Source organism: uncultured Zoogloea sp. (genome assembly GCF_937894855.1).
Taxonomy (GTDB): Bacteria; Pseudomonadota; Gammaproteobacteria; order Burkholderiales; family Rhodocyclaceae; genus Zoogloea; species Zoogloea oryzae.
In genome coordinates this window covers 1-57,671 of record NZ_CALAYQ010000209.1, presented here as the reverse complement: position 1 = coordinate 57,671, position 57,671 = coordinate 1, and the positions used below count along the sequence as shown (strand labels likewise).

Here is a 57,671-nt window from a genome sequence, read left to right as displayed (position 1 = left end):
TGGGCGTCGGCCAGCAGCGCGCTGCGGCTGCCGGCGAGGGGCGGGAGCAGGCTTTGCAGGGCGGCTTCGATGGTGTCGCGGGGGGCGCAGCGGGGGGCGTCGAGGTACTGGATCCAGCCCGCGGTGGCGAGCCGGCGCACGAAGCCGTCGTCCTCGTCGTGCCACGCGGGGCTGGCCGGCTGGGCGAAGAGCAGGCGGATGAAGCCGCGCAGGCGGTCTTCGGCCTGGGCGGCGGCCGCAAAGTAGGCGCCGGCCGGGGTGGGGAGCAGGAAGCGGCGGGGCGCGTCCATGGGGGTCAGGCGCTGGCCACCGGGTCGATGACGCTTAGCACGGCTTCGATCAGCAGGCACACGTCGCGGCGGGCGCGGGCGTCCACCTCGAACACCGGCACGCAGCCGAAGCCGGCCCGGTCGAGCTCCTGCTGGTAGTCGGACAGGCTGGGGGTGGCGGCGAGATCCACGTGGGTGACGCCGATGGCCACGGCCGTCTTGCGGATGAAGCCGCTGAAGGCGCCCAGGTAGAAGCGCAGCTCCTTGAGCGGGTCGCCGCGGGAGTTGTCGATCAGCAGGATCAGCGCGATGCCGCCTTCGGTGAGGATCTCCCACATGAAGTCGAAGCGCTGCTGGCCCGGCGTGCCGTAGAGGTGGATGGTGCTGCCGTCGGCCAGCTTCATCGCGCCGTAGTCCATCGCCACCGTGGTGTTGGGCTTGAGCTCGCGGACTTCGTCGGAGGCGGCGGCGTCAGTGCGTACCGGCGGGATGTCGCTGGCGGCGGTGACGGCGGTGGTCTTGCCGGCGCCGACGGGGCCGGCAAAGATGATCTTGTAGTGGCTCATCAGCGCAGGCCTCAGCCAGCTGCGGCTTCTCCGAGGCGGGCGCCCAGCAGCTTGCCGAGGATGCGCTTGAACAGGCCGCGCATCGGCGGGGCGGCTTCGGCCGGACCGGCGACGACCTGCCGGCTGACGATGCGGGCGGCGGCGAGGGCGGCCGGGTTGGCGGCCAGCTCGACCAGACCGAGGGCGTGGCAGGCGCTGTAGAAGGCGAACACGTAGCGCTGCGGGATGCCCAGCATGCTCACGGTGTCACGCAGGCTGTAGCCGCCCCGCGACCACAGGCCGGCGATGCGCATGGCTTCGGGCGGCACGGCGAGGCGGGTGAGGTTGGGCCAGCTGTGCAGGCGCACCGGGTGATCCAGGCTGGTGCCCCGGGGCAGGCGCCCGCGGGAGGCCCACAGGGCCACGTCCCATTCGAGGGCTTCGAGGGGGCGGCTTTCGAGCGTGTCCATGCGCACGGCGTCGCCGGGCTCGACGCGGCTCATCTTCACCGTGCCGCGGGTGGGCAGCTGGGCCAGGGCGCGCAGGGCGTTGGTGCTGCGGGCCTGGAGCGCCTTGCCGCTCTGCGGGTCGAGGTAGAGGGCGGTGCCGCTGGCGTCGTCGATGCGCATCGGGCGGTGGATTTCCCGGGCGTGGGCGACGGCGCGGGTGATCTCGCCCTGCAGGAACTGGTCCGGGGTGTAATAGATGGCGTTGCGGGCGATCAGGTCGTCGAGATCCACATCGGGCATCGAGCCCACATAGAAGGTGGACAGGCGCTCTTCGAGCTGGCGCAGGAGGGCCACCGGATCGGCGTTGGCGAGGCGCGGCTCGGTGCGGTTGAAGAGCATCTCGACGGGCATTTCGTCGGGGATGCTGTCGGCGTCCTCGAGGGTGCCGGTGTCGATGGCCGCCACGGGGGCTTCGACGACCGGCGCAGGCGGCAGCAGGCGGCGGGCCTGTTCGAGGGCGGCCGAGAAGGCGGCGAGGCCCACCGGCTTGGTGACCGGGATGGTCAGCGGGTCGTTGTCCAGCGGCGCCTTCTGGGTGCTGACGATCAGTGGGCGGCCCGGGTAGAGCAGGCGATGACCTTCGAGGAGGTAGCGGCCCAGGTCGTTGTCGATGTCGATGAAGGCCACGTCGGCGGCGGTTTCATCGGTGATCTGACAGGCACGGGAGTCCACGCGCGAGAGGAATATCTCGAAGGCGTACAGCGAGCGGCTGTCCATGCCGGTGTGGCAGAGGCGGAGCGTAGGCTGGGCGGTCATCATGGTGTTTCTCCCGAAGGCGGTCAGAGGGCCGGGGTGGTCATGCCGACCAGGCCGCGCGTCAATACCGAGCGGCTGGCCGGGGGTTGTACGTTTTCGTCGGCGCGCACGCCGCTGGCGAGGTGGCTGGCGAGGAAGCGGCGCTGGGGCGGGTCGAGCTGCAGGGCGGTCTGCGACAGCATCGCGGACTTCAGGCCGACGCCCCGCTCGGCCAGCACGATGAACAGATCCACCAGGGCGCCGTAGGTCGCGTCGCCGTCGCCCAGCTGCCAGGCGATCAGGATCCGCCGGGTGTGGCTGGTCAGGTCGTCCGGCTGGCGAGCCAGATGCATCTCCAGGTGCGCGAGCAGTCGTCCGGCCTCGCCCCGCAGGTGCAGTATGTTGCTGTCAGGCTGCTGGAAGGCGGGTTCGGGTCGTTCCAAGTCGGAGCCCCTGGCTGGGTGAGTTCGATCACGCCCGATGTCGTGCGTGATATGACGATCGGGCTCGATTATAGGGGGCTCGACGGCGACGAAACCGGCCGCTTTGATTACTTCTGTTATTTATACAGATTTTGACAAAGCTGCCTGTCAAATGCTGACATGCGGCCCGGATTGGGTCTTGATCCGTCCGAAAATCGAGAAAATTTACCCAGCCTTGGCCTGGCGACGCCCCGGGCTGAGGGGGCTCCGACACGCCCGCAGGTGACATCCGGCTTGCCGGGCTGCCGACTTTGTCTTAACCTCGGCGTCCCTGTTCCTCCGGGTGCCCGATCCGCCTTCGCGGAAACGGCCAAACGGGAAGTCCGGTGACGTCGGCGGCAAGCCCTCCGACCATTCCGGCGCAGCCCCCGCTGCTGTAAGCCAGACGACTCCATCCACATGCCACTGGGCACCAGCCCGGGAAGGCGGATGGGGAAGGACGACGGCGAGCCAGAAGACCGGCCCGAGGACATTGTTTCTGCTGAGCCCCGGGGTGCGGGCCTGGCGAGCGAAATGTGTCCGTCCGCCGGCCAGCCCGGCGTCCGTCCTCCTGCCGGCGTGTCCCGCCGCGCGGTTTCGTTCCGTCTTTTCTCGTCCCCGTCCGGCCCGGCGATCCGGCCCATGGAGACGGGATGTCAGGACCACACTCAGGCTTTTGCCGCACCCTCGCTCGCGCCCTGCTCGCCGCGGCCCTGCTGGCCGCGCTACCGGCGAGCGCGGCGACGCTGTTCGGTGTCGTCACCGACCGCGCCGCGCCGGCCGCCGTCGAAGGCGCCCGCAAGCACCTCGCCAGCCATCCCCGCGACCGCGTCGTGCTGCGCACGCCGGCCCAGCTCCTCGCCGCCAGCGATCGCCAGCTGCGCCAGTGGCTCGACGCCGACGCGGTGCTGGCGGTGTCGGTATTCGGCGATCCGGCCCGCCGGCTGGTCGACGCCCTGCCGGCCAGCCGTGCCACCACCGTGCTGGCGATGAACGGCGAGCAGCGCCTGAACCTGCACAGCCGCGGCGCGGCCGGCGCGCTGGCGGATTTCCCCGCCGACACCCTGCGCCAGCTCGCCGCCGAGCAGCCGCCCGCGGAGGCCCTCGATGCCGCCGCCGCTCACCCGCCCGCCGCGGCATGGCTCGCCGCCCGCCGTAGCTGGCAGGCCGGCGGTGCCGACAACCTCGCCGGCCTGTACGCCCACCTGCTCGCCGGCAAGGCGCTCCCGCCGCCGCTGCCCGAACCGGCCCTGCGCCTGCGGGTGGGCGAGGTGGAGCGTACCGACGCCAGCGCTTGGCGATCCGGCCTGCTGCCCGCCGGCCCGGCGCTGGCGGTGCTGGATCTCGCCAACATCGAATCCGGCACCGCCGCGGCGATCTGCGGCGAATCCCGCCGCCAGGGTCTGCCCTGCGCCGAGGTGCTGACCCGCTGGGGCGGCGCCTCGCGGGAGGCCATCGAGCGCCTGCCCGAACTCCTCGCCCCGGCCCGGCCTGCGGCGCTGGTGGTGGTGCAGGACTTTGTGGTCGGCGCCGCCGAGAACCGCGAGGCCGTCACCGAAGCCCTGAAGAAGCTGGATGTGCCGGTCATCAAGGCGATCCGCCTCACCGAGCGCACCGCCACCCAGTGGCGCCTGTCGCCCGAGGGGCTGCCGGTGGATTCGGTGCAGTACCGGGTGGCGTTGCCCGAGCTGCAGGGCATCGGTCAGCCCATCGTGGTGTCGGCGGTGGGGGCGGGGCGAGTTGATCCGCTCACCGGCGTCGAGCTGCGCCGCACCGAGCCCATCGCCGCCGAGATCACCCGGCTGGTGGCCCGCGCCACCCGCTGGCAGCAGCTTCGCGCCAAGGCCAACGCCGACAAGCGGGTGGCCATCGTCTACTACAACCACCCGCCAGGCCGGCAGAACATCGGCGCCGACAACCTGGACGTGCCCGCCTCGCTGTTCGCCATCCTCACGCGCCTGAAGGCCGAGGGCTACGACACCGGCGAGCTGCCCGCGTCGCCCGCGTCGCTGCTCGACGGGATCATGGCCCGGGGCGTGAATCTGCCCGAAGACAAGACCGCGCTGGCCGAGCTCTCCCGCGAGGTGGCCGGTGTGAGCGCCGCCGACTACAAAGCGTGGTTCGCCGGCCTGCCCGAGCGGGTGCGCGGCGAGATGGTCTCCGGCCCCCTCGGCCGGCTCCACGCCGAGGTGCTGGAAGCCGAACGCGCCGGCGAGCGCAGTCTGGGGCGCAAGCGGGTGGAATCGGTGATGAAGGAGCTCCACCATCTGGCCGAAGGCGCGGATCACCCGCGCCGCGCCGAGGCCATCGCCGGCCTGAAGGAACTCGAAGCCGGCTACCGCGGCTGCCTCGCCGACGTGCCCCTGCGCAGGTGCGAGAGCCTGTCCAACCTCGCGTGGCGGATCGTCGGCTACGGCGTCGAGGGCCTGCGCGGCTGGGGCGCTGCGCCGGGCAAGGTGATGGTGGCGGACGGCAAGCTGCTGGTGCCGGGGCTCACCTTCGGCAAGGTCTTCGTCGGGCCGCAGCCGCCGCGGGGCTGGGAGGTTGATGAAGAGCTGCTCCACGCCAACACCAGCGTGTCGCCGCCCCACCAGTACCTGGCCTTCTACCACTGGCTGCGCGACCGCTTCCGGGCCGACGCGGTGGTGCACCTGGGCCGCCATTCCACCTACGAGTTCCTGCCGGGCAAGGCGGTGGGCCTCACCGCCGACGACTACCCCAGCCTCGTCGCCGCCGATCTGCCGGGCATCTACCCCTACATCGTCGACGGGGTGGGCGAGGGCGTGCAGGCCAAGCGCCGCGGGCTGGCGGTGATCGTCGACCACCTCACCCCGCCGCTCTCCGCGACGCCGCTCTACGACAGGCTGCTGGAACTGCGCCAGGTGGTGGAGAGCTTCGAGGCCGCCAACAGCGAGAGCCTCAAGGCCCAGGCTGCCCGCACCATGCGTGAGCAGGTGGTTGCCCTCAACCTGCGCGCCGAGCTGGAAGCCTCGATGGCCGACGTGCTGGAGGTGCGCGGCATTGGTTTCGAGGACGCCGACGACGATCTGCTCGCCCACGAGATCGGCCACTACCTCACCAAGCTGCAGGAGAAGTTCATGCCCCACGGCCTGCACGTCTTCGGGCAGGACTGGAGCGCCGAATCCCTGGCCCTGATGGCCGGCTCGATGGCCCAGGTGGCGGGCGGCTACGACGCGGCCATCGCCGCCAAGCTGGCCGCCTCACCGCGGCTGGAGATGGACGGCCTGCTGGCCGGGCTTGCCGGGCGCTTCGTGCCGCCGGGCAAGGGCAACGACCCGCTGCGCTCGCCCGAGGCGCTGCCCACCGGGCGCAACTTTCATGCGGTGGATGGCGACCTGCTGCCCACCCGGCTGGGCTACGCCCTCGGCGCCAGCCTTGCCGACAAGGCCACCGCCCGACCCCGCAAGGTGAGTGCCGGTGCCGACAGCGACGCGGTGATCCTGTGGGCCTCCGACGCGGTGCGCGACGAGGGCGCGATGGTCGCCTTCTGCCTCTCGCTGCTGGGGGCGGAGCCGGTGTGGAACGCCCGCGGGATCGTCACCGACGTGCGCCTCCTGCCCGGCAAGGCAAGGCGCGACGTGATCGTCACCACCTCGGGGCTGTTCCGTGATCTGTACCCCAACCTGCTCAATCAGATCGACCGGGCCGGCCGGCTGGCGCTGGCCGCGTCGGCCGAGGTGCTCGCCGAGCAGCGCCCGGAGCTCGCCGACGCCCTGGCCGCCGCGCTGGTGCCGCTGGGAAGCGGCGTGGCGCTGGGGCGCGAGCCGCTCGTCGGCAACGTGGTGGCCCGCGCCTGGATGGGCCGCACCGACACCCTCGCCAAGGGCGGGCTGGCGCTGGCCGACGCGGGCCGGGCGGCGGCGCTGCGCATCTTCGGCGACGCGCCGGGCGCCTACAGCGCCGGGGTCAATCGGCTGGCCGAACGCTCGGGCGCGTGGCGCGAGCGGGAGGAGCTGGGCCGGGTCTACCTCAACCGGATGGGCCACGCCTACGGGCTGGATGCTGCGGGCGACGCCACCCACGCGGCCTTCGAGACGGCGCTCGCCGGGGTCGCCCGCAGCTACCACGGCCGCGCCAGCAACCTCTATGGCCTGCTCGATAACAACGACGCCTTCGATTACCTGGGCGGCCTTTCGCTGGGCGTCGAGACGCTCACCGGCCGGCGCCCGGAGGGGCTGATCCTGCAGCATGCCGACCCGGCCCATCCGGCGGTCGAGCCGCTGGCCACCGCGCTCTTGTCGGAGCTGCGCGGCCGCTACCTCAACCCGGAATGGCTCAAGCCCCTGATGAAGCACGGCTACGCCGGCGCCCGCACCATGGGGCAGGAGTTCCTCGAGAACCTGTGGGGCTGGCAGGTGACGCGGCCGGACCTCATCAAGCAGTGGGCCTGGGACGAGGTGAAGGAGACCTGGTTCGACGACAAGCAGAAGCTCGGCCTGCCGCGCTTCCTGGCCCAGGGCCACAACGCCCACGTGAAGGCCCACATGCTGGCGATCTTCATGGTGGCGGCCGAGAAGGGCTTCTGGCAGGCCGACGCCGCGACGATCCGCCAGATGGGCGGCGAGCTGGCCCGGCTGGTGGCGAAGAACGGCCTGCCCGGCAGCGGCCACGCCGCGCCCAAGCACCCCATGTGGGACTGGCTGCGCCCGCGCATCGACTCCACCGACGCAGAGGCGCTGGGCGTCGCGCTGGCCCGGGCGCAGGGGGCGACGCTGCCGGCTGCCGCGCCCGCAACCCCGGCGCCAGCGGCCCCGGCCCCGGCGCAGGCCCGCTCCACGTCGCAGGCCGAGCCCTCTCCGCCGCCCGAGACGCCCGCCGAAGCCCCGCAGCCGGTCCGCCAGACCGAGCTGGTCGTGCGCCCTGCACCCGCCGATCAAGCGCGCGCTTCCATTCCGCAGGCGGCGCTGGCCGTTGTGCCGCTCTTCTTCCTGCTGGGCCTCGCCTGGAGCGCCCGGCGCCTGCCCCTTTCCCCAACCCGAAACCGAACCGGTGAATCCCGATGAACCACACCCTCTCCTGGCTCCATGAAGCCGTCACCTGGCTGCTCACCCCGGCCCTCCTGGCGCTGGTCGCCGCCTGCGCCATCGCCCTTGCCGAAGCCGGCCTCGCCCTGGGCGAACGCCTGTGGGGCCTGCGCCGCCTCGCCGCGGTGGGGGATGTGCTCGCCGTCCAGCGCGTCGCGCGGCACCGGCTGGAGCGCGCCGACCTGCTCGCCCGCATCCCCCCCCATGCTGGGCCTGATGGCCACCATCATCCCCCTCGGGCCGGGCCTTGCCGCGCTAGGCCAGGGCAACCCGGGCGAGCTGGCGAGCGCCGTCACCGTGGCCTTCGACGCCACCGTGCTGGGCCTGGTGGCCGGCATTGGCGGGCTGGTGGTGGGCAAGCTGCGCCGCCGCTGGTACGAGGAGCTGCTCGAAGGCATGGAGCAGGCGGAATGAAGGCCGCAAACGCCCCGCGCCGCCGCCTGCGCCTGTATTCCCGGCTCGATGCTCGCTTCGACGACCGGGACGAAGACCCTCGCGCAAGTTTGGTCAACCTTGTTGACGTAATGCTCGTGTTCGCCTGCGGCCTGCTGGCCGCGATCGCCGCCAACACCCAGGGCGCCCTCAGCCAGCCCAAGCCCGTGGACAAGGGGCGCGCCATCGAGCGCCCGGCCGACGGCACGGGTCAGGCCGGCGCCGGCATGGACCGGGTCGGCGAGGTCTTCCGCGACCCGAAGACCGGCCAGCTGATCCTCATCGAGCCGGCCGCGCCGGCATCCCGCTAACGTTTTCCTGTGAGACTGCCCATGAAGCACCCGTTTCGTCCGCGTACGCTGGCTGCCTGCCTGGCGGCCGCGCTGCCCACCCTCGCCGCCGCCACCGAAACCACCTTGCCCGAAGTCACCGTCGGCAGCCGCCGGGGCGATCTCGTCGGCGTCGCCGACGCGGCCTCCGAAGGCATCATCGACGCCCGCCGGCTCGCCACCCGTCCGCTGCTGCGCCCGGCCGAGGCGCTGGAGACCGTGCCGGGGCTGGTCGTCACCCAGCACTCGGGCGACGGCAAGGCCAACCAGTATTTCCTGCGGGGTTTCAACCTCGACCACGGCAGCGACTTCGCCACCTTTGTGGCCGGCATGCCGGTGAACATGCCCAGCCACGCCCACGGCCAGGGCTACATGGATCTCAACTTCCTAATCCCCGAGCTCATCGCCGGCATCCGCTTCCGCAAGGGCGTGTATGCCGCCGAGGACGGCGACTTTGCCACCGCCGGCGCGGCGCGCATCGACTACCTGCGCCAGCTGGCGGCGCCCTTCGTGGAGATCGGCGCGGGCCAGAACGGCTACCGCCGCCTGCTCGCCGCGGGCAGCCGGCCGCTGGGCGAGCTGCAGCTGCTGGCGGCGGTCGAGGCCTCGGGCAACGACGGCCCGTGGGAGCAGCCCGAGAACCTCGCCCGGCGCAACGCCGTGCTGCGCCTCTCCGAAGGCTCGGCCGCCAACGGCTTCGCCCTCACTGCGATGAGCTACACGGCCCGGTGGACCGCCACCGAGCACGTGCCGGCGCGGGCCATCGACAGCGGCGAGATCGGCCGCTTCGGCGCCCTGTCGCCCAACGACGGCGGAACCACCCACCGCCACAGCCTGTCCGCCGAGTGGGCGCGGCCGGATGCCTACGGCGCCAGCCGGGCCGGTGTTTACGTGATCGACTACGGGCTCAACCTGTTCTCGGCGCCGTCCGGTTTCATCAACGGGCCGGCCGGCGACCAGCACGAGCAGGCCGACCGGCGCCTCGTGTGGGGCGGGCAGGCCAGTCGCAGCTGGTTTCTCGGCCCCGAGCTGAAGGATTCCGAACTGACCGCCGGCCTCCAGTGGCGGCAGGATCGCATCCGCAGCGTCGGCCTGTACGCCACCGAGGATCGCCAGCGCAGCGCAACCGTGCGCCAGGACAAGATCACCGAGACTGCCGCGGCGCTGTTCGTCGAGGCCCGCACCCAGTGGCGGCCGTGGCTGCGTAGCACCCTGGGCCTGCGTCATGACGAGGTGGACGCCCGCGTCACGGCCGCCGGCGGCGAGTTCAACCTCGCCAACGGCGGCAAGGCCCGCGCCGGCCAGACCAGCCCCAAACTGGGCGTGGTGCTGGGGCCGTTCGCCTTGCCGGCGCCCACCGAGTTCTACGCCAACTGGGGGCAGGGCTTCCACAGCAACGACGCCCGCGGCGCCACCAGCAGCACCAACCCGGCCGACGGCAGCGCGATCAGCCGGGTGCCGCTGCTGGTGCGCGCCCGGGGCGCCGAGCTGGGCTTCCGCAGCACGCCGCTGCCCGGCTGGCAGACCAGCGTGTCGGTGTGGCAGATGGCGCTGGCCTCCGAGCTGGTGTTCATCGGCGACGAAGGCGTCACCGAACCCAAGGGCGCCTCGCGCCGCCACGGGCTGGAGTGGAGCAACGAGCTGGCGCTGCCCGCCGGGGTGAGTATCGACACGTCGCTGGCGCTGTCCCAGGCGCGCTTCCGTGAGGCGAATCCGGACAACGGCGGCACCCGCGTGCCCAACGCGATCCCGGTGGTGGCGTCGGTGGGCGCGGCCCTCGACCCGGGCGGGCGCTGGTTTGCCGGCGCGCGCCTGCGCTACCTGGGCGCCTATCCGCTGGAAGAAACCGGGCGCGAAAAATCCACGCCCTTCTGGATGGCCAACCTGCGGGTGGGCTATCGGCTGGCGCCCGGCAGCCAGCTCTCCCTCGACGTGCTCAACCTGTTCGACCGCAAGGCCAACGACATCGAATACTGGGGCGGGGCCTGCACCCGCAGCGAATCGGCCAGCGGCGCCTGCGGTGGCGGCATCGACGGCCGGCTGGTGCATCCGCTGGAGCCGCGCACCCTGCGGCTGGCGTGGCGGATCGGCTTTTGAGCGGGCCTCAATGCCCGCCGGCGACGGCGCTGGGGATGGCTCGTTCGACGATGCGGCCCAGGTCGCCGGCCATATGGATCATCGTCAGGGCGACCTGCTGCAGTGCCGGCGGCTTCCACTGGGCCTGATCGGTGGGGAAGCTGTCGAGCAGCCCCTCCATGTACTGGGTGACGAGATCGCGGATGGCCATGTCCGGGTAGTCGTTGAGGTCGGCGAGCAGGAGCGGCATGCCCGGTGCGCTTTCGGCGATCCGTCCGGGTAAGGTGAGCAGGAAGGGGCCGGGCGAACGGATCAGCCGGGTCAGGATCTCCTTACGGGTGAGCAGGCCGTGCTGGGCGTTGAGCAGCCATTGTCCGGCCAGCGCAGCGCCGTAGCGCGGGCGTCCGGCCTTGCCCGGCCCGCTGCCGGAGGCGGGTGTCGGAATGCAGAAAAGGTTGACCTGCTTGGTGACTTTGGTGGGGATGGTGCTGCCTTCGGGGAGTTCCGCTTCCAGCAGGTCGATCAACAGCTTGTAGCGTCGGGCTACCGGCTCGGCGTCGAGGTCGTTGCCGCTGCGCAGCAGCACGTAGGAGTAAGCCCCAAAGCCGCGCTGCTCGCCATCCAGCGTGGAGACCCGCTCGTAGGCGTGGCTGCGCAGCACCCGGATGGCCGCTGCAGTGGGGGCGGCGGCAGCGGCGGTCGAGGCCGCACTGTATTCGATGGTCGTCACCGGCTGCGGTGGTGTTGTGCCGTAGGCCAGGCGGTAGGCGTCAAGCCAGTCGGCACGCGCCTGAGCGTAGGCGGTGCCGGCGGCTGCGGCGAGGGGGGCGGCAAAGGCGGCTGCACCGCGGCTGCCGAGGCCGGCTTCGTCGAGGGCGGGGGCGAGGGTAGGCGCGACCCGGTCAAGCCAGCTACGCATTTCGATCGCCCATGTCTGAGGTGCGTCCGGCAGGGTGGGCAGGGTCTGTCTGAGGGCAGCGAGCCGCTTTTGCAGTCCGTCGAGCCCCGCCTGCGCGAGATCCAGGTCAGGCTTGCGTTCGACTTCTTCGGCTTGCAGGGCGGCACAGCTGTCGCCGACGCATTGGGCGAGCATGAGCTGGCGGACGCTCGCCGCGTCTTTTTCCCGGGCCACGGCTGCAGCCTGGGCGGCGCTGTCGTTGGCGCGTTCAAAAATTGATGCGATGCCGTCGGCCGGCATTTCGTCGTCCGGTAGCGGGGTTTCGATGGCGATGCGGAGGTGGTCGAGAGCCTCTCCGTCGGGCAGGGCTGGGCTGGCCACCACGTAACCGAACCACCCCGCCGAGCGGGCTTGGCGGGCGGCCTCGACACTCTGCCGGGTTTCATCGCGCATCGCGGCAAATGCCTGGCGCAGTGCTTTGCTGTCCGCGTCGAGGCGCGAGGTTTCATATGTGGTGCGGGAGATCAGCCCGCGAACCTTGCCCAGGGCATCGGCCGTCGCGTTGGCCGCGGTGCCGATACGGCGCTGCTGGGCCTGTAGCCTGGATTCGGCCTGGCGGCGGCGGGCAAACGCTGCCTCTGCGCCAGCCGCCGCGGTGCTGAGCCGTTCTCCGCCTTCCTCGGCAAGCCGGGTTGCAGCACGCCGGCTTTCGATTGCCGCGTCGACCTGCTCGCGTAGCGCGGCGTTGCCGGCATCGAGTTCGGTACCGAGTTGCTGGAGGACTTTGCGGGCAGCCACGATGGCCGGGTCGATGCGGGTGTGCAGGTCGATGATCCCGTCCCAGATTTCGCGGAGCGATATTGCCCTGGCGGCCACGCCATCGGCCTGCCTGTCGGCTTCCCGGGCGCGTGCGCGGAGATCTTCGAGTGCCTTCATCCGCGCTGCGGCCTGGGCCAGCCGCGCGACCTCCTCGGGCGTGGCGGCGAAGGCGGCCAGCGGCGTGCCGAGCAGCGAAAAGGCAAGGCCGCGCAGGACGAACGCGCGGCGACCTGGCGTGAGGTCTGCAGTCATGGTTTATCTCCCGGTTGCCCGGCGTTTCTTGCGAAGCGCCGTCGCTTGAACAACAGGATGGCTTCGAACAGTGCCATCGTGACCAGGCCCCAGGTGAACGCCGTCCCGTAGAGCATGCTGGGCGAAGCTTCGGACGAGGCGGGCAGCGCCGCGCGGATGACGATCACGACGAGGAGCGCGCTGACGATCAGCGTCCCGGCCATCCGTACCCCACGGCGTGCGAGGGATTCGGTGACGTCCCCGATGATCTCCAGGGCCGGTGGCCACGGCGGGACGCTGGCCGCGGACTGGGATGCCGTTGTGTCACCCAGGGGCGGTAGCAGTGGCGGAGTGTCGGGCATCCCGCTTGGGGCAAGGCCCTTCAGGAGGCGCTCGCGGGCTGCGTCTTCGGACTTGAGCCCGACGAGGTCGATGTAATTGATCTGGGCCAGAAGTCCGCCGGGCGTGCATTCACGCACCCGCACGGGGATGAGCTTGCGGGCCTGTCCCGTGGGGTCGGTGGCGAAGGCTGCGGCCCATTCGGGGGCTGTGAAGCGGGAGGCGAGGAAATCCGGCGACAGCACGGCCAGGGTGTGCGTGCTTTCCTCGACGGCCCGCTGCATCTCGAGGACGAAGTTGCTGCCCTCGCGGAAATCCCAAGCCTGGATCACCACGCTGTAACCGGCTTCCTTGAGCTGCCAGGCGATCCATTCGGCGTAGCGCTTGTCGGCTTTGTTGTAGCTGATGAAAAAATCTTTCATCGGTCGCACCCGTCGGCGGAGGGGGATTTCATCTTAACAGCCGTGAAGGGACGACGAACTTTCAGGTCGCTCGAAAAATATCGTTTGCAGCTTATTTCGAGATTGCTGTTCTTAAATAAATCAATGGGTTGCGAAAAATCTCGCAATCAGGATTCTTCGTGGTTTTGCAAGTTATCTCAAGATTTTTCGGGATTTTTGCAGCTTATTTCGAGATTTTTCTTGCCTGACTTCTGTAGCCCGATAGGAAGAGAAATCTTTGAAACTGTCAAGCCCCGCAATGTTCGAGTTGAACTGAGTCGAGGATAGTTTTGGCGAGTCGCTTCCCTTCGCCCAGTTGAGCCGTCAGTAGTATCGATCCACCCCGTGGCAGATTGTCGGCCGTGCTGCCATTGAACGCACGATCAAGCCATGTCGGCTATGGCGCCGTAAGCAGTCGTTCGGTGTAGCTCATCGCGAATGCGTGTGTCGTTGCGATTTCAGCGATTTTCATTGATTCCCTGTCTCGATTTTTGCGAGTTATATGTAGTAGCGGAACGGTAGCGGCGGCAGCTCGTTCTTGCGAGGCGCCGCCGTTAAAATTTCGCCCACGGCATCGGCGAAGCGCAGCGTGACCGGGACGCCGTCTCCAAAGATGCACGCGTTGTAGTTGAGTTTGGTTAAGGCGAGTACGTCGCCCATGACCTGCTTGATGTCTGCAGCACCTCGGCATATCTCGATCGAAAGCGGGTTGGGCACTTCGCGGCCGGCGTAGGTCTGCAACCTGGGCACGAAGCCCTTAGTCCACAGATACGCCATCCCCTGCGATTTCACCCAACCCACGCCACGGGCGATGTTCATCGTCCCGTGCCGATAGAGTTTCATGCCGACGTCTTGGCGGATGCGCACGCAGACCACGTTGGTCTCGTGCGGCACGGTTTCCTTGAAGCCTTCCCACTCCTCAACCGAGAAGCGCGTCTTGCCGTGGATGAAGAGCTCCTTGGGGGCTTGGCCGCCATGATTCTTGCGATACGCGTCTACGACCATCGCCATCAGGCACTTGGCCTTCTCCTTGGGGAGGTGGAAGTCGTCCTTAGTCGAGGTGAGCCAAGGGCCCACCGCGCCGCGAAACACAACGCCCTCGCCGGAGTCGAGGAACATCTGAGCGCCGCAGCACGCATTGCCCGGCTCGGCCGACGATAAGTCCTTCTTGAACACGATGCCGACATAGCAGACGCCGGGTCGCGAAGTTGCGAGCTGCCAAGGCTTGCCGCCGGCCTTGAAGAAGCAGGTAGTAGCGAGGTTCCATGCCAACGTGGCCGGGTCTTGTAGGCCGCGCCCTGGCATTCCGTTGTCGCGGACAAATTCCTCGGGCGCGAGCGTGGTCTCGCGAATCACTTGAACCGCAGCCTTGTGCTCCAATAGTCGTGCCTTGAGCTGGTTGTGGAAGTCGAGCTCGTAAAGATAAATCTCGGCCGACGCGTTGTCTTCGTCGAACAGGCCCGGCGCCTTGAGCAGGCGAGTCGCCGCCTTCTTGTCCATCAAAATCCCAGAGCGCTGCTTCTGACCGGCTTCGACCTTCGACTGCGGCCGGCAATATTTGTGGACCTCCTCGGGCACTACAGCCATCCAGAGATCGATGGCCGACTCGCTGCCGTCGCGCAAGTGGTTGGCGATGGCATCCGAATAGAGCGACACAGCCTTGTGGATCGCCTGATAGCGGTCGTCGATGCGGATCGCGTTGGCGAGCTCGATGGCGTCGATTTCGAGCCATGTCGCGGGCTGTGCGGGCCACTCAACGCCGAACAGGGCTTGGAAACCCGGAAACAGAGTGTGGTTGGGGTTGTCGGCCAGCGCCGGGGCGATGGGCTTGGCTAGGCGCGCGACGCATTTCGAATACCGACGCAGCCCCTCGGCCGTGGACACGACGCCGATGCGCAGCTTGGAGCCGGCCTGCGGGCTTTCCTTTGGGCCATACAGGAGCAAACCGTCCTTGGGATGCTCAATGGACTGCCCATACCCGAATAGGAGCTCGGGCTCGGCGATCTCGATGAGGTTGAGGTCGAAGCTCATACTGGATCCTCCTCGTCATCAAAGTCATCGACCTCGCCAAAGTCGTCGTCAGGCTCATCGATGGGATCGACGTCGATCGAGGGAATCAAGTCGGAGAGGCCCACGGGTGAGTTGAACATGATCGGTGTGGCCAGCACGACCACTTCGCGCCCCGAGCCCACGGGCAGCTTGATCTCGGTGCCGCCGTCGGCGACCAAGGCGAGGAACGCGCGCAGGAATCCGCGCCAACGGTCGTTCCACCAACTGCGGCAAAAGCTCATGCGCAGGCGGTGCGCCCTTGCCGGCGTGTCCAGCGGTTTTCCATCGTCGTCGGTGAAAACGATGGTAGAGCGCAGTTCGATCCGCCACGGCTCGTCAAACTGGGGCACCATGCCCACGGCGTAGCACCAATTGGCCTTCTTGCGTTCGCTGCGGCCGTTGAGCCCCTTGCGGCGCTTACGCCCATCGACATCGAGGAATGAGACTTTTTCGCCGCGCCCCTTGGTGAGCTCGGGCGTAACGTAGAAGACCTTGCGACCACCGGACTGCTCGTGGACGCCAAGGCCCTTGGCTTCCATGGTGAGCTCCCAAGCCTGCCGCACGAGATTGGCCACGCGCTTACGTGCCTCCCACGCGCTCACCGGCTTGCCGCCGAGGGTGGAGCCGCTTTCGATGAAGGTGGCCGAGTCCACGCCGTTGGCGGCTTTGAGCATGACCGACTTGGACATGTTGGACACAAGGTCGCCCGCCTTCGCGAACCCAGCGATGCGATCCTCATGCTCGAACCAGGGGATGCGCCGGTTGAGGTCGGTCAGCTTGATTTCGCGCTCGCTCCCCAAAATTCTTGCAGTCTCGATAGGCGGAAGCGAGACGACGCTGAGCCATGTCGAATCGAGTGACTCTTTGGACTCGGTGCGTAGGATCGCGCCATCCTTCATCTCGGCGAGCCAGTGCCTGGCAGAGCGTGGATCGGGTGCGGAGACCTTGGGCGCGTTGGCCTCGGTCAAGGTGTCGAGCAGCGCGGCTAATCCCTTGTGCCAGCCATTGGCGAAGTCGATGACATTCTTGCGATGGATACCGATTGGCAGCAGCGAGAAGTCATAGTCGTCCAGGCGGAGCGGGATCACGAAGCCCGGAATGGACTTCTCGATGGTCTGGGCCAACGCCCATTCGTCCTTGACACCCTGCTTGTCCACCGCAACCTTGGATACGACAGCCAAGAAGCGGAAGGACTCGTTGCGGATGGCCCCTTCGATCTTGTCCCAGAAATAGTCGCCGCCTTTGAGCCGCCCGAGGTCGTGCCATACGGAAAACCCAACGAGCTCCAAGCGGGCGCCAAGCCAGCGGACGAAACCGTTGTCCTCCGGAGTGGCGTGGCTCACGAATACTGATTCTCGCGTCATTGCTGGCCCTTCTGGACATCGTCCCGCCAGCCGGGGCTGCCAACACCGATCAGTGCTTCGGAACTCGACATTTTCCTTTCCCCAAAAATTTCTTCTTTCATGTTACTCCGAGGGCTGATGGTTAAGCCGATCGAGATTCGACCAGCCCAAGACACCATGATTTTTGCATGTCTGATCTGTAATCTAAAGCAGCCTGACCGCCAGCGGAACTCACAGTTTGGTTTTTTTAGCCGGGCAACTGCCTCATGCCTATGCCAACAAGCAACAAGTCGACCTTTGCTGCCAATCCGTCCGTGCCGACTGAACAGTGGCTATAGTGCCGATACCCGCCGGATTGAGGCCAACGCCTTCGAACGACAAGTTCGTTACCTCGGTGTCGAGGTCGATGAGGGGCTGGAGATCGCCAATCAGAAAGGAGTGATGATAGGTTGGCTGCACGTCCTCGCAGTGGGTGCGTCAGGCGGCCGTGAGCGGACAAACGTGTAAACACGTCGCCACTTTCTGGCATCATGTTGATCGAGTATTTTCGGCTATGGGAGTCACTGACGCCAACGCCCGTGCTAGGCAACAAGCGGCCAGTCCCGAAAATCGCATCCTAGGAACATTTTGCAGCTCTGCAGCAGGATGCCGCTGAGCGCTGTATCAATCACCATGCAATGGGCGGACGCGCGTCCAATCGAAGGTTGGGCTCGTGAGCTTGCTTGAGGGAGGAATCGAAGATGGCATTCAAGAAGCCCGCAGCCGCGGTCGCCGTCCCGGAGAGCCCGGATCGGCTCTTCCGCGACCTGCCGAAACGCCGGCATCCCAGCTTGTTCGACCATCAAGGCCAGATGCTGCGCAACTACGTGGCCAACGCGCTCGACGCCAAGGATGTCGCGCTCCAACTGCCCACAGGGAGCGGCAAGACCCTGGTCGGGCTGCTGCTGGCGGATTGGCGCCGCCGCAAGTTTCGCGAGAAGGTCGTCTACCTGTGCCCGACAAACCAGCTGGTCAACCAAGTGGCCGAAGAGGCCGCCACGAAGTACGGCCTGTCCATCGAGGCCTTCACCGGCAAGATTAAGGACTACGCACCGGCAGCCAAGGCCGCCTACGCTGACCGTGACCGGGTCGCCGTCACTAACTACAGCAGCCTATTCAACACCAATCCCTTCTTCGAAGACCCCGACATCATCATCGTCGACGACGCCCATGCCGCCGAGAACTACATCTCGGCCCAGTGGACGTTGTCGATGTCGCGCCTGAACGAGGACACGGTCCACCTGCACAGCGCGGTTGCCAGCGTCATCAAGCAGGCGATCCCGCAGGCCACCTACGCGCGCATCATGGGCCTCACGCGCGACGTCGACGATGCGTCCTGGGTGGACAAGCTGCCGACCCACCTGCTTGCCGCGCTGGCCGGCGAACTGGGTGCTGCGATTGGCGGACATGTCGGGGACATGCGCGAGCGCTTCACCTGGAAGAGCCTGGCGGGGCACCTGAACGCCTGCCAGCTCTACATGTCGGCCACCGAGATCATGATCCGGCCGTTGATCCCGCCGACCTGGTCCCACGCGCCATTCACGGGCGCAAAACAACGCATCTTCATGTCGGCCACGCTCGGGGCCGGCGGCGACCTCGAGCGGCTCACGGGCCGCCCGAAGATTCTTCGCCTGCCGATTCCGGACGGGTGGGATGTCCAGGGCATCGGCCGCCGCTTCTTCGTCTTCCCCGAGAAGTCGCTGAACGAGGACGACACGCTGGCCCTGCGCCATTCGCTCATGTGCGAAGCGGGGCGCAGCCTGGTTCTCACCCCGCGATTCGACAGCGCCGGTGAGATTAGGCAGGAGGTGGAAGAGGCGCTGGGGTATCCCGTTTTCGAGGCCGAAGACCTGGAGAAGACGAAGGCCAAGTTCCTGGCCGAGGACAAAGCCGTGGCCGTGATAGCGAACCGGTATGACGGCATCGATTTCCCCGACGACGATTGCCGGCTACTCTTTGTCGAGGGGTTGCCCAAGGCCACCAATCTGCAGGAGCGTTTCCTGATGAACCGAATGGGTGCCAACCTGCTCTTCAACGAACGGGTACAGACGCGGGTCATGCAGGCTTTGGGACGCTGCACGCGTGGCCTCAATGATTACTCGGCCGTCGTGGTGACTGGCGACGACCTGCCGGCCTACTTGACCGATCTCAAGCGACGCGTGCATTTCCACCCGGAACTGCAGGCCGAAATCGAGTTCGGCGTGTACCAGTCCACTGACACCACGGCGCGCGAGATCGTCGACAACTTCGGGGTTTTCCTAGAGCATGACGACGCTTGGGAGGAGGCCAACGGTTCCATCCTGGAGGCGCGCAGCGAGGCGAAGCAGCAGGACTTTCCTGCGATGGACGAACTTGCCTATTCGGTCGCCAAGGAGATCGAGTGGCAGACCGCAATGTGGAATCAGGACTACGAGAACGCGCACGACGCAGCTCGGGAGGTCCTGGCGGGCCTCAACGACCCGGGCCTACGCGGCTACCGAGCACTCTGGTTCTACTTGGCCGGTGCTGCAGCAGAGCGCGCTGCTGCCGAGGGCGTGGCCGGCTTCGACGTCAAGGCACGCCAAGCCTATCGTCGGGCCAAAGAGGCGGCACTGGGGATCCCCTGGCTGGTGGCGTTGGCACGGGGCTCCGCGACGGAAGCCGAAACCGCAGAGGCCACCAAGGACGCCGCGCTCATGCTGCAGGTCGAGCGCCTTGAGGGCTACCTGGCCAAACTGGGGACGCTGCACAACCGCGATTTCACGGCGCGTGAACGCGAGATCCGCATTGGCCTGGCGTCGGCAAAGACCTTCGAGCGGGCCCAGTTGCTGCTTGGCGAGCACCTGGGTTTCGCCGCCGGCAAAAAAGAGTCGGACGCGTCACCTGACCCCTGGTGGATGATCGCCGATCAGGTAATCGTCTTCGAAGATCATGCAGGGGCCAAGGAGGACGCGGTCATCGATGCCACCAAGGCTCGGCAGGCCGCTTCGCACCCAGATTGGATTCGCGCGAACGTGGCTGGTGCCGAGGCGGCTACGATCGTGTCGGTGCTGGTGACCCAGGCCACCGAAGCCCGTGAGGGGGCCATGCCGTCGCTGGGCAAGGTCAGTTACTGGCGGCTGGAAGATTTCCGCGCGTGGGCCGAGGCTGCGCTTGTGGCCATTCGCGAGTTGCGCCGCACCTTCACGGAGCCCGGCGATCTTGCCTGGCGGGCCACGGCTGCAGAAGCCTTGGAAGAGGGCAGTCTGGATGGCCCTGGATTGATCAATTGGCTCTCGAAGCGCGTGGCTGGCGACCTGATGAGGCCGGTGTCCTCGTGAGCGGTACCGATAGCTCTGGCCATCCGCGTCGCCAGTAATTGCTGATTCGATAGTGTCCCGCTGCCTAATTGGCCGGAGCATCGGCCATAGCCAAGAACTCTGCGACAGGTGATCGGTACATTGCAGACTGAGTCTGCATAGAGTCCAAGAGTCGGCCGACAAGCAGACCCTCGTCCCTACCGTGCGAGAACCGCCGGCAGTTCATCCCACCTCGTTGTATACCTTGGCGACAACCGATCCCGCCGCATCTGCCAAGAGCGTGCGATATAGTACCGACCCCGGAACCCGCCTTGCGCAAGAGCATGCTGGAAGGCAGGGCAACAAGGACTCCAGGATCAGTTCCCCAGATCTGCAGTGAAAAATTTCTGACTCAGGCCACCACAGCTAAATGCCTGAGAACTCGGCTAGCCAGGAATCGAGATGGTCCAGTTACCAGATTTCAGTTCTATCATCACGCAATCTTTGTATGGGTCTCGGTCATGGCACATGCGGTTGAACGGGATGGCTAGGCTCATCGGGTCCGCTGCGTACTGCGGAGTCGGTGCTTCAAACGTGAAGCCGCTTTTCACTTGCTCGATAATCTTGTCAGGCGAAGTCATGTCCTTGTTTATCGCGAACGGATGCCATGCATCTCGCCAAAACAGCATGCCACCAAGGCAGTACGCGTGTCCGTCTTTCTCGATGAAGGGGATGCCGCTGTATAGGACGAGGACCACTTCAGGATGGTAGTCCGCAAGCTCGTCCAGGTCTTCAAGGGCATCGTAGTCGTCTTGTTCATCAGGTAGGTGGACGTAGGGCAGGCACACGACTGGGATGTCGCCGTAGAAGACCTCTTTACTGCAAGCGTAGAACGCTTCGTTATACCGGGTATGCGCTTTCTCACTGGGAGAGAGGGCCCATCCAAGGGATTCCAACAGCGTCCACCACTTGGGGTAGGTGGGACTGCGAGGCATACCGCTATGCCGCATTCCCTCCCTCAGGTAGTCCGCCCAGGACTTCCCAATGGAGCGTTTTAGCCACTCGACGAGCTGGGCACCCGTTTCCGGCCAGTCTTTTTCATACTCGGTAGCCTCGAAAAGCGGCGCAACCTCGTTGCGATAGAGGCGCAAGGCCCAGAACACGCAGCCCATTGGGTCACTCTCAGGGGGGCGTGAGTCCAGGAAGGTCGAGGGAACATGAACTGGGGGCTTGAAAGGGACGACCAGTCCTTCAGGAGTGAGCGTTACGATGAGCCCTTCCGCCCGAAGCACACCAAAATTGTTCGGTAGGACATAGAGCCAGTCATCGGGATGCTCGCTGCTCGGGCCGAGGGGGCACCCACAGCTAAGTTTGCTCATCACGATTTCGGGACCTTGCGCCTTCAGGTCAGGCTCAAGGTCTCGCTGTAGGTCGAGGAGTTCAGCGAGCGCGGGGTTGTCCAATGCAACGGCTACAGGCGCGACAACGTCACGAAGAGTCCAGCCGTACTGGGCGAAGCAGTCCCGTTCATCCGGTCTAGTATCAAATTCCTCGTCATACCCGAAACAGAGCCACCAGGGGTTCTCCGGTTTTTCTTGGGTAGAAAACTCAAAGCCCAGGAGCTTCAGGGTCTGCTGGTCTTGGAGGGCTTCCATCTGGGAGCGAGCGAACAACCCAACAGGTACGCTTGCCAGAAGCTCTCCCAGCTCTCCTGGGGCAAACCAGGTCTTGTAATGTGCTGAGAAGTTCGGGGAGAACAGTACGCAGGCGTCCACCTTCACGTCCAGATGAGCCGCACTCCATTGGTGGAGCGTGCCGGAGAAGACATGGGGCGGAGGGCATCGCGCCAGGGAAGAAACGCCCCTGCAATAGGCATCACGGCTTGACAGGCGATTCACGACCAGTGGATCCCCTACCAAGAAGACCTCCGTACGAAGATTCGGACGCCCCAGAAGCCAAGGCAGGAACGCGAACCAACGGCCTTCGTCGGTGCACTCGACGATGCCGGCGCCGGGGATGAGTAACGTTAAGGTCTCGCCATCGAGTAGCTCTGGGTGAGCTTGCAGGAGCCAGCGCGCGGCACTGGCGGGCGCTGCCAGACCAACCATCAGGTCCTGACTCAAGTCAGGCTGAAAAGCCGGATGAGCTCGTAGAAAGTCGCGTAGCAAGGGGGGCCATTCGCGATGGACAAGGGCAGGGGACGTAGTCATCGGGTTTCGCGGGCAATCTAGGCCAACTGGACGAGTAGGAATCGAGCGGACGGTGAACTCCCGTCCCTACGCCCGCATCTCCTTTCGTTGTCGTTATCCAGGGGCAACCGCTATCGGTGCTGAAGAGGTTAATCAACGTGGAAGTGTACGATAGTCCTTTGTCCTGTGCTATGCATTGGAAGTGCGTTGGGCAAGAGCGGTGGCGGAAGCGAGGCCCGAGAAGTGTTTAGCGAGACTTCTTGAGTTTGGCTCTGGGGCTTGGGAGAAGATGAAGGCGATCAAGTTGAGGCGCCGGCCCTGGTAAGGCCAGGCACGCTCCAGCATGCCAACATGAAGCGGTTGGCGAGCGTGTGGTGCCGTGTGTGGGTTCTCTACGCATCGGCAACTCGATTTGTGCCAACAGCAATCTCACGGTTGGGCGATCAGCAGCTCTGATAATACTCCCAAAATCTTGCTAAATGAATTTTTTGCACCAATAATGAACTGGTGGAAACTTGCAGCAGAGAGGGAGATTGGGGGATGGACGATCAACTCAAAGCACTTTTCGACTACACGAAATTTCACATCGGCATGTACACCACACTGATCGCTGGAATCATCGGAATCTTCGCGAACGATCAGCTAAAGCAGGCGTATGCAGGGATGATTCCCTACATCAAAGTAAGCATCGCACTCTTTCTGATCGCAGGGGCAGCAGGTGGGTTGATTGCAAGCAGCGTCCCTGCCCACAAAAACTGGGACGATTTCGTAAAGAGCCGTCTCGGACCATGGTCATTGCAATGGATACCTTCCCCTCTTTGTTGCCACATTGAACATACCGCGTTCTGGCTCGGCTGCGTCATAGCGGCAATTGGGCTCTTTCAGGTTCTATAGCCAAGAGGGCCAAGAATCAGCATCCGCGGTCCTGGTTGCACAGGGCTCCTGCCGCTGCGCTGATGACATCGCTTTCTGGCCATCTCGCAGCCCCCACAACTTCGCAACTCTTTGTTTTGTAGGGGCCCGCAACTGGTGCTGTAACAAAGACATCAATCCGTGATGCATGGATGCGGGAGCCCTGCCTAGCCTCAACCAGAGTGGCGGCAGGAGAGATGAGTAGCTGCGCCGCCGATGTCTCTCGCCAGCGGCGCAAGAGCAATACGCTGGCCACGACGCTGACGCTGCTGAAAGCGATTGCGCTACACGCGACCTCCGCAACCAGATGCGGATCGCCGCGCATCAGCGTGATTCAAGTGACTTCCATCACCATCTCCGTTCCGGTGTGGATACTTGACCGCTACACACTTTTCAGCCTCGCAAAAAGACTAGCTGGTGAGTGGGAATTCCTTGTAGAGCGCGTACTCGGAGATGTCCCAGGCTCCGTAAGCTGTGCAATACCGGCTTCCCCCCTCGACCTCATAGACCTGAGCAAGTGGATCGGAGTGTTTCATCCAAAGCCTGACCAGCGGTTCCATTTTCCAACGTCTAGTGCCGTTCAGGAAAGGTGGGCTAACAAGTTGGACGCCTATGATCGACACCCCATCACTCTCACCGTCCAGAACTGACATCAGCTCGCGAGCGGGATGTGTGATGAGCACCGTCTCGTGCAGGTCACCGCTAGGTGTAGAGATTGAGTAGCTTACGTAAAACCACTCGTTCGGTGTGGAGAGTGTCACCGCTCTCCACACGTCCTTTCCCTTGCCTGCAAGTTTAGACATGAAGGGATGGTGCGCAGTTACATCAGTAATAAACATACGATTCTATGTCTTCGGCGATGACGGACGGTCAGCCATTTGGCTAGTCAAAGTAGTTTCAGAGCCCGCTTAGCCCGAACTGAATTATGGAAACATCAGCATTGTGACGTAAACGCGGCTGACTTAAAAGCTCGGCTTCGGGACACTCAAACGATGTCTCTCAGCCATACGTCGCTTCGTTCCAACTCTCTGACAGCGCGAGAGCTTCTTGCCATGAATATCGTTCGCCTGCGCAGGGAGAAAGGCTGGTCTCAGGAGGATCTTGCTCTGGAGGCCGGGCTACATCGCACTTTCGTCGCACACGTTGAGCGCAAAGTGCGCAACATCTCGCTCGACAACATCGAGCGTCTCGCGAATGCGCTGCAGGTCAGTGTTCACATTCTGTTGCTCCCGTAGCCTCCTCCAAGCTTGCCTTGTCTCTCGCTTCCAATGAAGAGACAGAGGTCAATCAGTCCACACAAAGAGGTTTCGGGCTTGATAGGTTCGCCATTTAGGACGGTCTAGATCCTTACTCGCTTCGGAGAGCAGAGGTCGCTTCGAAACGGGACAACCACTCCTCCAGACGCTCCTTAGCTGGGTGGTCGCCCTCCATCGAATTTTCGATGGTGTCCCAGAATTCTCGGAGCAGCCCGTAGGCTTCAGAGAGTTCCGCCTGAATCTCATTGATCCGCTCGCTTTTTGTTTTTGACATAAATTTATATTTTTGCGTAGCCCTGTTCGGATCTCCGAGTTCGGGGTGGGTTGGACGTCGTCGAACGCGGCAGCTACACCTGGGGCATCTAATGATTCTCATTGCGTGAATGGCTTCAAACCTACCCGGGCGCCTAGCTAAGACTTCTTTGACACTTGGTCGATCCGCTGGTCGTTTCAGCATGAACTTCTCAGCGGTTACGTCCTCTTAACTTCGTATATGTCGCGTGAAGTGGTGTTCATGAGATCGAAATGCTTTTGTCCGAAGAGTGAGGTTACGATGGATTCCGCATGCGGTCCGAAACATCGCCTGTAGTCGATTTCAGCAAGGCACTCTTGAGTTTGGTTTCCGATTTCTATTTTATTTGTCGAGTAAAAGGTTTGAAGATAGATGTACGCAGATACTGTTCCAAATTCGGGGTGGCGAAACATACCGCTTCTTATGAATGGATCCAGCCTTTTCTGGAAATTAAGTAAAAATTTCCAGTTTGCCTCGTCAAGAACAATTTTCTTCTTTGGATTGTACAAAATGTTGCTGCTGCATAATGGGCAGTATCGAGCAACGACTGATCGTTGATCGTCTGTTCTCCACCTTGGATTGTTGTGAGTGAAATCGAAGGGAGCCTTGCATACGCGACAGGTGCTGATTAGGGGGGTTTTGTGGTACTCACAAACCAAGCTGTGTGAAAATCGCCACGAGCGCCTGATAAATGGAATGTCATCAGATTTTAGGCATTGAATGCATATTTTGTATATGGGCGTAAGTGTACGCAAGTCAAAAGTTAATGCTTTATATTCTGATTTACTTAAATGAGGAGCCCAGAGTTGGGTGGTTTGCGCAACATTATTTGGATCTAGCCTAAGAACAGCCGCAATCCTATCTGTCGATTCAGGTGTCAGTCGTCTGGTGAAGTCATAGGTATTACTCGGATATTTGATGCAAAGCAATCTTGAGAGCGTGTCTAATCTTATTCTATGGTGACCTGCTACGCGAAATAGCCAGCCGCTAAATGATTCATTTTGTATTGGAGGGGGGCTTCCAAATAATCTGTTGAGAGTAGCGGGTGACTGTGGTGCGTTGCTGCGGGTCTTTTCGTTCAAACGATTTAGGTCAATTGAAATCGAATTCATACTGCCTGAAAAACGCTCTGAGTCGTGAGGTTTGAGTGTAATGCGTCCAGGTGTGCCTGATATGTTGCTCGAAAGCGATCCGGAGGAACGCTGTTTCCTTGCTGCTTAGTTCGGAGCTCAAGTATCGATAGGCAGAAGTAAATGTTCGATCGATCCGTGCGGCGGATGTGATGTTCTTTGTTTGCGACTGTATCTCTTGTAATGTTTCAAAATACGCCGAAGGCCACGATGTTAAGCAGGAAATTGCGTTTGTGACGATTGTTGTCGCCTCCGCACGATTCGGCTTTTTTCTGCCGTGAACTGTTTTTTGTACTCTCAGTGTGGGGAGAATATGCCCTAGAAACCAAATTGATTTCAATAGGCTATCTAGCGTTAGTGTGCTGAGGTGGCTGGAAAAGGAATATGAGTGTGCATCAAGAGGGGCGAGTTGAACAGGGAAGCCCATTTTTGAAACTATGAGCCGGCTTACATAAATTTCAGCGGATGTCGCTTCGGGTTGAGAAATATCGCGAAGATCGAAGCCACAAAGACATCTATAAACTGAATTTCGATTCCATGGAATTTTTCGCCTACAGGCTGGGCACTGTTGTACCAGCTTGCATTCGTGGAGTGGGCATGCCACGTTTAACGTAAAATCCCAGGAGCCCTGAATAAATGGCTCCTCGGAAAGGCATCTTGCGCAGACGGCTGGCGATCTGGGCGAAACAAAGTATTCTTTTGTCACCCAGTCTCCGTTAACATACCACTGGCGGCCATATGTCGTTCTACGACAAAATCCGATGAGTTTTGTTATCTCGTCGATTTTGCATCGGCAGTGCAATGCAAGGCTCTCCGCCTCATCAAGGCTGGGGGATTCCGCTGAGCCAAACAGCTCTTGCAGAATGCTGCTCGGTCCGCATTCGTGATTTGCGGCGGCGCTGCGAATCAGATAGCCCGTAAGTGATTCGCCGATGCGGGGTACGATTCGGGTGAATAACATAATCAGGCAGCTAAGTCGTTAAACGGATTTGGGCTTGGGTAGCCTAATAAATAATAGGCTTGCTGTAGATGGGTAGGCTGAATTGCGGAGCTGCTGTCCATCGCGGCCTGCCTGACGGCTTCACTGAGAAAATGTTTCAATCGACGGAAGTTGCCCTGGGTAAATCCATAAATTGCTGATGGATAGCCGTTACTGTCTAAGCCTGCTTTCTCTGCCATCGGCAAGGCTTCGTCCAGTACCGAAAGTAGCGCAGTCCAGTGCTCATCCATTTTGTATGGTTCAAGTTCGATCCTGCCTGGCCATCGTGATGCCAGCTGCTCGTCGTCTTCGAATAAATCACCTAAACTCGGCTTGCCGAAGAATATGAATGCGATGCGGGTTCGGTCGTATAGGGTTTTCAAATAGTCGCCGACTAAGCCCGCTAGTCTGTCCTTGTTCTGCCGGCGGCCAGATGTCAGTTGAAGGTGATGAGCTTCGTCGATTAAAAGACAGCACGTATTGCAGGCCCGAAGAGCACGTATCACATCGTCAGAGCGTTCTGCTGTAGTTAGCTTTCTTGTGGTGATTTTTTGTCCTAAGCTACTGAGAATGGCCGATTTTACATCTTCTACCTTGGGTGCATTTTCGAGGGTAATCGCTACGGCTGGCACAAAAGATGTTAGCCGACCATGCTGAGGAGGGTAGCGTCTGAGCAGTCGATTGCTAATAAATGTTTTTCCCGTGCCTCCATCCCCTAGGAGGATTGCTCCGCCAGGCGCTGAGATGGTTCGTGAGCGATGCATTAAAGCATCGATAGAGTCCAGCGCTTGTTTAACTGGAGCGGTGAAAATTATGAGGTCAATTACAAATTGCGCTCGCCCTTCTGGCGTATCGTGAACAGCGGTGAGTTGTGTCAGTTTCGCAGAGGGGGCTGGAGTCGGTGTTAAATCTATTTTTGGCTCGAAAAGAGATTCTTGGGAGTCTTCGTTGAAGGTTGAGTTTGTTGTGGGTGGTTCGATAATATTGGATGTCATGAGAATTTGAATCCATTGCTCGAGGAGTGATCTGTTACGCGCCCCATGAAGGTCGCGGTACGCTGGTGCAAGGGGCTACAGTTTGCTTTTCGTTTGGGACGGTTTCAGAAGATACGCTTTGACCCCTAAACGGATCGCCAACTGCCTGTGGTTTGCCTTCTAGTGCAGCGTTGGAGTTAATGTTAGCCATTCTCGCGAGTTTTGATTTGACCGCAGTTTTACCTAGATCCAGCTCCTGCCGAATTGTTTTTTGAATGGAGGCACGTGTTTCGACAAGCGTGTCAATAGCGTTCGAAGCGTCAAGGCGTAGGCCGCGCTGTCGTCTTAGATACAGGTGTTGAAACACGCTTAGCCCGCAACTGTAGTCGGGTCGGGTCGATGGGACTAGAAAGTATCTATTTGTTATCGGGCTTAGTGCATAAATATGTCCGAGGTCTTCAATTTGGACTGCAAACGATAATTTTATGCCTTTCCCAATTTCATTCATCAGCTGGCTAAGCTCGTCGCTGGCATAGGTTATCCATTTGTATCTCAACCCCTCTTGGGAAAGAGTGCCTGTGTTGTGTTCGCCGAGAATGATGTTTAGTGCATCCGGTGAGTTCGGATATGGTGGCGGCGCCAACGAAATTTCGTCCATCCATATGTCGATAGGCCTTGCTTGGTTTCGTGCGTTTGGGAAAACGTTGTGAAAGTCTGCTGCCCATTTGTGTAGGAGGTATATAAGCGTCGTAAACCGGATAACTGCTTGCTCGGATGGGTTGTAACCTGCGCGTTGGCTCAGGTTGGAGAACGTTCGTCCAGGGATTGACTCGAAAAATGTTTGTTCAAGGGTCAGGAAGAATCTTTCAATTGATCCTTTTAGCCACGGAGTGCGCCGTTCGCAGTATTCATACATTGATCCAATTGATACGATGGCTGTCCTGTAACGCTGAGATTTGAAGTCGGCGCCACGGTCCGACTCGTAATAATGAGCTCGTCCGAATGAAGCCCATGGATTTTCTATATCAGGCCATTGTTCGTACGCAAGATGGTGCGATACTAGCGAGTGTTTTAAGGCGCCGAATATGGAGCTCAGTCCAGTAGGGGTGAATGATACGTAAAATCCCAAAAGCATTCCTGATCGACGGTCTTTAATCGCCGTAAGCCATGGTCGACCTAGTGGGAGATATGATTCGTCGTCTATTACATAAAGATTTAATGGTGTGTGGTCGATCTCGGCGTAGTCAAGCGGGTAGTCGCATGGTAAGTGGCCTTTGATCATTTTGAAGTGATGGCGCGCGGCTTCGCGTCCAAAGCGAGCAACCATCAATTCTTTTTTTGGGCGCGCTTCTATTCGCGCGTAGAATGACCTTTGAGATACTCTACGGAGAAGCGGAAGGCCGCTTTTCTCTCTCCGTAGGTTTTCGTTTTTGAGTTCATTTCTGTAGGCAAGATATGCTCCGCTTGCGGTGGGGCGAGTATCTAGCGCGTACTTTTCATCAATTTGGCGCTGTAGAAATTCTTCGCTGTCGTTGTCAATCGTTTTCTTTTTTGTTTTTTCGCTGTGCCCATTGATAAGAACATAGACTTCGCCTTGATTGGTTTCTAAATTCTTCCACCAATATTGAATCGTAGAGGCGCCTGGGGCTCCTTTGGGATCATTTATTTTTGCCGCTATTTTTGCGGACTCTTCGATGATAAGTTTCCTTTGACCTCTTGTGATCCCCGCTTTTTTTAGATTGCTTATGTAGGTAACCTTTCGATCTACGTCTTGTTGGTACTTTTCCGGGAGGCTTGATAAGTCACGAATTTGCGTTGAAGCTGGTTCCGTCGGTGTCTTTAGGACTTTGGGTGACGAAAATGCATTTAGGATTGTTAGTCGCTGTGTATTGAACTCACCCCAAAAGACGGGTTCGGATATAGTTATACGTTGTCCTGAGGTTGGCTCCTCGAAATATATATCGTTCCCGTGACGGCTTACATACTCGAGGGTTACTCCTTCTCGTTGGATTATTAATCCGGTCTCGAGAAAAAAGGTTCCCATGTCGATTTCTCCCTACCGTTTGATAATTGAGAGAATGTGGAGGCCAGGCGTGCGATCCCTGCTGTCCCAAGCTGTTCCGCGGGGAAGTTCCTCTTCTCTGCGATCACGAAGAGGCGGTTGTTTAATATCTCCGCCGACATAGTTTTGTGGTCCAGCGTTTGAACGACGCAATCGCAGAGCCTTTGCATTCGCCAAGAGCTGTTTATCCGTCGGGTGACGACCCATAGCCAATTCCGCCAGTAGACGACTGTATCGACTTGAATTGATGATTGTTTCAAGCGTAAGTCCCTCAAATGGCTGGCTTGGAAGACTGATTGGAGTATTGCTGCCAAGTGGAGCGCTCCACTCGAAGCAAATTTTTCTTTTTGCAATAAGGGTGTAAATGTCGACGAGCTCTAAATTGGTGTTTTTTAGAATCTCTGAGATTTTCATTGGGCCAGAGGAGAGCGCGGTAGTGGCATTCAATAAAATGTGCTCAGGGATGTGACTGGTCACGTACCGATAGAGCAGTTTTACGTTTTTAAATCGAGGCTCTTCAAATAGTTGAACGTCTGTGATAAAGATAAATATTTCATTCTTTGAGCGAAAGTATTTAGCAATTTCTTGATATTTTGAAACAGCCTCTTCGTGAGAAAGTGATGGAAGCGCCTTGACTTCAATATTGACGGGTCGAGCTTCGGCCACTTGTGTGACTACAAAGTCTGGGGTGTACCGACGATTTTCTCCGTTGGAGGTCTGGTAGTGATGCTCGATTCCCTGTGATTTTATTTCTGTTATGTCGTGACAGAGGGAAAGCGCTGCGATGGTGTGTTTTTCGAGGTAGGACTCGTGCTCGGCGTGCCAGGGGGTAAGTCCTTCGATGTAGGCTCCGCCTGTGGTGCGGTGAGGCGATACTTCGACAAGTTTGCGGGCTGGGCCGGGTGGGGACGGTGGAGCTGTCTTCGCTCTTTTGCGAGGGCCGGTTGGCAGGGGCATGATGAGTTCTCTTGAGCATGCGATACTCACCGCCACAATGCATCCAAAATGATGCATTGTGGTGTGGAGTGGCTGATTTTTCAGTCAAGACTTGACTTCGCCGCTCTGCTTGGAGATACTTTAAGCGCGAACTTAGTAGTAATCTCTGCGCAAGCGGACGGAGCCGGGCGAGCCTTCTTGGTGAGTTCGGCTTTTTGTTTACATGGTTGAATTCCTTTCAGGATGTTCGGGGGCGGAGCTTGCTAGTAGCTGAGTGAGCTTCTCTGCATTCATGCTGCGCCCGGCCTTGACGCCCAAAGCAACGGCAATTTTGTGGCTCTGGCCGCGTAAGCACTTGCGCTTTCCGTCTAGGACTTGGTAGACAAGCCCTCCGGAGAATCCATTTATGCGGGCCCACTCAGCGATCGAGACTCCTGTGTCGAGAATGATGTCTCGAGCTTCGCGGAGTGTCCTAGTCGAATGCTGCATAGCCAGTGCGATGAATGATATTGAATGCACTCTAGCAGGTATGTATTTTTTTGTGTACATTATTGTTGAGGCTTGAGATGGCAGACAGTCATGCCGTTTTTTCAGGTCTTGGTGACCGGCTGCGGCAAGAGCGGCGTCGTCTAGGGCTCAATCAAGCTGAGTTTGCCGCTTTGGCTGGTGTTCAGAGGCTTGCGCAGGGCCAGTATGAGTCAGAAGCTAGAGAGCCAAAGCTCAGTTATTTGGCAGCGTTGGCCGCTGTCGGGGTCGATGTCGGTTTTGTTCTACTTGGAAGGAAAGGCGTCGGCTTGCCGTTGCCGGAGCAGAAACATATCGAGCAGGAGGTCTTCGCTTTGATAGAGGAGTACGTCCGAGCCCGATGCAATGGCAGTCTTTCTGCTGAGGCGCGGTATGTGCTGTTTGATGTGATGCGTGCGCATCTCACGACGAGTTCGCGTAATGGCAGTGGGTTAAATATCTCTGAACTGCTTTCGGCTGCGGGAGGGGGAGGTGAGCGATAGCCACAACGATGATGAGCGCGCTGTTCGGCAAGCACTTGAGGCGATCGCGAGAGTTTCGGCGAGCGAGATGGGCGGTGCCGCCAACCGCGATACGATCGGTGACTTGAGGCGAGAGCTGCTTGCTTGTCCTCAAGAATCAGCGGAGCAGATCAACGAGTCTGTCGATGTGAAGGGCGCACTGCATCGGCTTAGCCCCGGAAGAGAGGAGAAAGAGGCGTTTTTTGATTGGTTGAAGAGAACTCGTCAGCTCACTGAGGGTGAGCTAAGCTTGGCTCGTCGAGTTCAATTGTTTGACCAGGATTCTCAGGGGCGTTTGAGGTTACGCTCTCGGAGAATAAGTGAGGCCCAGGCTGCGAGCATCATCGGAGTTACATGTCTGGTTGCAGGCCTCTGGTGTGGATGGGTTCTGTTCTCCGATCGTGACGGGCTTCAGCAGGTCATTAACTCATTTTTGTGCGGTGCGTTAATTGGCCGGATCGCTGCGTACGTTTGGGATCAATCGATTCGATTTGAGCGGCTCAGGTCAAAAGTTAGTGAGATTGCTCCTTGGTTGAGCGGTAATGCGCCTGAAACTATCAAAGTTTAGTGGCAAGCTCGCTCAGTTAGAAGCCTGAAGTGGGCGTGAAGTACAGAGAAAGACGCGGATGCCGTCGGAACCCGCGATGGTTCAGTGTTGCCTTGTGGTGGCTCGCATTGTTCGAGAGCAGATGCAAGTCAGACTCAGGTCGTGTGGCACGCTCGAACTCCAGGATCAGCTCCCCAGATCTGCAGTGACAAATTTCTGATTTAGGCCACTCGGCTGGAAACAGCCAAACGCTTGAGAACTCAGCTAGCCCGGAATCACGATGGTCCAGTTACCTGATTTCAGTTCTACCATCAGGCAATCCTTGTCTGGGTCTCGGTCATAACACATGCGATTGAAGGGGATGGCCAGGCTGAGGGGGTCGGCTGCGTACAACGGCGTTGGGGTCTCAAACGTGAAGCCCGCCTCCACCTGCTCGATAATCTTGTCCAGCGAGGTCATTTCCTTCGTTATCGCGAACGGATGCCATGCGTCGCGCCAGAAAAGCATGCCGCCAAAGCAGTACGTGTGTCCGTCTTTCTCGATGAAGGGAATGCTGCTGTACAGGACTAGGACGCCGTCTGGATGGTCGTACTCCAGCTCGTCAAGCGCATCAAGGGCTACGTAGTCATCCCTCTCATCGGGTAAGTAGACGTACGGAGGGCAGATGACAGGAAGGTCGCCGAAGATAAGCCTTGTGCCCCCCACGTAGAACATGGGCTGGCGTGGTGAGGGGCTTTCCTTGCACGAATAGAGCGACCACCCAAGAGATCCCAGCAGGCTGTACCATTTTGGGTGAGTAGGACTGCGAGGCATGCCGCTGTGCCGCATTGCCTCCCTAAGGTAGTCAGCCCAGGACTCCCGTCTTAACGTGCATTTTAGCCGCTCGATTAGCTCGGTTCCTGTTGCGGGCCAGTCTTTTTCGTATGCGGCAGTCTCGAAGATTGGTGCAACCTCGTTGCGATAGAGACGCAAGGCCCAAAACATGCAGCCCATCGGGTCACCCTCAGCGGGTCGCGAGTCCAGGAATGTCGAGGGGACATGAAGTGTCGGCTCGAACGGAACGATCAGGCCCTCGTCGGTTAGCGTAACGATGAGCCCCCCCGCTCGCAGGACACCAAAATTGTTCGGCAAGATATAGAGCCAGTCATAGGGAGGCTCACTACTCGGGCCTATGGGGAGAGCACGGCTTAGGTCGTACATCACGCCTTCAGGGCCGCGCGTCTTCAAGTCGTTCTTAAGGTCTCGCTGTAGGTCAAGGAGTTCAGGGAGTGCCGGGTTGCCTAGCGCAACGGCTGCTGGCGCCATAACGTCTCTGAGTGTCCAGGAGTACTGGGCGAAACAGTCCCTTTCATCCGGTCGGTCATCCTCCTCCTCGTCGTACGAGAAACTGAGCCACCAAGGATTGGCCGGCTGCTCTTGGGCAGAAAACTTGAAGCCCAAGAGCGTAAGGACCTGTTGATCTTGGAGTGCTTCCATCTGGGAGTGGGCGAAAAGTCCAAAAGGTGCACTTGTCAAAAGGTCCCCCAGCTCCCCTGGGGCGAACCAGGTCTTGTAGTGTGCCGAGAAGTTCGGGGAGAAAAGTACGCAGGCATCCACTGTTACGTTCGGATTCGCTTCCTGCCATTGTTTGAGCGTGCCCGAGAACATATGGGGCGGACGATGTCCCTCTAGGGAGGAGACGCCCCGGCAAAAGGCTCCACGCTGCGACAAAGGATTCACTACCAGCGGATTGCCCACCAAGAAAACCTGCGTCTGAAGGTTTGGGCGGCCCAGAAGCCAAGGCAGGAATCCAAACCAACGGCCTTCATCGGTGCACTCGACGATGCCGGCTCCGGGGATGAGTAACGTTAGCTTCTCACCCTCAAGGAGCTCAGGGTGCTCTCGTAGGAGCCAGCGTGCGGCACTGGCTGCCGCTGCCAATCCGACTTCCAGGTCGCTGCCGGAGGCGGACTGGAAGGCCAGATGTGTCCGTAGAAAATCGCGCAGCAGGAGCCGCCATTCGTGATGGATAAGGGCTGGGGATGTAGCCATCGGGCTTCGCGGGCAATCTCAGCCAACTGGCCAAGTAGGAATAGCAGAGGATGATCTCGTCCTTGCTTGTTCCCGCATCTCCTTTAGTTGTTGTTATCCAAGGATAACCCCTATCGGTGTACTGAAGAGATTAATCAACATGGAAGCGTACGCCATAGGTTCACACACCTTCAGTGCGGCCCACGCTGCCAAAACATACTTACCGGCTGGGCATCCTTCAGATCCATGTTTAGATGCCGCTGGCTAAGTGGCCCTCACGCAGGGGTAAGGTTCCTGGCAGCGGTGAAATCTCGACCGGACTACTCATCACGCGGCTCAAGCAGACGTACAGACAAGTCTGTCCCCAAGACCACCGCAATGCGATGAAGAATCAGAAGCGATGGGTTGGCAATCCCTCTCTCTAACTGGGAGACGTAAGTCCGGTCCACTTCTGCTTGCAAAGCCAACGCTTCCTGGGATAGACCGAGCCGCCGCCGGGATTGTTTAATCTGGTTCGCAAGCTCAACGCGAAGGTCGTCAAAGGATTTGTTCACCGGCAAACTGTGCCGGTTGCGAGACCTTCAATCCACGGAGTATAGTCTACATTTATGTATTCAAAGACTCATCTCTCATGCTCCAAACTCATCGTTCGGCCATCGTCCCCCTACAGCTTGATCCCAATGTTATTCTTTGGGACTGGGTTGAGCTCGCGGTTGATGCGCCTTTCTTCGTGCTGGAAATTGCATCCCCAACGGAGGATGATGAATTTGTAACCCACATAATGACCTCGAATCTCAAAGTGCTGCGCGCACACGCTGAAACTTCCGAGGCCGGCGTCTTGAAACGTGTTCTCCTACTTTCGCCGAGTTACGTTAATGGTTCGGATACCTTTCAGCTGAACGCTTTGGAAAGCGTCCTTTCGTCCCCCAGCAATCCGATGAGCATGCTTTTCAACCTGACTGACGGGCGGTCGCTACACTTCAGCTTGGGGGATGAGCGGCTTGATGAGTCTCAATACACAGACCAAGTATTCAAACGCACTCCGGAAACAACTCAGTAATTCTGGGGGCGATTCAGGGCCTGAAAGGTTGCAATGATTGCTTGGCGGCTTGCCACGGCACCGTGACATGCCGCAGCTCGTTGCTGTTCACCCTATCGCTCAAGTTCTGGCTGCAGATCACGGGCTTGAGATACAAGCCGTACGCCACGCACGTGCGGAGCAAAGTCTAGACTGCTGTCGCTTTGATCTATCCAACAGAACCCCAGCTTAGCGGAATGAAGCGTTGCCCTGGAAAACTTTATCTGGTGCAACTGAACACGGGCTTCCGCCCCGCGCTCCTCAGGCGAAGTTTCTTGCAAGAATCGTCCGGCAAAGCAATTCTGACGGTACGCAAGGGGCGAATTTAATCTCTGAAGAGAAGACAGTTTGCTCTTTAGGCTTCAGTTGTACCGTCATCCCTTTGAGGCGGGCTGCACTTAGAGTGGCAGCCGGCGCCTGAATGCTGATCGCATCAAACTTGACATGCGCTCCTTCATACTCTGCCATCCGTGCGTAGGTTCGGTTTTGCTTCGTACCAGCAAAGGTCCATGTGCGTGCGGGAGAGCCGCCGAGTCCGGACATGAAGTGCGCATCGGGGGACACCGCTATCTCCTCCATCAACGCCGCAAGCTCAATTTTTCCGCGCTGTGAAAGGTGGACAGCAGGGGATGCCCCCGCAACCAGAGCAGCGCGGATACCTTGGCAGACTTCTCGGCTCAGACTGCGTGCTCCACCCATCCATCTAGCTTTACCACCCTCTTTCGCCGCCTCCAGCCAGACGATCCGCTTGGACCACTCGATCTCCTTCACTAGCCAACTGCGGCCAGCCAAGAGCAGCAGCCGTTGAGGCTCTTCGCCGGTCAACACCATGGGGTCGATGTAACCCACCTCAGCACCGCCGCACCGGCCCGTCAGGAGTTGAGCGCCGCTGAAGGCCGCCAGCAGATCGCGATAGTGGCTACGGCCGAACTCTCGTTCGGTCTCAGGGCCGATGCGAACCAGTCCTCCCTTGCTATCCAGATAGCTCTTCTGAATCATGTGGTCAACCATCGATTTGATGCCGTCTGCCGGCCGCTCCGGGAAGCAACGAGCCATCAGCGAGAGAAGCTCACTCACAGGCCATTCGCCTCGCTCCAGCGTAGCCACAAGAATCTGTTGTCCTACGATCGGCCACGGCTCATCAGGCGGCCGTGCAGCCTCCACCCAGCCCTGTGACCACAAATGAGTGACACCCAAGGCCAACATGAAAGCGTCTTGATTCGTCGTCAAGAACAGGCAATTCCGGAGACTGCCCGACCGCCTGCCGGTGCGACCCATGCGCTGCAAGAACGACGAGACGGTAGACGGCGAATCGATTTGAATCACGCGATCCAGATCGCCGACATCAATGCCAAGCTCCAGCGTCGATGTCGCGACAATCACGCAATCCTTTTCCTCTCCAAACGCAGCTTCAGCCTGCCGGCGTTCGGAAACGCTCAGGGACGCATGGCTCACGAAGGTTCGCACCTCCTTACCGCGCAGCATGCTGCTCAACTGCTCAGCGCTGCTGCGTGAGTCGCAGAACACCAAGCGTTTTTCACCACGGTGAAGGCGTGAGATAACCGTCGCGGCGTTCTCGAGGTTGCCAACGTGATCGATGGTGACATCGGCGTCTGTGCTCACGGAGGCACTGCCCACCACCTGCCGTTCTCCGACCGGGGCGAACCACTCCAGAAGTTCCTGCGGGTTGCTGACCGTCGCCGAAAGACCGATGCGCTGGAGCGGTTGCGGCAAATAGTGCTCAAGCCGTTGCAGCACCGACCTCATGTGCCAACCGCGGTCATCAGCAGCGAAGGCGTGCAATTCGTCCACAACCACCGCCCGCAAGTTACCAAACCAGGCAGGGCGGTTCACCCGCACGGAGATCAGCATCGCTTCGATCGATTCCGGGGTTGTCAGCAGGATGTCCGGCGCTTCCTTCAGTGCTTTCTTCTTGCGGGACTGCGACACGTCGCCATGCCAGACTTCCACCGTGCGTCCAACGAGTCCGGCATAGTGGGTAAGCCGATGTTCGAGGTTGTTCAGCAGGGCCTTGATCGGGCAGATGTAAAGAACGCTCGTGCCAGGCCAGGACTCCTTCAGCATCCTGGACAGGATGGGAATGGTCGCCGCCTCCGTCTTTCCCCCTGCTGTGGGCGCCAACAGCAAACAGTGCGCCCCGGCATGAATCGGCGGGATTGCAGCCAGTTGCGTGGGGCGCAGCGTGCTCCAGCCCAAGGTGTTGACCATGTGGTACTGGAGCGAGGGGTGCAACTGCTCGAACTCGCTCACAGCTCGATGTCGTCCACCGAATTCGCGCTTGCTGCAGCCCGCTCAGCGGCAGACATCTCGGTCTCGGCAAGGGTCAAAGAGTAATGCTGACGGGGATCGAAGTCCGCATGCAGGTCCACACGATCCAGAACATCTGCGACCAGCTTTTTCAAGAACAAGCGAGGCGCCACTCCCACCTTGCCTCCGAGTCCGCCGGCCACGGCCCGAGCCAAGGTTTCCAGGTAGCCATCATCGACAACAGCCCGCAGGCGCTGCTCGTGCTCTCGCCCTTCTGCGTAAATGTCCCGCACACGCCGCCCCACCGAAAGCAGGGCACTGTGATCAAACGGAGCCAGGCGGAGCTGGACTGCGCGGGGATTGTCAAACCTCCGGTCAGTCCCAAAGTCCACATGGAGCCGTTGGGCCAGCGGTGCCAGCCGTTGTATGCCCTGCGGGCCGTCAAAGAATGCCGGCGTGCCAGTGATTATCAGGTACAGACCGGGATAGCGGCCTGCATCGATCTCATCGATCCACTGCCGCAGAGCATTGAGCCCCCTCTCACGCGTGTCGGTCCGCATACGCTGCAGCGTCTCCACCTCGTCGAGCACCATCACAAGGCCCGGAAATCCGCTGTCTCGCAAGATCGTGAGCAAGCCCACCAAGAAATTGCTTGCCCCAAAGTGGTCCAGATCGCCCTTGATACCTGCAGCACGCTTCACACTGGCCGCCACGTTTGGCTGACCAGCCAACCAGCTGATCAAGCCCTCGGCCAGCATGCCGTCGTTGTTAGCCAGGGCCTGTCTATAAGTGCGCAGCACTGCCGAGAAAGCCGGGGCCGTCTTGCTGATGGCGCTCAGACGAGCTTCCATGAGTGCATCCGTCCGCTGCAGCAACGCTTGAGCATCGTCAGGGTCCACCGAAGGGTCGGCCAGCACATCCTGCTCCAGAGCGTAGAACCAGCCATCGATCACGCTTCTGAATGCGCCGCTGGCCATGTCGGCCGTGCCCAGGTGCTCAACAAGCCGCCTGTAGACAGTCTCCAATCGATGCAGCGGCGTCTCGGTCTCGTTGATCTGGACTTCCGTTGCAGCAAAGCCCCTGGAGCGCGCGCGCTCCTGCAGCCATCGTCCGAAAAAGGTCTTGCCAGTACCGTACTCGCCGCGTACCGCCTTGAAGCCTCCGCGGCCTGAAGCCACCGACTCCAGCTCTTCGCCGAGAGTGCGCGCGAAAGTCTCAATACCAACCGCCAATGCATCCAGACCGTTGCTTGGAACAGTGCCTCGGCGGAGCGCACTGATGATGTCTTCTCTGCGGGCCGGGCTGATCACCGTGGGCCTCCTTGCTTGGGCAGATTGAACTGCTGTTGCAGCAAAGTGATGTTGAGTTCAACCGACCCCGCCGTCTCATCGACGGTGACCACCGCAGCCTGGTCTACATTCAAAACACGGCGCACGGCACTCAGCAGGCCACCCATGCGGATCTCTGGCAGTGACAGTCGATTCGCCAGAGCCGTCCTGGACAACTTTCCGCCACGCTCGGTCAACGCCTCCAGCAGCAGTCTCATCTTGTCGTCTGGCAAAGCTACGCGCGCTGCCAACTGGCGCTGAGACGCATAGATTGGGCTGGCTAAGAGACTGGAAATCCAGTCCAGCGCTACCGCATCCATGTCAGGTACAGGCAAATCGACGGGGGCGAAGAGCCCCGCCTGCGCTTCGAACTGCACCTGCTTCGTACGGGCAGGCTTGGCGTGTGACACTGCAGGAGCTACTGGCTTCTTGGATTGCATAAGAAGGGGTAGCTCCCACCACTCTGGCTGGTTCGGTGGTGCAGCACTCCAGCTAACAAGGCTGGTACCCAGCGGGGCAAATACGCTCAGCGGCACGGTGACTTCTTGGGGTGACAGGCCTCCGTGATAACCGTTCTTTCGGCCCGCATAACGGCTGCTTTCACTCCACAGGCAAACCACCGCGTTGGAGCCATCGCTGGTAACCACCCGGCCACCGCTGATCGCCAGCTCCTGGGTCGATGCCGGAGTGCCTCCCAGTCGCCAACGGTCACTCTCGCCACCTGAAATCTGCGTGGTTCCGTCCTCCAGCAGATGACCGTGGTCAGCCGTAACGATCACCACGCGTCGGGCCTCGCGGGCTTCCCGCAACAAAGGCAGCAGCAGACGCAGATCCTCCAGCGCCCAGCGCTGATTGAGCTGATCTGGTCCGCTGAGGTGGTCATCCACAGCGTTGTACACCACGCCCACAACCTGCTGCTTTTGGTTCGCGATCGCCGTGCGGATCTCCTGTGCCAGATTGCCGGCATCGGCCAAGTCACCTTTGTGGAAGACCTTGGGTGGAAACTCTGCTCGGCTCGTAGCCATCAATGCGGGATGTGCCGCAAAACCGGGTTTCTCTTGCGCCTGTGCTCCCGTGGTCAGTCGTCCACATAGCAGGCTAGTCCGACTCACCTCAGTGATTGTAGGCACTGTTGCGACGCCGACGAAGGGCTTGCCCTGAGACGCTGGCACCAGCTCTACCCAACCGTGGCCGGCAGCCCGCGCAAACAACTCTCGGAAGATGCTGTTGCTCAAGCCATCCATCACCAGTAGCAACGTGGGTTGTACAGCGGCAATCGGAGCGACGACCCGGTCCAGCGCGTGTTCAAGCGGGACAACCCGTCCGCTGTCAGCAGGCGTCTGTGCATTCCATTGCAGCAGCGCCTGCGCAAAAGGCTTGGCAAAGGCATTTCGTCGGGCAATGACCGCTTGGCGACACGCGGCATACGCGTCTGACAGCTCGGTCAGTTCGTCGCCACCCAGCAGCCTGAATCGGGCCCAATCCACGTAGGCGCCTTGGTCAGCTTGCCATTCCACTGAATCTGGCAGCGAGACTCCGGAGCCCATTGGGCTGAGCAGCCATCGGGCCAGGCGTCGTGCCATCTCAACACGCTCCATGCGTGGCCGCTGCTCGTTCATCAGGGTGTGCTTCAGCGCGCGGTCAGCCTGCAGTTCCACCTGCTGAAGCTTGGCTTCACTGGGCTCTGCCGCGTGGGCACCAAGTGCCAAGGCAAAGTCGGCCAGTCGCTGGTCTAGCGAAGAGGGAAGCACATCGCTCAGGTGCGAAAACTGCGAGATACGGAGCTCACGCAGCAGAGCATCGGCACGGTCCAGTAAGGCCCGACAAGCCTCCACACCCAGACTTCGCACTACTTGCTCTGCGGCCGCGGCCCAGGCACGCCCCTCTGTCACCCCTACATGCTTTTCGTTGACGAAGCGCTCCAGGCGGATCGCCGCCTGACCCAACGCGGCCTTCCCTTCACCCGCTGCCGCAAAGATGACGCCACTAACCAGCCCCAGCGGCAACGCATCACCCGTGCGACCGGCTTCGACGCAGCCCAAGACCATGCCCCCCGCTACGCCGGCAGCGTCAGCCAGCCAGGCCAGAATGTCCGACCGCATCGACGCAGGCAAAGGCCCGAGTCGAGGATCTGCATCGGGCGTCATCGACCAGCCCAGCAACGTCACCGCGTCTGGCCTGGCCACCTCGATCCCCACAAAGCGGACCAACACTTCGCGCCATGCGGTTTCCAGGTCCAAGAATCCATTGGCCACGGGCTGATAGTCGCCCTGGGCCGCGCCGTCGATCAAGGCCTGTGGCATCCAGGCAAACCGGCTCAAGCGAGCATCGGTCTCCTTGGCCTGGAACATCAGGCGAACGATGTCCCATCCTTCAGGCTGGAATACCCGCGCACGGGCCAGCCGGGCAGCGATGTCCTCCGCAACCTCATGCGTAGACAGGGGCGTAATCACCACCATGCCCGATACTGGAGGTGCGAGTTGCTCCAGTTCACAGAGCGCTTCGCGAATGGCCAATGACGATTCGCACCAACGCAACAGAAAACGCTTCCCATGTGGGGTGACCGTCTCCGGCCAGATCTGTTTTGCAGCAGCGCGAATCGCAACGGCCTGTGCCGTCGGATCACTGTCCAGCACTCGCTCCAGTTGCGCCTTGATTTGCGGCGTCGACAAACTCATAACTGGGTGCCCTTGCGCTGCAGACGCCAACTGAGCGTCAGCTCCAGATCCCGTTCGTTGATCACGCGAGCCTTCAGTTCATCCAGTGCCGCCACGGCCTCAGCGCCAGTCAGATGCAATTGCTGCTTCTCAGCCACCACTTCGGGCGCCAGGCCGGCCGGGACAGGCGGAATCGTCACAGGCGTAGGTGCAGTTACGCCTGGCGCGGGCGACGGAGAAGGCTCGGGGGACGGGGCCGTTACCGGAGCAGGCGCTGCGAGCAAGCCCATGGCGTCGCGATGCAACTCATCGAGTCTGCCCTTCAAAGCCAAGACGTGTTCATCGCTGGTCAGCACCTCGGCCAAGCGCCGCCCGATCACCTTGGCGGCATCCGACCGGTGATCGCTCAACTTCAGCACCACGTCGAACAGTTGCCAGTAGCTGCCCACCTCCAGCGCATCGGCGCAGACCTTCGCCTGCCCCAAAGCTCGCCCGACAGCAGCCTCCGATGTTTGCAGATTGGCCGTTGCCAGTACTGCGACCACCTCTGAATCTGCCGCGGATGCAACCGCGGCCAACAATGACTGCGCAGACTCAGCGGTTTGCTGCCGAGCCCCTGTTGCACCAGCCGCGTATCGGGCAACCCGATCACGTATCTGCACTACAAGGCGAGTTGCCGCATCGCGCTTCTCCGCGATCTTCTGCTTAACCTCGTCCACCAACTTGCCCACATTGGCCGCGTTGAGGGTCTGGCCCAGGGTTAAGCCGAAAAGGCTGGATGCACGCTGCAAGGCCAGCTGCCAGTCATTGGCATTTGGCAGCAACTGCTCCCGCAGCTCCAGTTCATCCGGCATGCTGTCCACAGACGGCTCAAAAGGCCCGCCTCGCATCGTGAAACGACGGCTGGTGGAGGCAGCGAAAGCCAGGATGATGAGATTCTGCAGCTCCAGCGGCAACCCCATGGGAGCAGGCATGTCGATCCACTGCCGCAACTTGGCCACGGTGATCGGCCCTCCACCGTCTCGCGCGTGGCTTTGCGAGAAGCGCGATTGCCAGTGCGGCTCGATCAACAAATGTGTTTCCGCCATCTGCCCTAGTTGGCAAGGGTTGACCACGGAACGCACCAGCTTGCGAACACTGGCGTCCTGCACCAACCCGCGCTGCCCTGGCGCCTCGATAGCCTTCTGCACTTCGGGCCAGATCTTGCGAATGATAGCTGGCTTGATCTCGGTGTCGAACTCGGGGTGAGCCGGATACTGGTGGGCAAACAACTGGCCCAGCAGGTTTTCGAAAGCCGATTTAAAGTCGGCCCCCACGGGCGGCCGCGGAGACAGTGTTGGGTCCAGCGAGCGGAACTGCTGATCCGCCGTCAGTGGATTGCTGACCGCATCCCGAGGTTCGGTGCTGATGCCGTAAGCCACTTCCAGCTGAGAACGCAGCTTGATGCGCAGTTGGTCCAGCTGATTGCGGGCCAGCGCCTTGGCCTGCACACGGTCCACAAACGACAGGTGGCCCGCATAGGTCTCAAAGCGCTCCCCTTGCAGTACGTAATCCAGCACCACCAGCCGACCCAGGTCGGCCAGGGCCTTGTTGCTCAGGAACGAAGGTATCCATACCAGCGTTCTGGTATCTCCACCGCGGTAAGCCGCCAAACGTGCCAGATCATCGGCCGGACCAAAGTTGGCGTCATCGAACGGAAAGTCCAGCACAACCGTCCACGTGCCTGAACGACCTCGAAGACGGTCATCGGTCATTTCACGCACGTTCTCATACAGCAGCTCGATCTCGCGTCGAGTGCCGCGCCAGGTGAACTCGTAGGTGTTGAACAGATCTCCGGTGTCGTCGATCTCCAGTTCCTTGAACAAGGCCTCGCGGATCCGCTTGCGGCGGTTGCCCGGGTTGTCGTTGGCCTCTGCCGCGCGGAGGATGGGTTCGATATCGACACCCGTCACCTGAATGGAGATGATCGGGTTCTGGTCCTCGGTGATCTTGATCTCGCCAATCTCACTGGCCCAGTCACGGCACTTGCGCAACACGTCTTGTGCTTCGCGGCCCGGGATCGGCGAACGGAAAGTACCGTGGTTCAAGGCCGCCAAGCGTTGAGCGCTCAAGGCCTTGAGAGATTCCACCTCAGGAACCAACGCGCCCAGCAGCAGTGTCTTCAACAGGCGGGCGTCGTTGCGCAGGCTCTTGGCAGCAGTCGCCTCTGCCTGGTCCAGCTTGATCGCCTCCCATGTCACGTTGTGCTGCCGCTCCAGCATGGGCAGCAAGCGCTGGTTGTAAAGACGCTTGGCGTTCTCGAAGTGCAGGCGCATGCCTTCGCTGAAGGGCTCATCACCCTCGGCGATGGCGTCGTACAGGTCACCCACGGGAATCAGCTGGCCCAGTTCCAGATCTGCGCGGCGGTCCACCAGCAATTGCAGCATCAGCTTGAGCGCCGTACGCTCCCGCTGCAGCGCAGCCGACACGGCAATTAGGGTCTGCACCAACGCTGGCGAGAACGGGTACACCTTACGGAACATATCTCGGTCGGCAGTGGTGGTCAGCAGCGTGTCCAGCACGTCCTTACGCATCTTCAGCAGATCATCAAAGGTGCTCTGCAGTGTCTGCCGCGCGGCTTCATCTACCGGGCGCAGCACGCGCTTCTCTGCAATGGCAGGCAGGTTGCGGTCTTCCAGGGTAATGCGGTGGAAGCGTGCCTCCCAGTGCTTCAGCACATCGCTGAACTGCACCTGCACCGAACCCGCGAGGTTCTCACCCACCAAGTCGCGAAGATCGCGCTGCCGGGCCACGAAACTGATCAGCGGAATGGGCCGGTCGGCGTTGGTGGCCTCCACCAGCTTCACCAGCTTTGTGCCTTCACGGCTGACAAAATTGACGTCGGCCGCATGGCTGGCCAGCCACAACACCAGTTCGTCGAGGAACAGGATCACCGCATCGTAGCCCAGCGCCTTGGCGTGCCGGCTCATGATACTGAGGCCATCGTCGAGCGATACAAACGATTCGCCGCTGCCCGCTAAAGACCGGTAGGCCGAGAAAAACTGGGTGATCAGATCGCCCACCAGGCGCGAGCGCTCTTCACCATTGGGCGCTTCCAGCATCGCCGCCTCGAAAGCCACGGCATCCCAGCCACTTTCGAACGCCCCCCAGCCGCCATCGCCACCACCACTGGCTCCTTCATTGAGCTTGGCAAAAAATGCTTCATCGCCCATCCGTTCGCGCAGGTCACGCGCATCCTTGAACATCCCCTCGGCCAGGTAAAAGCCGGGCACCGGGGCGTCTGGATGCTTCTTGCGGACGAACTCGGCGTACTGCCCTAGGATGGCCGACTCCATGTCACGCGCCCCGATCATGTGATACGGCACCAACAGGAACTTGCGGCCATCGGTCCAGCTGTGACGGGCCACCACATCAGCCAGCTCGGGCGTTGCCCTGGCCTGGGTGTTGCCTGCAAGCAGCAAGTTCAGCACCGCCATGAAGTGGCTCTTACCGGATCCGAAGCTGCCGTGAAGATAGGCTGCCTTGCTGCCGCCGGTCTCCACCGCCTGCTGGATGAAGCCAAGCGCATTGGCAAAGGCTTCCACCAGCTGCGGCGTGACAACGTAGTCACGCAGAGTCTGCTCGGGCTCGGTGACGCCTTTGGACAGCTGCAACACGAAGTCGCCTTGGTGCACCCGTTCTGGGATGGCGATGAGGTCTTTCAATAGAGTCATGTTTGTTTTATTCCTCAATCCTTGAGGACTCACAGTCTTGGGGCTGTTTGGGTGTTCGTCACGGCAGCAGACGCCATGCTGCGCTATGGAGCGCCTGTTTGAAGGCGTTGAAATTGGGCATGTCGATTGAATCCGTCTCTTGTCAGGAGTCGGCGGGTCAGATCGGCGGCTTTCCACTCACGTTGCTTGTGCCACTTTTCCATCTGCCCGTTGGCGAGATGCCCGACAAAGTCGAAGGCCTGCAGGAACGTGGACTTACCCGCCCCGTTCAGACCCACCAGGCAAATGAACGAACCTAGTCGATGAGGCTCCGGCGGCAGGCGGAAGTCGACCAGCGACTTGAAATTGTCGATGTAGAAGCTCTTGATCATGGTTGGCCCTTTACTTCAGCGGCTTCACACCGCCACGTCGCCCAAAACCAAAACCAAGTCGATACACATCTGGCACTTGAATGCGCTGATCACGCAAGCGCTCAATCAGTCCCAGAGCTTGAAGGTCATCCAGCAAGCCGGTGCTCCCCCGGTTCAAACTTTGTGGAGGAAGCTTGACCCCTAGGCTTGATTGGGCCAACTGCTCCTTCAATTGCTCAATGGTGTGATTCTTGACCCACAGCTGCTCGAAATCATCTGCTGCGCATGGCACGGTTAGCTTGCCGCGCAACGGTTGCATCACAAACTCGATCCATGGATAGTCTTCAGTAGTTACCTCGTTCACGCGAATCTTCGATGCGGCCTGCACACCGACCTGGATGGCGCGGAAATGTAGTGCTGTCTGAGCGTCTGAAGGCGTGTGCTGCGCCGCGTGGCGAATAGCTTCGCTATAGCTGCGAGGGCTGACCTGCCCCAACCCATCCAACAAGTGATTGACGAGCCAGGTGTAAGGCTTGCCCCGTTTGTAGCCGCTCGGTCCAGAGGCCATCGCACTGCCGGCTAAGCGTTCGAAGAGGCGTTCCTGCAGCTTTTCGTCTGAGCGAAGCGCGCGAGGCAAGATCCAAGCGTTGTTTACCAATGTAAAGGCCTGGTCCGTTGCCTCCGTTGTAAGCTGGCGAAACGCGACGCCCCCATGGGGCGCATTGCCCACGCACTGAAACATCAGCGCATACAGGTCAGCGCGCTGCCAGCGCAATTCTGCTTTTCGGGCCAGGAGCTTTGAGGCGTCTGGGAACCCGATAATTTCCTTGTCCTGAAGCATGTCAGGGCGTAGAAATACCTTGAATCGAATGCGACGGGTAGAACGAACATCCAGAGCCAACTGCAGCAGCGCACGAGCCAAGGGACGAATCGTGGTCCATTCGTCGGCCAGTCGGTCCAGTGCATCGAAGAGCACTACCAGTGTCCGACCGTTGGTATCCAGTTGTGCATCCTTTACCCGCAGCAGTTCGTCAAACTCTTCGGGCTGTTCCACGACCCATTTCACGCGCTCCACCCATTTGGCGGACGCGGGAAATGGGGAACCGAAACCAGCGCAGTGGGCCAGCACCGCCCGCCAGATGGCGCGCGCAGAATAAGTCTTGAGCAGGGCTGTCAACACGTCCTGACTGGGAGCCTGCGTAGAAATACTTTGCGCGCCGAACGCCTGCACGGCATCGAAAGAACTGCCCAGACGAACATCAGGATAGGCCGACTCGATGTAGCTCCGGTGTGCGTCTGACGCAAGGTGCTCCCACCAGAAGCTTTTGCCGGAACCTCGAATACCTTCGACGACACTGCTATCGACGTCAAGAGCCTTTGCATGGCTTGGCGGTACAAAGGTAAAAGCTGGGTCACGCATGTCAGCGTTACCAGCTTGATCCACCGTCGGTAGTGACTCTGTTAGCGCCAAGCGCAATTCAGCAGCTTCACTCATTGGTAAGTCCTGGTAACGCATCGATCACTTCCTGAATAAATGGCCCGAACGCCAAGTCGATGTCCGTGTCGTCCACCCCGCCGGCACTGCGCCCAAGCATGGGGTCGAACTCCTGGAAGCGCGCATTCCAGCGCACTCGCATCGGGAAGTGCGGCCCATCCTCGTTGTGCAGATCGAACGAAAAGGCATCCTCCAGCGTGTCGGCATCAGGCTCCAGCTCGTCATAGATCAGGTCGCGAAACACATCCCAGGCGTTCTGCACGAATCGACTGGCCCGCTCGGCCTGATCGCTCTCGGGAAACAGCGCCTGCACCATCACGATGCGCTCGCGCACCTGACGCAAGACCTCTGGCCGCTGGTGCCAGTGATTGAACAACTGCCGGTAGCCTTGCCAGTTCTGCTGCGCATCGGTGGCAAACAACAGGGCGACCGAGGCCAGGCTGCCGATGGCAACGGCGGCCACATCGTGCAGCCCGGCCCGGCTGTCGATGAGAACAATGTCGGGCCGCTCCTGGGCTTCCAGCAAGCGGGTGATCCGCAGCATCCGGTCCGCGAAAGTCTGCGGTCCTTTGGGCGACGGTGTATCTGCGTACACCCGGGCCAACTTGCTCAGGTAAGCGGTTTCGCCCTGGCCCATCGCGGCGGCGATATGAATGGAGCCCGGCGTCTGGTCGGCCAGCGGGCTGAGCGACACCATGTCTCTCAGCACCTCATCGCCTTGCCCCACCGCATCTTCGACGAACCAGTCCACCAGTCCGTAGGTGGCGACCCGATCCTGGGGTAGCAACAGGCCCGACAGGCCGGGCGACTCCAGGTCGAAGTCGATCAGCAAGACACGCTGGCCATCACGTGCTAGCCGATAGGCCAGCATCGCCAGGGCCGTCGATCGGCCGACACCGCCTTTCAAGCCGTAGAACACCACACGCGGCGGATGGCCGTCTTCGTCGAAGCGGCTGGTGCGCAGCCAGTCCTGGCCAGTAATCTGGCGGTCCAGCAACTGGATCTCGACGGCGCCGAGTGGCTTGCCATCTTCATTGACCCCCAAGTTAACCAAGGTACGGTGCCAGTCCGAGCTGCCAAACACTGCCTGCGGATCGGAAAAACTGTCGTGGGACAATACTTCTGAATTGGTCGCATAGGGCCCCAGCGCTGCTTGCGCCTTCTGCAACTTCTCCAGAGCCGCCGCGGGATAGTCGGCCAGCGGGCAGTCCAGTGCGAACCGGAGCCGTCCGTAGACATCTCGGATCACACGAGCCTTTGGCTTGACCGGCAAGGCATCGTCTTGCAGCGACAAAGCGGCCAGCCGCAGGGCATCATTGAAATGAATGCTTGCCATCACAGCACTCCGTCTTGTTTCGCTTGGTCGAGCATCGTGGATACCTCTTGGGCTGCACTTCGCCAATAGGGAACCGAGGCCAGGGGTAATGCGCCATCGTGCCAGTATCGATGGTCAACTGACCAATCGTGGAAGCGGTTCAGACCGGGCATGGTTGCCAGGTATCGCGTGGCCTGAGGACCATCCGGAATCAGTTGCCCGTGGGTTGCAATGCGGCTGGTCAGGTTTGGCATGTGCTGACGCAAGGGGTGCGGTTTGCCTGGCTTGGTCGGGTGTTCTCCCGGAATTCCTCCATCGGTAGAACTTGGCCTAACACCGCAGGCCAGTAGCAGCGCCTTCAAGCCACATTCGGCGACAAAGCCGTAAAGTTGTCCGGCGTTGGCCAAACGCCCCTGGTTGAACAGGGTTTCAGCGTCTAACCAATGACGACGCGCCGCAGGCTCGTACGCGACAGGTGCAGGAGTCACTGTAGGTGCTGCACTCATACCTTCTTCTTCCTTCCCCGTTTTGCTGCCGTCGCTGCCGGCTTCCACGCCCGCAGATCATCCAGCGTAAAGCCCAAAGCCCGCGCTTCGTCAGTGACGAAGCTGCGGTAGTAGTCACCCATGCGCTCGCCGAACACCGGGTCGAGTTCGTTATGCCACTGTTCCAGCCAGGGAACCAGCTCCAGCAGGCTGGCCAGCAGGGGTTGCAGGCGGGCGGGCTCCCAGCCTTCACTGTCTTTCATGTCCATGTAGTAGCCGGCCAGGGAAGTGGCGTGTTGCAGGTGGTTCCAGCCGGCCCAGGCGATCACCAGGCTGCCGTCCGAGCCGCGTTCGCAGCCAGGGTAGCTGACCCAGCGTTCCTTGGGCACGTCCAGGCCGCCGCGCAGGCGCCACAGGTCGGACTTCAGGAAATCCTTGCTCTGGTACTTGGGTGGCACGGGAATCTTGCCGACATCCTCCCCGGCGTCTTCGCGGCGCTGCAGGGCCCAGGTGTCCTGCCACTGGGCGCGCTTGCGTAGGCCGGTGTCGGTGTAGCGCTGCACGGGCAGGGCGGGCACGGCCTCAAGGGCCACCAGCTCGGCCACTAGCTGCGGCAGGTCGAAATCGCTGTGCCCGGCGTAGAGCGCGGCGATCTGCATGAACTCGGCATCGTGCGACAGCGCCTCGGCCAGTCGGCTGGTGCTGGTGAGCTGGGGTGGCTGGTCGGCACTGGCAGGCCACAGGGCTGGGGCTTCCAGGCGGGCCAGCAGCCAGTCGCGCAGGGCGGCGCGTTCCAAGTCTTCCCAAAGAGGCGAGTTCCAGCGGCGTTTGAACTCCGGGCGTTCGATCAGACCGATGGACTTGTCGACTTCGATCAGCTCGATGCGGCGTGCCACCACGCGGCGGTAAGCCTCGGGCCAGTGGGTGGGGATTTCTGTGATGGGCGTGGAGCCGTGGCGTTCGAACCAGGTGGTCTGCTCCTTGCCGGCTACCACGCGGCGGGCCAGCACGATTTCGAAGGCGCGCTCGCCCAGCGCGACTTCCACCGGGGCTTGAAACTCCACTTCTTCGGTGCTTACGCCAACCGGCAGCAGGCCATAGAGCTGGTAGCAGCGCCAGTCCAGCTCTTCCTGGCTGCCAATCATGAGTCGGCGCAATTGAGCCGCTTGGTCGCGGGCGGTGTCGAGGCTGGTGCGAGTGGGGAGCGGATCAGTTGCGAGAACTGCGACCGGCAGCAGTGCGGTGAGCTGACTGGATTGCGCATCTAGATGCTTGGCAATGGCGAGCGGTCGGCCTGTGCTCAGGGGGAACTCCGCTACCTTGGTTGAGTTCAGCGCATAAAAGTCTTCGAACGGCGATGTACGTTGTCTCGCTCCATGTTGATCAACGGTGCTGCCCTTGTTGTGACACACCTGCTTCAACCAAAAACACGCCACCGACGAATTCAGCAGCCCGAGCAGCCCCAGGTGCTCGTCTTCGCTGCTGCCAGCGGGCAGCTTGATGACCGGCGCGGTACGGTTGAAGACCTTACCCTGTTGGTCAAACACGAAGTGGTTATGCGTTGCAATCTCACTGAAGGCAAGCAGGTGTTCAGCTCGGGCGCGGTCCTTTGGGAACTGGTGATAGTCCCACCATGGCCGGCCTGCCTCGCGATATGTTTTGCCGCCAAACACTGACCTCGCCCACAAGGTGGTGCGGCAGGGCCACATCCACCGCAACGATGAGTCCGCAGGAATGGCACTCCACTGAATGATTTCATCGTCATAGGGAAACAGGATTGACTCCTCTATTGCCAAGGACCAATCGCGAGTTCCGTCGCCGCGTACACAAGGTCTTGTGTACTCACCACAACCCATCCGCTCAAAAAAGGCTATGGGTTGAACAAAGAAATCGTCAGCGTGGGTGTCTTGGAAGAATCCCATTGACTCTGCAATGTCTCCGAGCTTCTTGGTTAAGAGCTCTTCGAGAGACTCCTTTAAATCAGCAGCACCACCGCCCCCAATACTCCAAGGATGCTTGGTGAAAACGATTCGTGGCGTGTCTGCCACGCTGACGAAATCGCTCTCGCTGCCGGCCTGGTCGATCTGCCCGACGATGGCGCTCCATACCAGCCCGTGCGCCGGATCGTCCGGCGTGCTGGGTTCGCCCTTGATGCCCATCACGGTGCGCACGCCCTCATCAATCGGCGGGCGGTGGCGGCCGAACAGGATGACGGTAGGCGTGCCGTGGCCGGGGATGTAAGCGCCGGAGGTGTCCACCACATGGGTCAGGTCCAGCCGGGGAAGCACCTGCTCGATCAGTTTGCTGCCGAACTCGCGCTTCATGAAGCTGTTGGCGGTGATCAGCCCCACGTAGCCGGCGCTGCGCCCCTCGGCCGCCGTCACGGCCAGCTCGAAAAAACGCTCGGTGAAGGGGGCGCCCAATGAATACTGGCGATGGCAGCTGGCGTACTTCTTCCGGTAGGCCGCATTGAGTGCCGCATCCTTGACCACGATGTAGGGCGGGTTGCCCACCACCGCGTGATACTGGCGGCCCAGGATGTGCTGCACCCCGCTCAGGTCTTCACTGGCGTAGGCGTGGGCCAGGCCGGTGTCGGCGTGGGCCTCCGCTGCGTCAAACAACTCCTGGCTCTGGCTCAGGCCAAAGCGCGTGCCGTGCAACAGGCTGTCACCGATGGCCACCGAGACCTTGAAGTCGTGGGCGTTGGTCAGGCGCTCCACGCCCGAGGCCTGTAGGGCGGCCACGAACAGGCGAAAGCGCGAAATGGCGACCGCGAAGGGGTTGAGGTCCACGCCGGCCACGGCGTCCAGCGCCTTTTGCGCGATGTCCACCGGGTTGCGACCAGGCTCGTTGCGCTGCCATTCGGCTAGCAGGCGCTGGAAACCGCCCAGCAGAAAGTGCCCCGAGCCGCAGGTGGGGTCGATCAGGCGCACTTCGCGAAAGCCGAACTCGCGGATGGCCGGGGTGAGGGTGCGGTCGAGAATGAACTCTTCGACAAACTCGGGCGTTTGCAGCAGCGCGTAGCGCTTGCGGGTGGCCTCGGACAAATCTTGGTACAGATCGCCCAGAAAGCGGGTGTTCCAGGCGGGGTCGGTGAAGTCGTGGGCCAGCGCACCGGTGTTCGGGTTCACCTGCTGCCAGAACTGGCGCAGGGCCATGGCAGCGTCACCGCTCAGCCCCAAGCGAAAAGCCGGATTGTGGCTTTCGTCGAAGAAGGTGTGCAGGCCGGGCAAGGTGCCGGCTTCGCGGAAGGCGGCGAGCAGGTAGTCCCGGTCGTTCTCCAGTGGGTGGGCCTGGAAGTAGGCATCGTGCCGATCGCGCACCAGGGCCAGCCGGCCCGATTCTGGCGTGCCGCCCAGCCACGGGCGGGCTACCAACTGGTTGTCTTCGATGAAACGCAGGAACACGCAGCTCAGCAGCCAGTGCACCCCAGCCTGGGTGATGACCTGGTCGGCCCAGGTCAGATAAGTTTCAGCGCAGCGGTTGGCATCGCGGGCGGCCTGCCACTCGGCCTGCAGGCTCGTATTGAGCTCGGGGACTTCTTCGATGCGCTGCCGCAGGTCGTCTTCCAGGCGTTTGAGCAGTTTGGTCAGATCGGCGAGCAATTGGGGGGCGTTGATCACTGGATGTGCTTTCCGGAGGCGTCGGACAAAGTAGCTTGGCTGGCCCGGTGTTTGTTTTCCACCCAGGCCTGGGGCAGCGCCAGGGCGCGAGTATTGTTGATGTTGTTAACCAGAGGTACTGCCACGCCGTCGATGACGGGCAAGCCTTGGTGGCTGGTGGGCAACAACATCCAGGCGCTGGGAGTATGGCCGGGGCGGCCGGCGTGTTCTTCCAGTTCGGTAACCAGGTGCATGAGCCCATAGCGGGCCAGCAGCCCCGCGCACACCAGCAGGATGGGCGACGGACTGTTCAGCAACGCGGCTCGTATGGCGGGCACCGCCCGCTGCACCAGGCGCTGCAGGTTGATCCAGTTGCGGCTGCCGCGATCGGCGGCGTCGGCCTCGAGCACGACCTTCCAGTCGATCCTCATGGCCTGTGCTTGCTCGCGTAGCGTAGCCAGTAGCAGCGCGTCGAGATTGAGCCGTTGCACGGCGCTTGGCAGGGCTGTGGGGTGGCCAAAACGGCGGATCAACTCGGCTTCTGCGCGGCGGGCAATGCGTGGAGGCACCGTCAGAACCAGCAGCCCCCCTTGATCCAGCGAGCGCACCAGGCGCTCTTCAACCACGGCAGCCTGCGCTGCATCGCTATCACCCGCAACGTGGGGCGTCAGGAGCGTGGCTTGACGTGAAAAGTGGGTGGTCGTGCCTGCAGTTTGTCCACGGCCCAGGGTGGCCAGACGGTAGGCACCGCGACCATCGGCTGCTGTGATGTCCCAGCTGAGCGGCGCACCGGCCTCTTCGAGCAGGCGATCCAGGCCGGGCCGGCCAGGTAGCGCCGATGCTTCGGGGTAGCGACCGCGTACGCGATCCTGGATGTCCTTGGCTCGCAGCTCCGAAGCCCCGACCAATGCACCCAGGGACTGGCGCAGCGCCTGGATGGGCGCCATGCCGCGCATGTACATCTCTTGCCTGCTGGACACCGCAGCCTTGCGTGATGCCGAGGCGGCAAGGCGCAGCAGACGGGTGGGCGGAATGGGGGCTGGTGCGGTGCCACCCAGCTGATCGGGCCTTGGCAGGGGTACCCCCTCCAGCATCTCCAGCACGCGGGCCGGTGGCAGCAAGGGGTCGGCCAAGGCGCAGGCATCCGCGGCTGCGCCCAGTTGGCGTGCGTAGTCTGCCCACGGCCCAGCGCTGGCGATCAGCATGTGGGGTTGGTGGTCGTAGGCTTCAAAGCGCGGCTGGTCGAGATGGGCTTCGGCTTCGACGGCGCCACGCAGCACTGCGGTGGCCTGGCGCAGGCGTTCTGCATCATCCTGTGAGGCGCAGCCGCGCAGGGCCAACAGGGCCAACGCACCTTCTCTCGCGCTCATAACGTTGCCCTGACTGCTCACGAGGGTGTCGAGCTGGTGACGTAGCTCGGTGAAGGCCGGGTTCTTGAGCCAGCGCTCGCGGGCCTTAATTAGCGTGGCGGTGAGGGTCGCACGATCCACCTCACCCGCCTGCGCAGCATCACCGAGGCTGGGCCATGCGCCGGCCGGCACAGCATCGTCCAGCCCCAGGTAGTGCGCCAGAGCCGCTTCTTCTGGCCGGTCGTCACCAGCAGGCCGGCGCGGCAGCAACTGGGCGGCAAGCTCATTGATGCTGACGGCTCCCTCGATGTCTTCGTCGGCATCGTGTGCAAGGCTGCGGCCCTGGGTCAGGTCGGGCCGCAGGCGGGCCAGTTCTTTGGCGGTGAGCCGGATTTCCTTACGGATCTTGTCACCCACGCCCTTGAGATAGCGGAAGCGAACGCGGTCTACCGCCAGGAGCTCGCGGGCGTTGTGCACACCCATGCGCTCCAGCACGTCCTGGGCTTCGAGGCTATAGCCAAGTTCGGCCATAGTGGTCTGCGGAGTGGCCGTGGGGGCGATAGCGGCCAGGCCGCTGGCCGGCGCAGCATCGCTGGGGTGCAGCGTACGACGGCCGTTGAAGATAGCCCGCCAGTCGCGGAGCATGTCTTCAGCGTTGTCAAAGCGCTCGCGGTAATCGCGCTTCAGCGCTTTCTCGAAAAAGCGCGCAAAACCTTCGCGCGTGACAGGGTCAAAGACATCGCGCTCAATGGTGGCTTCGACGTCGAGCATGGCCGGCGAGGTCTGCCCGTCGCCCCACACTGGCGGCTGGCCAACGGCCATCTCATAGAGTGTGACAGCCAGGGCAAAACGCTCGGCATACAGATCCCAGCGTGGGGGTTTGCGCAGCGACAGGAAGGGGTCCAGGTAGGGATGGGTGCCGGCCGTGATGTTGTCGGCCGGGGTGCGGCACAGGGAGAAGTCGAACAGTACCAACTGCAGCTTTTTGCCGCGGCTCTCGGCGATGCCGATGTTGTCGGGCTTGATGTCGCGGTGGGCCACGCCCTCGGATTCGAGGTGGTTGACGGCCTCGATCAACTCTTCACCGAAGCGTTGCAGCATGTCCAGTGAGAGGCGGCCTTCTTCCTTGAGCTTTTCGGCCAAGGTCTTCGCGCCTGCGCTCTTGAGCAGCAGTGCGGTGCGCCCGGAAACCATGAGCGTTTCACGGTGGGCAACAATGTTTTGGTGATGCAGGCGGGCCAGCACCTCGCCTTCGGCGAACAGGCGGTCGTTGTGCGCGATGTCGCAAGCCACTTTGAGGATAGCTTCATCTTCATTGCCATCGCGATGAACGAGCAAGGCATCGCTAGAGGAACCGCGTCCCATGCGTTTGACGACCGTGAAGCCCCCCTCCAGGCGGTCGCCGGTACTCGCAATGCTGGGATCAACGGTGACCTCGGGGTCTGGCGTGGTCAGCTCGTCTTCGACCAGATCAAGGTCATCGAGAAAGCCCTGGACCGTGTCGTAGCGCGCGAGCAGGTCAGGAGCCGTGGCGAACTGGATCAACTCCTGCTGCCGGGCGCCACAGCCGTCCATGGTGTCGGACAGGCGCAAGCCCTGACCCACGCGCAACTTCTCCGACAGTTCCAGCGTGGACTCAGCCGGGGGCTGCCCCGTGAAGATGTAGTAGGCGATGCAGCCAAGCGAGAATACGTCGAGGCTGGCGCCTTGTGCGGGGTCAGCCCGGGTAGTTTCGGGTGCCAGGTACAGCAGACCGAGGTCTTCAACGTAGTCCTCGACGTGGCGCGTCCCGGTTGTGTGGTGCACGGTATTGGGCGCAGCAGAGCCCCCCACATTGCGCGAGGCTGTCTGCCAGTTCATCAGGCGCAGGTGCATCGAGCTGGCATCCAGACCGTACACAATGATGCTTTGCGGCCCCAATGCGCGGTGATACAAGCGCTTGGCGTGGGCATACTTCAGCGTTTCGGCAATGTCGCGCACCATCTGGAGGCGCTGGGTAACGGTGAGCGTCTTGCCCCTCTCGCGCAGCAGGTGGTCCAGCCGAACGGCTTTGGGGTCGTGATCGAAGATCAGCGCCGGGCCAAGCTCGGTCTCTTTCAAATCGTTGACACGGAGGATGCCTGGGTGATCAATGCCTTCGAGCACCTCAAACTCTCGGCGCGCCTGACGAAGTCGGGCAGCACGGACCTCTGGCGATGACGCAGAGGCCACGGTAAAGATGCGCACACGGCGCTGGATGCTGTCCACGCTGACGTGGCTGGCCTCCCAGTCCTGAAAGCCATCACCTTCAGCGACGAGTTTGGTCAGTTTGTAGTCGCCGACCTGCCGATGCTTGTTAGACGGGCGTATGCCGGCCTCAATCAATGCCCTGCCGATCGCGCGTGTCTGGGCGATATCCACCGGCGTGGTTGTGCGGGAGGTGATGCCATTGCTAAGGGCACCAACGATACCTGGATCGTTCAGCGTACCTGGGCGGCCATGTTGAAAAGTGGCGCTCTTGGCCAAGCCCTCCAACTGACAGGCCAAGCTTGAAGATGAGAGGAAAATGGCCGGTTCAACGAAGGGGAGACGGATTTTCGCTTTTTTGATCGCCGGCTGGTGCCGCAACAAGCTGGCCAAGCGCTTGGACTTGCGGTTCGCGAGAATAAGCGGATTGTCATAGGTGAAGGTCCGACCGTCTGTGGTCCACGTCCAGCTATGTACGTCCCCGCGCAACACGCCAGGGCGACTCTTGATTTCAACCAGGAACAGACCTGCGGGCGAGAGCACCAGGGCGTCGACCTCGTTGACCTTGCCCTCATCGTCGATAAATTCGAAGTTTGTCCAGGCGTGCCAAGGATCGCGGTCGGGCAAGTGAGCCCGCAGCCATTCGAGGGCCTCGCGTTCCCAAGCAAAGTTGGATTCGGCTATGACGTGCCAACGGGATGCACTGAGCGTCACAATGCGCTCCTGTCGGTGTCAGGCACATGCTCGAAGAGTTCACCGACCGAGCAGCGGAACAAATTGCAGAGGGCGTCGATGGCCGCCACATCCAGGCGCGTCACAGTCTCCTTATATAAGGCGCTGACGGTGCTGCGATTCAAGCCTGTAAGGCGAGAAACATCAGAAATACGGAGCTTGTCGCGCCCCATGAGGGTCGACAGGTGACAGCGAATCATGGCGGGTCCAGGATTGCGGGGTGTTGCGCAGGATAGCAAGGCGCTACACTGCGCACAACCCCGGGCGGCATCCATCTGGAAGCCATCGTGACTGCTGAGTCAAGGGGCTCACAAACGCAGGCTCTCCGCCTTCGTGTCGTCGTGCACCTCCTTCTTGCTAAGCGTTTGTGGTTGGGCATCACCATCGGGTGCGTGATCACCGATAACGGCTCGGCCTTCAGGATCGCCTTCAGCACCCTGGGCATCCGCCAGAAATTTACTCGAGCTTATCGCCCTCATCACGAGATCGGCTGCCACCCCCAAGCTCTCGGCTACCGGGTGACGGAAACAGCGTCTTGACTCTTCATGGTCGGCTCTACTGCTGGCAGCCGCTCCCGGTGAAGTGGTTTTTCGGCCGTGCCCGCCGGAATCTCAACATAAGCTGCAAAAATCTCAACATAAGCTGCGAACGAAAAAAAAAATACAAATCGCCACACTTGAAATGCGCCACACCCGACCCTATTATTAGCACTCGTCGGCGGTGAGTGCTAACAGCCTTCCGCCACCCCGATGCCAGTACCCGATTGCTGGCCAAGTTTTTTTCTGGCGGGCTCCGGCCCGGATTGAACCAAGCAGGAGATCTCTACATGAAAATCCGTCCCTTGCATGATCGCGTGATCGTCAAGCGTGTTGAAGCTGAGCGCACCACCTCCAGCGGCATCGTCATCCCCGACTCCGCCGGCGAGAAGCCCGATCAGGGCGAAGT

At 61.3% G+C, this 57,671-nt stretch carries 39 protein-coding genes, 3 pseudogenes and 1 riboswitch (1 of these 43 running past the window's edge); of the genes and pseudogenes, 13 read left to right on the top strand and 29 right to left on the bottom strand.

The features are described from left to right. The 4 genes in view from Q0672_RS23060 to Q0672_RS23045 are tightly spaced (at most 20 nt apart) and all read right to left on the bottom strand, a layout consistent with a single transcriptional unit that may run on beyond the window. Nucleotides 1-290, bottom strand: the 5' end (the start) of a protein-coding gene (locus Q0672_RS23060; RefSeq protein ID WP_298626537.1) for a hypothetical protein. 340 nt of this gene lie to the left of the window's left edge; the window shows 290 of its 630 coding nt (coding positions 1-290); its start codon is at nt 288-290; the stop codon falls past the left edge of the window. Nucleotides 291-295: 5 nt separating this feature from the next. Beyond that, entirely contained in the window at nt 296-835 is a 540-nt protein-coding gene (locus Q0672_RS23055; protein ID WP_284189939.1) for an ATP/GTP-binding protein, read from the bottom strand. A gap of 11 nt (nt 836-846) precedes the next feature. Continuing rightward, nucleotides 847-2,082, bottom strand: a complete 1,236-nt coding sequence (locus Q0672_RS23050; RefSeq protein WP_298626533.1) for a hypothetical protein — start codon at nt 2,080-2,082, stop codon at nt 847-849. A 20-nt stretch (nt 2,083-2,102) separates the two neighbouring features. Next, nucleotides 2,103-2,501, bottom strand: a complete 399-nt coding sequence (locus tag Q0672_RS23045) for a hypothetical protein (RefSeq protein WP_153163171.1) — start codon at nt 2,499-2,501, stop codon at nt 2,103-2,105. Nucleotides 2,502-2,804: 303 nt separating this feature from the next. Beyond that, nucleotides 2,805-3,022, top strand: a riboswitch (cobalamin riboswitch). A gap of 150 nt (nt 3,023-3,172) precedes the next feature. Here Q0672_RS23045 and Q0672_RS23040 point away from each other — a divergent pair. The 4 genes from Q0672_RS23040 (at nt 3,173) to Q0672_RS23025 (ending at nt 10,422) form a co-directional block, all read left to right on the top strand. Continuing rightward, nucleotides 3,173-7,543, top strand: coding sequence for a cobaltochelatase subunit CobN (locus Q0672_RS23040; protein ID WP_298626530.1), 4,371 nt, complete (start codon nt 3,173-3,175; stop codon nt 7,541-7,543). 225 nt (nt 7,544-7,768) lie between these two features. After that, nucleotides 7,769-7,978, top strand: coding sequence for a MotA/TolQ/ExbB proton channel family protein (locus Q0672_RS23035; protein WP_298626527.1), 210 nt, complete (start codon nt 7,769-7,771; stop codon nt 7,976-7,978). Continuing rightward, entirely contained in the window at nt 7,975-8,307 is a 333-nt protein-coding gene (locus Q0672_RS23030) for a DUF2149 domain-containing protein (protein ID WP_298626525.1), read from the top strand. Before Q0672_RS23035 ends, Q0672_RS23030 begins: the two co-directional genes overlap by 4 nt. A gap of 21 nt (nt 8,308-8,328) precedes the next feature. Then, nucleotides 8,329-10,422 carry a TonB-dependent receptor gene (locus Q0672_RS23025; RefSeq protein ID WP_298626523.1) on the top strand — a complete coding sequence of 698 codons (2,094 nt, stop codon included), beginning with the start codon at nt 8,329-8,331 and terminating at the stop codon, nt 10,420-10,422. Nucleotides 10,423-10,429: 7 nt separating this feature from the next. Here Q0672_RS23025 and Q0672_RS23020 read toward each other — a convergent pair whose 3' ends face one another. The 4 genes from Q0672_RS23020 to Q0672_RS23005 form a co-directional block, all read right to left on the bottom strand. Next, on the bottom strand, nt 10,430-12,370 hold the full coding sequence (locus Q0672_RS23020) for a hypothetical protein (RefSeq protein ID WP_298626520.1): 1,941 nt from the start codon (nt 12,368-12,370) through the stop codon (nt 10,430-10,432). Further along, nucleotides 12,367-13,110 (bottom strand): toll/interleukin-1 receptor domain-containing protein, encoded by a 744-nt coding sequence (locus tag Q0672_RS23015; RefSeq protein WP_298626517.1) that lies wholly within the window; start codon nt 13,108-13,110, stop codon nt 12,367-12,369. Before Q0672_RS23015 ends, Q0672_RS23020 begins: the two co-directional genes overlap by 4 nt. A 516-nt stretch (nt 13,111-13,626) precedes the next feature. Beyond that, on the bottom strand, nt 13,627-15,159 hold the full coding sequence (locus tag Q0672_RS23010; RefSeq protein ID WP_298626514.1) for a hypothetical protein: 1,533 nt from the start codon (nt 15,157-15,159) through the stop codon (nt 13,627-13,629). Then, nucleotides 15,156-16,520 carry a toll/interleukin-1 receptor domain-containing protein gene (locus Q0672_RS23005; protein ID WP_298626511.1) on the bottom strand — a complete coding sequence of 455 codons (1,365 nt, stop codon included), beginning with the start codon at nt 16,518-16,520 and terminating at the stop codon, nt 15,156-15,158. Before Q0672_RS23005 ends, Q0672_RS23010 begins: the two co-directional genes overlap by 4 nt. A gap of 740 nt (nt 16,521-17,260) precedes the next feature. Here Q0672_RS23005 and Q0672_RS23000 point away from each other — a divergent pair. Beyond that, on the top strand, nt 17,261-19,858 hold the full coding sequence (locus Q0672_RS23000; protein ID WP_298626508.1) for a DEAD/DEAH box helicase: 2,598 nt from the start codon (nt 17,261-17,263) through the stop codon (nt 19,856-19,858). A gap of 176 nt (nt 19,859-20,034) precedes the next feature. Here the strand turns inward: Q0672_RS23000 and Q0672_RS22995 are convergent. Together Q0672_RS22995 and Q0672_RS22990 are read right to left on the bottom strand one after the other, a co-directional pair. After that, nucleotides 20,035-20,133 (bottom strand): annotated as a pseudogene (locus Q0672_RS22995) (DUF4113 domain-containing protein); the annotation flags it as partial. Nucleotides 20,134-20,262: 129 nt separating this feature from the next. Then, complete coding sequence (locus Q0672_RS22990) at nt 20,263-21,939, bottom strand: hypothetical protein (RefSeq protein ID WP_298626506.1); 1,677 nt, start codon at nt 21,937-21,939, stop codon at nt 20,263-20,265. 606 nt (nt 21,940-22,545) lie between these two features. On the opposite strand from Q0672_RS22990, the gene Q0672_RS22985 reads away from it, so the two are divergent. The 3 genes from Q0672_RS22985 to Q0672_RS22975 all read left to right on the top strand — a co-directional run bounded on the left by Q0672_RS22985 (nt 22,546) and on the right by Q0672_RS22975 (nt 24,152). Then, entirely contained in the window at nt 22,546-22,899 is a 354-nt protein-coding gene (locus Q0672_RS22985; RefSeq protein WP_298626503.1) for a hypothetical protein, read from the top strand. Nucleotides 22,900-23,114: 215 nt separating this feature from the next. Then, nucleotides 23,115-23,567 carry a hypothetical protein gene (locus Q0672_RS22980; RefSeq protein ID WP_298626500.1) on the top strand — a complete coding sequence of 151 codons (453 nt, stop codon included), beginning with the start codon at nt 23,115-23,117 and terminating at the stop codon, nt 23,565-23,567. 402 nt (nt 23,568-23,969) lie between these two features. Continuing rightward, a complete protein-coding gene (locus Q0672_RS22975; RefSeq protein WP_367179998.1) occupies nt 23,970-24,152 on the top strand; it encodes a helix-turn-helix domain-containing protein in 183 nt (60 codons plus the stop codon). Between the two features lie 492 nt (nt 24,153-24,644). Here Q0672_RS22975 and Q0672_RS23580 read toward each other — a convergent pair whose 3' ends face one another. From Q0672_RS23580 to Q0672_RS23570, 6 genes are all read right to left on the bottom strand, one after another. After that, nucleotides 24,645-25,577 carry a TniQ family protein gene (locus tag Q0672_RS23580; protein ID WP_367179997.1) on the bottom strand — a complete coding sequence of 311 codons (933 nt, stop codon included), beginning with the start codon at nt 25,575-25,577 and terminating at the stop codon, nt 24,645-24,647. After that, complete coding sequence (locus Q0672_RS23575) at nt 25,558-26,556, bottom strand: TniQ family protein (protein WP_367179996.1); 999 nt, start codon at nt 26,554-26,556, stop codon at nt 25,558-25,560. The genes Q0672_RS23580 and Q0672_RS23575 overlap by 20 nt, the downstream gene beginning before the upstream one ends. A gap of 2 nt (nt 26,557-26,558) precedes the next feature. Beyond that, on the bottom strand, nt 26,559-27,569 hold the full coding sequence (locus tag Q0672_RS22970) for a TniB family NTP-binding protein (protein ID WP_298626494.1): 1,011 nt from the start codon (nt 27,567-27,569) through the stop codon (nt 26,559-26,561). Nucleotides 27,570-27,603: 34 nt separating this feature from the next. Then, a complete protein-coding gene (locus Q0672_RS22965; RefSeq protein WP_298626491.1) occupies nt 27,604-29,592 on the bottom strand; it encodes a hypothetical protein in 1,989 nt (662 codons plus the stop codon). Nucleotides 29,593-29,604: 12 nt separating this feature from the next. After that, nucleotides 29,605-30,567, bottom strand: coding sequence for a TnsA endonuclease N-terminal domain-containing protein (locus tag Q0672_RS22960; protein WP_298626489.1), 963 nt, complete (start codon nt 30,565-30,567; stop codon nt 29,605-29,607). A gap of 198 nt (nt 30,568-30,765) precedes the next feature. Then, a complete protein-coding gene (locus Q0672_RS23570; RefSeq protein WP_367180000.1) occupies nt 30,766-31,035 on the bottom strand; it encodes a DNA-binding protein in 270 nt (89 codons plus the stop codon). A gap of 77 nt (nt 31,036-31,112) precedes the next feature. Between Q0672_RS23570 and Q0672_RS22955 the strand changes: the two genes are divergently transcribed. Then, complete coding sequence (locus tag Q0672_RS22955) at nt 31,113-31,553, top strand: helix-turn-helix transcriptional regulator (RefSeq protein WP_298626488.1); 441 nt, start codon at nt 31,113-31,115, stop codon at nt 31,551-31,553. Continuing rightward, on the top strand, nt 31,543-32,139 hold the full coding sequence (locus Q0672_RS22950; protein ID WP_298626486.1) for a hypothetical protein: 597 nt from the start codon (nt 31,543-31,545) through the stop codon (nt 32,137-32,139). Before Q0672_RS22955 ends, Q0672_RS22950 begins: the two co-directional genes overlap by 11 nt. A gap of 243 nt (nt 32,140-32,382) precedes the next feature. Here Q0672_RS22950 and Q0672_RS22945 read toward each other — a convergent pair whose 3' ends face one another. Beyond that, complete coding sequence (locus Q0672_RS22945) at nt 32,383-34,149, bottom strand: hypothetical protein (RefSeq protein WP_298626483.1); 1,767 nt, start codon at nt 34,147-34,149, stop codon at nt 32,383-32,385. 299 nt (nt 34,150-34,448) lie between these two features. Beyond that, nucleotides 34,449-34,682, bottom strand: a complete 234-nt coding sequence (locus Q0672_RS22940; protein WP_298626480.1) for a helix-turn-helix transcriptional regulator — start codon at nt 34,680-34,682, stop codon at nt 34,449-34,451. A 77-nt stretch (nt 34,683-34,759) separates the two neighbouring features. On the opposite strand from Q0672_RS22940, the gene Q0672_RS22935 reads away from it, so the two are divergent. Further along, entirely contained in the window at nt 34,760-35,188 is a 429-nt protein-coding gene (locus tag Q0672_RS22935) for a hypothetical protein (protein ID WP_298626477.1), read from the top strand. Nucleotides 35,189-35,467: 279 nt separating this feature from the next. Here Q0672_RS22935 and Q0672_RS22930 read toward each other — a convergent pair whose 3' ends face one another. The 11 genes from Q0672_RS22930 to Q0672_RS22880 all read right to left on the bottom strand — a co-directional run bounded on the left by Q0672_RS22930 (nt 35,468) and on the right by Q0672_RS22880 (nt 56,926). Continuing rightward, complete coding sequence (locus tag Q0672_RS22930; RefSeq protein ID WP_298626475.1) at nt 35,468-37,477, bottom strand: DEAD/DEAH box helicase; 2,010 nt, start codon at nt 37,475-37,477, stop codon at nt 35,468-35,470. Beyond that, nucleotides 37,474-38,784 carry a BREX system ATP-binding protein BrxD gene (brxD, locus tag Q0672_RS22925; protein WP_298626473.1) on the bottom strand — a complete coding sequence of 437 codons (1,311 nt, stop codon included), beginning with the start codon at nt 38,782-38,784 and terminating at the stop codon, nt 37,474-37,476. Before brxD ends, Q0672_RS22930 begins: the two co-directional genes overlap by 4 nt. After that, complete coding sequence (gene pglZ / locus Q0672_RS22920; RefSeq protein ID WP_298626470.1) at nt 38,781-41,480, bottom strand: BREX-2 system phosphatase PglZ; 2,700 nt, start codon at nt 41,478-41,480, stop codon at nt 38,781-38,783. Before pglZ ends, brxD begins: the two co-directional genes overlap by 4 nt. Further along, nucleotides 41,477-45,172: a phage resistance protein gene (locus Q0672_RS22915; RefSeq protein WP_298626467.1), complete on the bottom strand. Its 3,696-nt coding sequence runs from the start codon at nt 45,170-45,172 to the stop codon at nt 41,477-41,479. Before Q0672_RS22915 ends, pglZ begins: the two co-directional genes overlap by 4 nt. Nucleotides 45,173-45,255: 83 nt before the next feature. Beyond that, the gene (locus Q0672_RS22910; protein WP_298626464.1) at nt 45,256-45,543 is read right to left on the bottom strand and encodes an AAA family ATPase; all 288 of its coding nucleotides are present in this window, start codon (nt 45,541-45,543) and stop codon (nt 45,256-45,258) included. Between the two features lie 10 nt (nt 45,544-45,553). After that, nucleotides 45,554-47,038 (bottom strand): hypothetical protein, encoded by a 1,485-nt coding sequence (locus tag Q0672_RS22905; RefSeq protein ID WP_298626461.1) that lies wholly within the window; start codon nt 47,036-47,038, stop codon nt 45,554-45,556. After that, a complete protein-coding gene (locus Q0672_RS22900) occupies nt 47,010-48,353 on the bottom strand; it encodes an AAA family ATPase (RefSeq protein ID WP_298626459.1) in 1,344 nt (447 codons plus the stop codon). The genes Q0672_RS22905 and Q0672_RS22900 overlap by 29 nt, the downstream gene beginning before the upstream one ends. Next, on the bottom strand, nt 48,353-48,886 hold the full coding sequence (locus tag Q0672_RS22895) for a hypothetical protein (protein ID WP_298626457.1): 534 nt from the start codon (nt 48,884-48,886) through the stop codon (nt 48,353-48,355). The genes Q0672_RS22900 and Q0672_RS22895 overlap by 1 nt, the downstream gene beginning before the upstream one ends. Further along, the gene (gene pglX / locus Q0672_RS22890; protein ID WP_298626454.1) at nt 48,835-52,440 is read right to left on the bottom strand and encodes a BREX-2 system adenine-specific DNA-methyltransferase PglX; all 3,606 of its coding nucleotides are present in this window, start codon (nt 52,438-52,440) and stop codon (nt 48,835-48,837) included. Before pglX ends, Q0672_RS22895 begins: the two co-directional genes overlap by 52 nt. Beyond that, the gene (gene pglW / locus Q0672_RS22885; protein ID WP_298626451.1) at nt 52,437-56,708 is read right to left on the bottom strand and encodes a BREX system serine/threonine kinase PglW; all 4,272 of its coding nucleotides are present in this window, start codon (nt 56,706-56,708) and stop codon (nt 52,437-52,439) included. The genes pglX and pglW overlap by 4 nt, the downstream gene beginning before the upstream one ends. After that, on the bottom strand, nt 56,705-56,926 hold the full coding sequence (locus Q0672_RS22880) for a helix-turn-helix transcriptional regulator (RefSeq protein ID WP_298626447.1): 222 nt from the start codon (nt 56,924-56,926) through the stop codon (nt 56,705-56,707). The genes pglW and Q0672_RS22880 overlap by 4 nt, the downstream gene beginning before the upstream one ends. Nucleotides 56,927-57,097: 171 nt before the next feature. Between Q0672_RS22880 and Q0672_RS22875 the strand changes: the two are divergent. Further along, nucleotides 57,098-57,202, top strand: a pseudogene (locus tag Q0672_RS22875) (IS481 family transposase); the annotation flags it as partial. Between the two features lie 350 nt (nt 57,203-57,552). Beyond that, a pseudogene (locus tag Q0672_RS22870) lies at nt 57,553-57,671 on the top strand (co-chaperone GroES); the annotation flags it as partial.

Coding starts and splice junctions, on each gene's coding strand:
- Q0672_RS23055 (WP_284189939.1), bottom strand. CDS start 835: ATGAGCCACTACAAGATCATCTTTGCCGGCCCCGTCGGCGCCGGCAAG.
- Q0672_RS23050 (WP_298626533.1), bottom strand. CDS start 2,082: ATGATGACCGCCCAGCCTACGCTCCGCCTCTGCCACACCGGCATGGAC.
- Q0672_RS23040 (WP_298626530.1), top strand. CDS start 3,173: ATGTCAGGACCACACTCAGGCTTTTGCCGCACCCTCGCTCGCGCCCTG.
- Q0672_RS23035 (WP_298626527.1), top strand. CDS start 7,769: ATGCTGGGCCTGATGGCCACCATCATCCCCCTCGGGCCGGGCCTTGCC.
- Q0672_RS23030 (WP_298626525.1), top strand. CDS start 7,975: ATGAAGGCCGCAAACGCCCCGCGCCGCCGCCTGCGCCTGTATTCCCGG.
- Q0672_RS23025 (WP_298626523.1), top strand. CDS start 8,329: ATGAAGCACCCGTTTCGTCCGCGTACGCTGGCTGCCTGCCTGGCGGCC.
- Q0672_RS23020 (WP_298626520.1), bottom strand. CDS start 12,370: ATGACTGCAGACCTCACGCCAGGTCGCCGCGCGTTCGTCCTGCGCGGC.
- Q0672_RS23015 (WP_298626517.1), bottom strand. CDS start 13,110: ATGAAAGATTTTTTCATCAGCTACAACAAAGCCGACAAGCGCTACGCC.
- Q0672_RS23010 (WP_298626514.1), bottom strand. CDS start 15,159: ATGAGCTTCGACCTCAACCTCATCGAGATCGCCGAGCCCGAGCTCCTA.
- Q0672_RS23000 (WP_298626508.1), top strand. CDS start 17,261: ATGGCATTCAAGAAGCCCGCAGCCGCGGTCGCCGTCCCGGAGAGCCCG.
- Q0672_RS22985 (WP_298626503.1), top strand. CDS start 22,546: ATGGACGATCAACTCAAAGCACTTTTCGACTACACGAAATTTCACATC.
- Q0672_RS22980 (WP_298626500.1), top strand. CDS start 23,115: ATGAGTAGCTGCGCCGCCGATGTCTCTCGCCAGCGGCGCAAGAGCAAT.
- Q0672_RS22975 (WP_367179998.1), top strand. CDS start 23,970: ATGAATATCGTTCGCCTGCGCAGGGAGAAAGGCTGGTCTCAGGAGGAT.
- Q0672_RS23580 (WP_367179997.1), bottom strand. CDS start 25,577: ATGAATTCGATTTCAATTGACCTAAATCGTTTGAACGAAAAGACCCGC.
- Q0672_RS23575 (WP_367179996.1), bottom strand. CDS start 26,556: ATGTTATTCACCCGAATCGTACCCCGCATCGGCGAATCACTTACGGGC.
- Q0672_RS22970 (WP_298626494.1), bottom strand. CDS start 27,569: ATGACATCCAATATTATCGAACCACCCACAACAAACTCAACCTTCAAC.
- Q0672_RS22965 (WP_298626491.1), bottom strand. CDS start 29,592: ATGGGAACCTTTTTTCTCGAGACCGGATTAATAATCCAACGAGAAGGA.
- Q0672_RS22960 (WP_298626489.1), bottom strand. CDS start 30,567: ATGCCCCTGCCAACCGGCCCTCGCAAAAGAGCGAAGACAGCTCCACCG.
- Q0672_RS23570 (WP_367180000.1), bottom strand. CDS start 31,035: ATGCAGCATTCGACTAGGACACTCCGCGAAGCTCGAGACATCATTCTC.
- Q0672_RS22955 (WP_298626488.1), top strand. CDS start 31,113: ATGGCAGACAGTCATGCCGTTTTTTCAGGTCTTGGTGACCGGCTGCGG.
- Q0672_RS22945 (WP_298626483.1), bottom strand. CDS start 34,149: ATGGCTACATCCCCAGCCCTTATCCATCACGAATGGCGGCTCCTGCTG.
- Q0672_RS22935 (WP_298626477.1), top strand. CDS start 34,760: ATGCTCCAAACTCATCGTTCGGCCATCGTCCCCCTACAGCTTGATCCC.
- pglZ (WP_298626470.1), bottom strand. CDS start 41,480: ATGAGTTTGTCGACGCCGCAAATCAAGGCGCAACTGGAGCGAGTGCTG.
- Q0672_RS22915 (WP_298626467.1), bottom strand. CDS start 45,172: ATGACTCTATTGAAAGACCTCATCGCCATCCCAGAACGGGTGCACCAA.
- Q0672_RS22910 (WP_298626464.1), bottom strand. CDS start 45,543: ATGATCAAGAGCTTCTACATCGACAATTTCAAGTCGCTGGTCGACTTC.
- Q0672_RS22905 (WP_298626461.1), bottom strand. CDS start 47,038: ATGCGTTACCAGGACTTACCAATGAGTGAAGCTGCTGAATTGCGCTTG.
- Q0672_RS22900 (WP_298626459.1), bottom strand. CDS start 48,353: ATGGCAAGCATTCATTTCAATGATGCCCTGCGGCTGGCCGCTTTGTCG.
- Q0672_RS22880 (WP_298626447.1), bottom strand. CDS start 56,926: ATGATTCGCTGTCACCTGTCGACCCTCATGGGGCGCGACAAGCTCCGT.